Raw genomic sequence first — 43681 nt, 5'->3', positions numbered from 1 at the left:
TAGACTTATCCACAGTTGCTGGTAACAAAATCAGCAATCCGCCCTGGGTCAAATTTCAATCGGCAGGGTGGGTCAATTTTCCATCAGCGCCAACATCACCGCCCTCAACTGCCTTGAGATCATTCCCGCCCACCCAGCTTGCCAATACGCTTTGCTTCTTTACCACTGTCCCTGTACCCCCGGCTTCCCTCTTGCCTGCCTGCAGGCAGGAAAAAATGTGCTCTGGTTCGCGCCATGGATAGTAAACCAATCCGTCGATCCGGGTCTTCAAATGTCTGACTACATGTACAAGCTGAGGTGTAGCCGGCAGGGACTGGTGACTCCACCAAGCGAAGATTAGCGAGTGAATGGAGCAGTCTTGCCACTAGCAAGGGCGAACAATGAAGGAGCCTTTCGGCCCCTTCCGAACTTAGTTAACCAACAGGTTCTCAAGCTTCTCGATCAGATGATGCAGGGGACTTCGACCCTGCAGGCGCGTCTCGAAAACTTCATTCCGGTGGTAGGCAATCCAGATTTCGAGGGCGTGCCGATTATCCCTCTCGTAGCCGGAGCCGAGGATGCAGACAAGCTCAGTGCCATGGGGGTTCTCAAGGTAGAGACTCATGGCTGAAGCCAGATGCTTAAGGTACTTATGCTCGCGAGCCTCCATCGATGGATGCAGAGGGGTCACGTTGGCACGTTTGATCAGTTTCATGGTGGAACTCCCCAGGCGTTGAGATTGGCTTTGATCAGGTTGTCGAAGGCGCTGCCATCGCGACGAGTCAGGTTGGGGACATAGCGCGAATAGACACGGAACAGCATCTCGGTGGTGGTATGTCCCATCTGCCTGGCGATCCACTCCGGGTTTTCGCCTGCAGCAAGCCAGAGGGTCGCGGCCGTATGACGGGTTTGGTAGGGACGCCGCCTACGCAAACCCAGGTGACGCAGCAGCGGATACCAAACCCGGTCGTTGATGTTGCGGTATGCGTGCGGCGTACCTTCGCGGGTGCTAAAGACAAACTGTCCGCTGCCGGTTTTATCCCGCTGGCCGAGGAGCGCCTGGTAAACCGGCCCAGACATATCGATCTCACGCTGTGAGCCGTCGTTCTTGGTGTAGTCGAGCTTGCCGCCCACCCAGGTTTCACGGATCAGAATCTGCCGTCGCTGAAAGTCGACATACTTCCATTGCAGACCATCGACTTCTGCCGTCCGCATGCCTGTGAAAAAGCGCACGGTGTAGTAGTTACGAAAGTCCTCACGCACTGTGCTGAGGATCTGCAGCACCTCATCCAAGGTGAAGGGTTCCACGTCTGTCTTGGGGACTTTCAGTGATTTGATGTTGAGATATGGCGAGGTAAACTCGAAGCGGTCAGCTGCCTCACTAAGGATCATGCGCAATGGCGTCATGATGTGGTTGATTCTCGTCGCTGTCAGACTCTGACCTTTCTGCCCGGGGACTTTGCCGAGTGCCGAGCGGAATGACAGAAGTTCTGCTTTGGTGATGGCGCTGACCTCTTTTTTGCCGAACTCAGGCAGCAAGTGCTTATCAAGGGTAAGGCGCACGGTTTTGGCGTGCGTATCACGCCATTCGACCCTCATCTCCTCAAACCACAATTCGGCAAAATACTTGAAAAGTGGTGTTTTCAGTGATGCACAGCCAGCCTGCAGCCGACTGATCTCTTGCACCTTGCTGCTTTGAGGGAAGTAGGTGGCGTAGTCAAAGCAGCCGAGGGTGATTCCGCCTCTATGCGCTCCAGGATCTTCTCCAGCTTTTTCCGGTTAGCAGGCGTATCAGGCAACGTAGTCTGCTCGCGGCACCGCTGATCCAAATAGGTGAAGTCGAAGAACAACTTCCCGTTGTCAGCACGGGCGCGAACCTTACCCATGGCAAATACCTCCACCAGCCATCGGAACCAACCCAGAAGCCCGCGAGAATTTCTGCATGTCTTCTTCGACGGCTTCCCAGATGAAAAGGATCTTGCGGCCGCCAAAGGGACGGAAGTAGTGAATCCCTTCGAGCAGGACTGAGTCTTTCAAGCGATTACGGATGGTGCGCGCGTCGTACTTCATGCGCGTGGCCAGCTCTTCGGTAGTCAGGTATGTGTGAGACATGGCTATGCCCTCTCTGCTAAATTGAACGACAGCGGATTCTTATGAGCTCCTGAATACTCATAATGATCTCCTACAGATCAATATAGCGCTCATTTTGAGCTTTGCAAGGACAAAATGATCTTCTGCAGATCATTTTTGGAGATTAGGATGGTCAAGTGCCATTTGTCTCGCTTACTGGGCGAGCGGAAACTGAAGATCAGTGACGTAGTCAGGGACACCGGGATCAACCGCGGAACCCTCACGCGGCTGTATCACGAGACCGCGCAGAGGGTAGAGCTCAAGGACCTCGAAGCGATCTGCCAGTACCTGAACTGCCAAGTGGGAGACTTGCTAGAGTTGCAGGATGATCCGGAAGGCTGAATGTCCTCCGGACCTGGTCAGGCGCGAAAATGCCAGTCGATAGAAGCCATCAGCAGCAGGTAACGTAAGGCCGCGCCTGAATGCCTGTTCTGCTGCAATCCATCTTGGAGCTCCAGTGTGGCGCGAATGCCTAAATGCAGATTCTCCACCTCGGTATTCTCCGGCTGGAGCAGCGCGACTGGCTTCCGGGGGGTTCCAAGCACGCGGCGCCAATATGCTTTGCTCGCTCTCGGCTTTCGCCTGTCATAAACGATCAGCTCAATCGACCGCGCAGGAATGCCTAGCGCAGTCAGCAGCCACAAGTAGTCCCGTGCCTGGTCCTCATCACGCTTACGGTAAAAGCGCAGAGTGCTTTCCGAGAACCAGCTTCGCTCTACAAAGTCATCTAGAACTCGATTAGCGCGATCGCCTTCGGCGCCTTCCAAGATCGTGTATAGACAGTGGGCGTAAACAGCTACTGAATTTCGTCCCCCATGGCGCGGCGGCATCGGCACTAGCGATGGCGCATTGGTGTGTAACGAAGAACGCAATCGGTGCTTGTTGGCATTACTAGACAAAGAGTTCTGTGCCAAATCTCGTATATAACGCGCCCGCTCAAGCATCAAGGCCCGATCCTCTGGAGAAAATTCCAGCCAATCCAGATTAACCTGCTGATTGGCTTCCTCCGCATAGGAGGCATAGGCCAGCATGGACTCGATTTGGCAAATTCGCTTTATCGCCCAGTTTTGCTCAACGAACTGCGCGACTGGACGCATTACAGCTTTTCGAGTCCGCCTATGCGCTCTGAGAGACCTGACCCGACCGATAACCTTCAGAAGGTGCTCAGCTTCCGAAGACGCCTCCATCGTAGGCAGACTCACCTGTGCAATCGAAGCTACATTGTAAGCGCTAAACAGCCAGGCTTTGGGGTTCCACTGCCAGGCTAGTGCCAACATCTGCGGCAGGCAGTGAACATAGTGCAGAAGCGACACCTTCGGGCTGCTATGGCCGAGAAGGGCGCTGACGATATGGGCAACACGCCGTGTTGGCCCGCCACCGGGCGGTGCTAGCCCAGCACGCAATCTTTCTAGATCCTGCAGCCACCGGCTGGTCTGCGGTAGATCATCGAAAATAAGCTTCGGTGTGACATTGGTAACTAAACCGCTCAGCTTGAGCATCAGCCAGGTGGCGCATGAGTGGCGCAGATGATGGTAATGAATGACGTCCGCACCCGTCACAGCACGCATGCAGGCATGTAATGCCGGCATTAAAGTGCTTTCGCTTATCCACTGTGATCTCAACTCTGGGATACAGAGCAGAAACTCCGAAAATGGCTTTTTACCTTCCTCTGCCTGACGTTGCTGGCACCAGCTCATCAACAAAGTAAGCTCATCAGGCTCCAGCAGCGTCACAAGGGGCAGCCTTCTGACCGAGTTTTGTGTTTTCAGGCCACGCAGGGCGTGAGGTCGAACGAGCAGGTCAATGGGCAAGTCCATATGAACAAGCTCTGTTAGAGACAATTTGCGCATGTTTGGTTGACGCTGGTGAATGCGTTCGCTGCAATCCGCTGCTAGCAAGGGAAAATGTATATCGCATAGCCGTAGCTTCAGGGCTTCGTTACGCCGCAAGCCTAGCCGGAATCCTAAGATGAGGAGCAACTTGGCCGCTGTCACCAAATGCGGTGTTCGAAGCTCCAGTCCGCAGGTAGCAATAGCGCGTAAAACCGCCTGATACTGATCTTCAGAGAGGATACGTGCATCAACGCTTGAGACGTCTTGGCCGATACCCAATACTGCAAAGGGGCTGATGGGAGGATAATGGTGATGGCGCTCCAGAAACGTATGAAACTCATAAATTGCTCTAGCCAGAGTCCGGCGCTTGCCATCGCTGGGCTGGGCCTCGAGCAAACCTTCATAAATGTTTTCCAGTGCATCTGGCTCCAGTCTGAATACCGTCAGACCATCTAGCTGTTCGAACGCCTGCCCTAGCAGTCGAACATAGCGGGCGACTGTCGATCGGCCGATACTGTTTCCATATACCGAGCCCCCAGAGAGCATGCAGCCTGCCCACTCCGTCACTAAGAGCTGAAGCTCACTGGCATCTTGGGGTGCCTCAATGCATTTTTCCGAGCGAATCTTTTGACATATCTCCAGTAACCAATCTGGCGCGTCCGCCCCCTCCTCTATTTCAGCCTCCTCACTAGCACTTCTTCCATAAGCATTAGCAGGGTCATCTAGTCCGGCGACCCCAAATATCTCTCCCCATGAGGAAGGGCGCAGTGAATGGGACACGAACATCTGTCGGCAGGCAAAATTGACTATCATCTGAGGCAGGTGCAACTGCACCTGCATACGTAGCAGCTCCAGTAGTTCTCTCGGACTGCCCGGGAGATCTTTAACGGGCATCCCAGATGACGTCAAAAATGCGTTAACGCATCGGAGCGTGCCCCCTCTACGCTGCAGCTGCTCTTTCAATAAGCGAAGATCGTCCGCGCACCGAAACATCAACATCAGCGTCGCCGGATCCGGGAACCACTGTCTGTGCTCGGCCTCTCGCTTGCCGCGAAGCGATAAAGGAAGCCTTACCTCAGGCACACCCGCCAGCCATTCGATCCGCTCCAAGGGTACTGAAACGAGAGCATCCAGCTGAGCGATATCTAGCAACCCACCGCTATAGGCAGCGCTCATCAGCAGTAGTCCGACGCGCTGTGGAGGATGGAGCGACTCGAGATCGCGCCGGTAACCCATCTGCAAGGCCCTGAGCAACTGACGGCTGAGGCGTAATCGCTCAGCGGTGTACATATCTGGGTTGAACGGGTTTGCGGGACGTTCAACCGCGATGGCCAGGCGCGCCAGTGGGAATCTGGGGAGGTGGTTCCGCACCCGCTGGGTAATGCTTCGCAGCATGTTACGCAACGCCTGATCAGTTCCTAATTGAGCCTCCAACTCGCGTACATGCTCGACAGTGATGTCTCGAATGGCACATGCACCCAGTAACCACTGCCCCAGTGGCACTCCACATTCTTCAGCGATTCGCCTCAAACGCTCACGAACCATTCCTCTCCAGTCCGGCTCATAAGGTTCTGCAGACCATAAATACTCAACCTCCTGCTCGCTCAGACGTGTCATCTCATCGCCCCCACCGACTTCCCTGAACGTACCAGCCCAGTGTTTTCAGCAGTTGCGTTATCCAATCACCCACCACCCCGGCATAGGCTGCGGGACAAAACGATGAATACGGGTCTTGAGGCTCCTCTCCGCGCAGCCAGTGCCCCATAAATGCAGCAAGGACCTCTGCAGGACAGCCACGCTCGAACAGCTCTGTACGTACAAATTTTCGGTAAGCATTGACCCGATGTGGGATGTAATCAGCCACCTGCTCCATATACAGGTAAAGAGTGGCGGGCCTGATCTCTATGCGGCGGACTCCGCTATCACTGTGCGAGAGAAAGAACCCGCGAGACCATCGCTCTTGATCCTCCGAGGAGCCAGAGAGAAGCACTTTCGAGATAGCCGTGCAATGTGCGAGGTAGTGGGCCAATTGCCGTTGCAGCATTTCAGGCACCCAGACCAGCCGGCTCATGTGCCGATCGCCGTTGTCCTTGTCAGCTATAGCGCCAATCCTTAGTAGCGAATCAAATTCGTCGACTAATCGCAACGGGTTGCTGATCGCCCGGCAGCCTGTAGATAGCATGAACATTTGCACAACCCATAGGGTGTAGACGTTATGCCACGTAATCTGGTGAACAAGAGTCGATGACGGCTTCTTACGCAGGATGTTCGCCATGGCTCTTACATTGGATGCAATCGTCTCGGTCAATAGGCAGTGCGTGGCGCCCACACTTCCGTGCTGATCGACCTTATCCATTTCTGGCAATTGGTACGCTAAGCCAGCACAGGCATAGACACGTTGTAGGACGCGTCCCAGAGAAGAACGGTAGATGTGCTGTAAATGGCTGGCCCTAGGTTGCAGGTAATACTGTGGCGTTTGTGCGGAAGGCACGCGGACGCCAGACAGCATTCCAGCGATAGCTACGTCTTGAGTGTCCGCGGCGATCTGATAGAACAAGTAATTCCTGACCTTGCTCAGGGTGTATCTGGGATCGCTCTTGCCTAGAACCGAGAGAATCTTCCTGACTTCTACGACCAGCTCTTCGGCCTGACGGGTAAAAACATAATCTGACGTGCGAGGAAAATGTCGCAACAGCACTGCTATCAAAGCAGAGCTTCCGGCCAGATCAGGCAGTAGCAGCCGGGCCTGTGAAGATCGAAATCCGTATTTAGCCTGCCAACGCTCATCTCCCACCAATTCCGGGTGACGAACACGAACACAGAACTGCGAGACTGCCCCTCTCAACAGGCACATACCGTCGGTGCAATTTGCTTCCCGATCAACCACCGTTAGCTGAACGACTTGGTATGGAGCCTGTCCGAGCCAGAGGCTTATGTGCAGCATTAGGATGGCTTCCATCCGCAGCTGAAGGTGCACCTTATTCTGGCTATGGGTTAGCGCCCGCCGACATTCCTCAAACATATCACTGGCGCCGAACAGGAGATCCCTCAACTCTGTCAGAGTGAATTGGGTATATGTGAACGGCAACTGCTGGCGACTTCGTATTATGTGATTTTCGATGCTCCGCTGACTGAGCAAATCAGCAACAAATGGCCGCTCTGCACACGCGTCGTCCAGCACCCAGATTTCAGCAACAGGGCTCAACTCATCTGGAGCTAACTCAGCTATGTCGGTATCAGTAGTCGGGGGCTGGGTGAGGATTTGATAATGACCCGGCAACTGGTCAGGATCATCTGGATCGCCCAATGCAAAACCATCGCGATCCTCAGCAATGAAATGCGTTGATTCTAGAGCGACCGGTTTTCCGCGCCGGCCGCGGATACCGCCGCCGCCTGATCTCGTTGGCGGCTCCTCCCCCTGGCTGTAACGAACCAATCGAGTAATAGATGCGAACCGATCTGCATTCTCCGACCTAGAATCGGGTGCTGAGAAACCTCGACATGCCGCCACGAAGCTGGCTGTATCCCCCCAAACCCTCAGTTTGGGGGGAATGATCAGATGACGCGTTTCGCACAACCACCTCAAATCTAGAAACGCGGCATACCGCTGAGCGGACAGTGGCGACTGCCTAGGGGTCCGCGTTGCCGCGAGTAGCTGAGCGACCAGGCGGTCGTAGTCTGGTGCATTCTCCGTATCTCGTGGCGCATGCCACAGCGCTGCATAAGGGAACCCATACTTTGTCACCCCCCTGCTCAAGACTGGGTTTCGAGTAGGGGGTGGTGTCCCCAACCAGAAGCGGTTCCCCAAACGCTCCGAGATTTGCGGCTGTCTGCTCAGAGAGACGATCCACAGGCATGTCTCTCGCCACACGAGCGGATCACAGCTCCCTATTCTGATAGGTGAACCAAGCTCGGATACACGCAATGCGCGCAGCAGCCCTACCACCATACGTGGCAAGTCGATCAGATCTGGATGTGCACAAAGGACATCAAGGATTTCTCCAACTACTTGGCCGGATTGGCCTTGCTCTATGGCCAGAGAAATTAGCGCTTTTCGGTTCATGTGGTTACCGCTCTACAAAGGGTTCACCTCCATAGTGGGAGAGCCAAATCCCCTAATCGCGGGCGCACACGATCCGCGCATGCGCGGATTTTCGATGCCTACCTAGTCGAACCTAGTTGCTGCCAGATGACTGGTTTTGGAGTGACACCTCGTGGCACACCTTCAGTAAGCACTGCCATTCCAGGTGCGAGAGACCATGCTGCAGATCAAGAAGCGATAAAACCGAGTGGAATCCAAAGGTGATCTAGCAGATTGAACACATTGACAGCGCTGCGGCGACTCTTGTCTCGCCTTAGCAAGGAAGCGAAATTGGATCAGCTTTAACGCTGTGAATCATGAGCAAGATCAAAAAATAAGCAGCGCTTAACTGAAGGGCCACACCCAGTTGAATCAGAAGAGGGCAAGGTCTGCCTGAATAGTTATAATCGATCGGGGAAGCAAGCGGTACTAACATCGGCGTGCGATACATCCCAAACGACCGGCACCGGCTAGTTACTTTCCTCAAAGTAGAAAATTGAGCCGAAATATTGGGCAGGCATCGACTGCACTTTTAGTGATACACGCCATACTCAATGCGTTGCAAGTAAGCCTCGACAGTTTGCAATCCTGCCGGATCAGCGACGATTGCCGATGGTGATTCACTATTGAAGTACCTGCAAGGTCGGCAAAGCCATTCCTCAGCTAGTTCTCGGTTACCAAAGACGTCAATTGCCCGCTCCAGCACCCTCTTGTAATGTTCTGGGTTGAACTGGACCGAGTGTTTCTTTACTGAACGCCGTTTACGCATCACGACCTCTTCCTAAGCTATTAAGAATTCCATTTCATCAGAGCTTCTGAGTTAAAACCTGTAGAGTTTTTGCCGCTTGAAGATGCCATGCAATCCAACCACGATCAGCGCGCGCCATCATGATTACGTCCTTTTTTAGAATCCTTTCATTCCGTCCACTTAGCAAAACACCACGTCGCGGTCCCTAGCGTCAGCAAGGCCCAAAGTAGCCATTGCGGAAATTGGTACTGGCTACTTAGCCAAAGCCCTGCGCCTCCGCTAAGCATCACCACAAACAACCATCTCATCAGTTGTTCTCCCGATTAGATACGAAATGCCAAGATAACCGCATGCTCGGCTGTGCTAACGCCTGCACTGAAAATTTACTCAACTCCCACATTGGGAATTGAGGATGAAATTCGCAGGTCAGCACCAACCTTTCCAAGCCCCGAAATCACGTCGTTCGGATCAGCGCAAGCGAGGCTGGATTGGGGTTTTCTGATAATGAAGGCCTCAACGGACTGTAAGCCGCCATTTCGGGTCAGCAGACCTCAGCAGAGGACAGGCCTTATAATCCGCTTCCGGCATCCGAGTCCGGAAATTTCGTATTGATCGGCTGGAGCGGCCGAGCCGCAGCCTTTGCAGGAATCGGTATTTGGCTGCTTAGCCAAATACCGATTCCTGCGCTAAGCATCGTTGGATAAGCCTAGGTTTTTGAAAAGCCAGTGCGATTTCTCAGAAATGTGACAGCAGCCATTCCTAAGCGGTGGTTGCAAAATTCCGCGATAGAGTTTTATGCTTTCAATCTGCGCCGCAGGACTTCGTTGGCAACAGCTCCGCTGCCTCCCCCTGCGGACATCCAGTTAACCGCTCTAAGAGTCATGATGAAGCACAATGTGGTGCTCGAAGACTGGAACGGTGACGGTGCTGCTCGGCTTCCCTAAGAGGTTGTGCAGGAACTGAGCGTCGAGGTCGGGGGCACGCTCTACCTCCTTGAGGAGTATGTGGGTACGGCCTGCCGCCTAGTGCTTAGTAGGTCACCTCGCATACCTGATCGTGTGGATGAGCTAACTGGCCATTCGGCAATTGCAACGTTGGCATTGCCTTTTGCCAGAGTAGGGTCGGCCATGCGCCGATACTTTTGGCCAGCCCCATGCTTGGGTTGAGCATATGTGAGCGCCTAGGACCTGCGATAGGTTAGCGAGCTTAAAAGCGGGACGACTGTAACCTTGCTTCACACGCGCCGATGGTGACAAAAACGCACCTGAGACCCGTTAACGCTCTAAGCCCACCGGTGAGAGTATTGCACTACTTTGCTCGCTGCGGACCGCGAGCGGAGCTCAGGCTCAATGGGAAGACGCATTAAAGCGCGGCCAGCAACTAAAAAAAGCGATATCTCAAATTTCGTTTATTGTGCCAAGGATAACCACATCTGGATGCTGCCATCTTCCTTAAACTGCTAGGCGCAGTAAAAGGCGGAAACCTTGCCGTACGGCATCTAGAGACAATTTTGAACGCCTGCCGCCAACCAAGATTCCTGTACCGTATTAGCCTCCGACGGGCCCTTTTTTATCGTTCTACCAATTCTGTGCCTAAACCGTGCCGCGCCGCCTCGCACGCACCATGCCTATAGCTTTTTTTAGAACTCTAGCAACGCGGGCTGGAAGCGCAGAGAAAACGCATTCATTCCTGAAACCAGTTTGGCTTCACGCACCTTCCACATACACTGAGCCCTCATTGACGGTTTTAGATGCTAGATCTAAGTTTTGGCGGCGTAAGACTCACTATTGTAACTAACAGCTTTGGCAAAGCTTGTCAGAAACGCTGGCGGCTCAACTTGGCGATAAACATATCCACTATACTTCCTGGATCCAGGTCAAATTTTTGCTCTTCACTGATGCTCCAATCATCGTCATACGGTGATCGCCATGCGTGCCAATTCAGGTCCGCTTGAGATAGCTCGAGAGAGCAGTTAGGCGCGGAGATCGAGAGCATAAGACCTAGCAGAATCTTTTCGCGCAGAACCCCCCTTGGAACGCTATCAGCGGACTTCGCCAAAGCCTGGAAGAGCTTCTGGAGGTAGCGAATGAAGTGTTGCACTGCCGCGTCGTCTTGCACCGCTGTGGTTCCAAACTCGTAAACATTCACTAAAAGGGAGGATTTTTCATCGCGTACTTCTTCTAACGCTTGCTGATGGAGGCTATCCGTCAGGTGCAAAATATCGGTCGGCATCTCGTTGACAACGAAGCTTCCCACGGGATACCTCAGCATCTCTCCCGGACTGTCATAGAAAACTCTGGCCGCAATAGCGACATCCTCGACTTTCTCAGCTGAAAACGTTGCATTTACACCGAATCCTACTTGCGCAGCATCAGCGAGCGCAGATCGGACTAGCTCAATCAGCTCGACCCTATAGTCTCGATTGGTCGCGCCTTGGTAATCGAATATATGCGCATTTCCTACATTCTCAACCTTACCTAGCAAGCGACGCAAACCCCGCCATCCGCCTGCGTAAAAGTTGCGCCACCCCCATGATTCCCTAGTCTCCATAGCGGGTAGCGGAGTGGGAGGAGCTTCAAGAGAAGCTGACCGCTCCTCCAAGCTTTGATCCAGCTTGGATTGTAACTCCTTGAGGGTACGCTGTTGGCGGCGAAGCTGGCTGGCCAATCCTAACCCTATTGAGCTAAGGCGCGTTTGGCCCACAACCTCCTTATTGTTGATGGCAACCCGTGGGCGAAGCCCTAAGCCGAACACCTGCTCACACCAAGCGGCATAGGTCAAATTTTCGCCGGTGGTGCGGGGCAGTCTCTTTGCCAGCTTCTTGAGGAGGGGCGTCTCCAGGTAAGAGCAATCGACTAAAACGTCGAACCGCTTCAGAATCCTGAACTGCACCCACTGCTCTAACTCTTCGCGGTCCATCCAGTTACTCCACTGTATATAGGATCAGTGTTCTTTCAAATCTTATTCGACTGCGGACAAATCAACATTTCCGAAACTACGGGAGGCACATGTCATTATTTGATTATGTCGTGCCAGAGCTTCCGCTTGCCAAAAAGAAACAGCAGCAACGAGATCATCTTTGAGCACTGCAATCGATTCTCTATAGATAGCTTCCCAAGCTAGAGTGCGTGACTCTAACGGTCAACACGCAAAGCTACGCGTAGAAAATGGATCGTAGGCACTCCATTACACAACAGAAATGGAGCCACAACGCTCCACTTAGATCTTTCGAAACGTCGATAACGCGGCTAAGGTGCCAACATCCAATCGTGAGATGATGGCAATGAATACCCTCACTCCTCAGTCCACTCAGTTTTCACTCGGGCAATGGTTTAGCCGCAATCTGTGCGCCGTTATCGCGGTTGCAGGCGCGCAGCGGGAAACGCAACGTTATGCCAACACTCCTGGGCCTTTGACCGCAGTACAGATTCAGCAGCAAACCGGGATTGCTCGTAGCACGCTGCGGTCGCTGAAGTCGCCAGGCCAAGGTAGCGATGCCAACCCAGACCTCAGCACTATCGAGCGTCTTGCCGATGCTCTGGGTGTGCCACCTGCTTTTCTATTGATGCGCCCCCAGGACTGGGCACTGCTGGCCAGCGCTATCGGCAACAGTGGCGATTACCTAGCTGCTGCTCAAAAATTGGAAGCCGAAGACCGGCTTCAGGCGGTCAATCCTGTGGAGAAGGTCCTGCGCGAATGCAAGGTACACCCGGATCAGCGCCCCAAGTTTGTTGGTGCCTCGCCGGAGGTTGCCCGAGCCAACGCCCGTGACGAGTGGCGTAGACGCGCCTGTCTCAAGCTCGATGCGCTAATGCTGCGCGAAATCTCACAATCCGGCCCACGTAAGTGGTTGGCCGCGATAGCGGGCGCCTGGGTCAGCCAGGCCACGCCCCACGATCCTTCTTCTAGCAAGCAATAAGGAATGCTGGGATGCCGATCATTCACGACCCCGATCTTGCCGATGTACTGATGAGTGCCAGCGCCGACGACATGGGGCTGCTGATAGATGTAATCACCGACAGCGGCAAGGGCCGCATCTCCCTGTCATCTTCGATCTGTCGTCAACTGATGGCCGCTAAGGACAGGGGTGCTGACGAGTCAACCGGGGCCATTATTGCCGAGGAACTGACCCGCTTTGGCGGCAACTCACTGGCCAACCTCTTCCGCGGTGGCAGTGGTGTGCCATACCGAGAGCTACTGGCGGATGTGGCCGGACACGTTGGCGCGAAGAACAAGACTAGCGCCAGCTGCGCTGATATGGAAATGGAGATCATCACCAACGTATTCACTCAGTCCCTAGTACGAATGAGCGAGGAAGACCGAGGCACATTGTTCCGGTCCTTGGGAGAATTGGAGTACCGCCCCGGCATGGGGCCGGGGGCATCGGCGGCTTTCTTAGCCTCACTCGGCAGTTCCGGCCTGGCTTCCTATAACGTGGCAGCGGTGGTCGCCAGCGCAACCATGAGCAGCCTGGTAGGGCGTGGTGTCGTGCTGGCAGGTTCCAGCACCTTGGGCCGTGGTCTAGCAGTGCTGGCAGGCCCGGTGGGTTGGGCTATCACCGGAATCTGGACGGCGTTCGACCTAGCCAGCCCGGCGTATCGCGTCACCGTGCCCTGCGTCATCCAGATAGGCCATATGCGTCAGAAGATGTTTCTCAAATCAACCTGTCCTGGTTGCCATACGGTAGTCACTGTCGGCGCTAATTTCTGTGGCAAATGCGGGATAAATCTGGGCGCCTGACGCCCACTTAGACGGCCAAGGAGTGAGTCCATGAATCCTACGATGTCCCCTCTCGAGTTTCTCTTGACCAACGTTATCTGCTTCGCCGCCGGCGCGGCCACGGTGGTAGGGCTACAACTCGCGGCCAAAGTCGTGCATGCCTCTGGCAACCGCGCCGCTCAGAATGCTGCCTGAATCAACGGATTGAGTAGGGACTAGAATCTTGTACAGCAACCATCACGCCGAACGGCTGGTATCCCTCCAGGGGGAAATCGTAAAGATCTCCATAGACATCCAGCGTCTGCGTGCCGACCTCGAGTGGTTTGAGCACTTCGACCACGAGAGCAACCATACCAGGCTCATCCAAATGCAACGGGATGCTCTCGTAGCGCGGGAACAACTTGCCGAGGTCGAGCAGAGTATCGAGACCAGTCGCGCCGAGCTGATTAGCGCTAAGAGCGTTGCCAAGGCAGGCTTGTCGCCATTGCACTGGTTTTCCAGCGAACGACGCGTGGCTGAGCGCAAGGTAAGCACCCTGCAGGAGCGGCTGGCGCAGTTCAAGAGCCGGCAAGAGGACTTGGTATCCAGGCCAGATAAAAGCAAGCGGGAGCACCTGCGCCTGATGGTTAACTCGCGGCGATATAAGGACTTTGACTCATTGCAGGCCAAGGCCACCATCACTCAACTGGATAACGACGTGCAACGCCTGCAGGGCGTCGCCGACGAAGTTAGAAAGGCCAGCGCCCACTGGGAGGCAGTGGCCGGAGAGGTGTATCGCAATTGGAAAGCTACTCATGATCAGTTGCGGGCGGTGGAGCGGGACATCATTGATGCCGAATGCTTCATCAACCAGTTGGGCAATGCGCAAAGCTCATTCGATAAACGAATCGTCCATGACGAATGTGAAAGCCGCTTTGGCGTCGGGCAACGCAGTCCGGACAGGGTGTTGAAGGATCGGCAATTCCAACAGCGCAAACTGGAACGAGAAGAGGAAAAGCGCAAGCGCCGCCTACGTGACAGCATTCGCCTGCTAGAAAAAGAAATCCGTAACTTGGTGATAGATGGCAATAATCTTTGCTACTTGAACGAAGCGGGCGGGAAACGACGCTTCATAGGTCCGGAAGTACTCAAGACACTTGTACCTCATCTGGCCACGACTTATGGCGTGACCTTGGTCTTCGATCCCGGCATTCGCCGCGAGCTCAATAAGAGCGACAACGCACTCCAAGCAATGTTTCCGCAGGCCCGGGTGCTGGTTATGCCACCCACCCTCACCGCCGACCATTCGGTGCTGGCCGCTGCAGAGTTCGATGTCAAGACCTATGTAATTAGTAACGACCACTACAGCGATTACCCGGACATGGCTGCAGTCCGAGAGGATCGAGTACTGCATGCAGTGGTCCATCGCGACTCCGTGCAGATCCCGCAACTGCAAATTCTGCTGCCTCGCTGAGGCCCTACGCGGCCGACGATCTCCGGTCATAAACAACCACTCCTACGCACCCGCCCAGGCTAGCAACGAGGCAAGAAAGATGGATCTGAAAGGCCACCTGCTGTACATCGATATCACGCAAATCTGTGGCATTGGTTGTGCGTTCTGCATGTATGCCGACAAGCATAAGTCAGGGATGAGCATGGAGCTATCGAGCCTCGCCCGGGAAAACCTCGCTACGCTAATCAACGATCCCGACGTCAAGCGCATCTCCATCAGCGGAGAAGGCGAACCCCTCAACAACGCCAAAGTCTTCTACGAGATTCTTGAGCTTTCCCAAGGCGGCAAGCGTTTCGAATTCATCACAAGCGGCTTCTTTCCTCACGAGAAGATGGCGGAGTTCTATAACACTACCAATCGCATCGTGCTCAGCCGCGGCGACACCTGCAATATCCGTCTGAGCTCTGACAGCCACCATATCGACAAGGTGAAATGGCGAGCTCATGGCTTCAGCCTGGACTACCTGAAGCGACACAAGCCAGCCGGGCTGAGCTTCTCGTTCCGCTCGATCGACACGGATCGAGATTTCACCCGCAATTACCTCCGAGAAGAACTGGCCTGCTGGGGCATCGAAGTCGAGATCGTTGGGGTTAATGCCCTGGAGGATATGCTGGTAAGCGGCGAGGAACGCTTCGGCATCGACTATAAGAATCTCGTCCATCCGGCAGCCGACACGCCACCAGGCTACCTAGACCTCCATGGCTACATCGACGCCATTGAGACCCGGGTCAACAAGCGTTTCACTCTTGGCAGCCTCAATCCGCACCCTCACGTCAACGGCATGGATTTGACCGTGAAACCAAATGGTGACGTCTACCTGTACGGCATCGAGCACCAATGCCTGGGCAATATCCACTTCGATCGGATCGGCTGGGAGCAATTGGCCACTCATGTACGTGACACGCCTTTGGTTCGCGCCCTTTACAGCCAACCGCTGAAGGATCTGCTAGCCCGTCTCGACGACCTCGAACTGGTACACAAGATCCTGCGCAAGGCGAATAACCCTTACTGGCTAGTCAAGGAACTGGCTAATCACGATGGCCTGCTGGAACGGATGGTGCCGGCATGATCGACTCCCATAGCCATACCTTTTATTCCAAACACGCCGTCGGGACGGTGGACGAGTTAGTGCGGGCCTCGATCGCCGCCGGGGTGAAGATCCTCACCATCACCGACCACGCGCCATTTCCGGTGGACAGCGATAATCGTCTACTGGAAGCGGAGCTTGAGTGCTATTTCGCCGATATCGAGCGGGCACGACAGGAGCACCAGGGGCAGATCAAGATCCTGCGCGGACTGGAGTTCGACTATATGCCGGGTGCTGATGCGTACAACCGCGATTTGCTGGCACGGTTTGAGTTGGATTTCGCCATCGGTTCGATCCACTACGTCGAGTTGCCAGATGAGCCTATGGCTAAGGTTTGGGAGTTGCCGCGACTAGCCTCCCCGGGCTTTCTCGACCGTTATTTCGCCCATCTGCAAGCCTTGTTGGAGTGTGGGCTTTTCGACGCAGTCGGGCACGCCGACACTCTGTTGCGCGGAGTGGCGGAAGACGTAGTGCTGCGTCGGATGGAACCACTGCTGCCACTTTTCGCCCGCAACGGCGTGGCCTACGAATTGAATGCATCGGGAGTTCGTAAATCGAGCCTATTACCCGGCTCCACTCATGAGGTTAAAGGCGTCTGGAACTATCCATCACGCATCCTGCTTCCCCAACTGATCGCCCATGGCGTTGCATTCACGATAGGGTCCGACGCCCATGACCCACTGGACGCGGGGGGCGGCATCCGCACCTTAGTAGATGAGCTGTACCCGCTTGGCTTGGAGTGGATCAGCTACTTCGAGAACCGTCGGCGCATCGAGATGCCTCTCGATTTTTTCAGCCCGTCGTCAGGTATTCATACAAGGACTGCCCCATGACCCCTCGATCGAATGACTGGAAACTACTCGCCACGACGCCTGCAGGGGAACAGCTAGCGCGCTTTCGCCAAGCATTAGCCCAGCCGCAGGCGGAGGATGTGAATGGCGGTCTGCGGGCATTCGCTGGCGGATTGATGACACAAGGCTTGATTGATATGGACAGCTATGTCGCCGTACTCGGCGGTCATGCCGTGAACTGCCTGACCCTCGACGGCGCCGGCCGATTCCGCGACATGAGCAGTGGCGCAAGCGCCTCTGAGCTGACGGCCATCTATAGCCGTGCCAAATACGGCAGCCCAGAGGACATCCGCATTCTCGCCGACCTAGTTATCCACTATCTGGAGCGGCAGCTGGATGACCCAGCATCACACTGGTCAGGATTGTTCACCAGCGCGCTGACGCACCACGACAATGTGGTCCTGATGACCACTGGTTGGCGCAACGTGCCCTCGACGGCCAACGTGCTCTACGACATCGTGGTGGAGGAGATAAACGTCAAGCTAGCCCATATGGGCCTGCCCACCCTGATCAACGTCAAATTGCCGCGCATCGCCCCGCCTTGTGAGAACTACGCAAGCCTTAGTACTGAAGAGCGTGAGCGGGTCAATCTTGTCCAAGACCATGTGATACCTGCGGAGAACTTCTATCGCTGGAGCGGCGTGCACGTCATCTTTGGCGACGATGTGCTAGTGACCGGATCGACCGCCGACAAAGTATTTCGTGAGTCCCTGATAGCCGGTGCCCGCTCGTTCCAGGCGATCTACCCAATTGCCCTTGACCCTCGGGTTGCCCTAGCAGATGCCACCGTCGAAGAGCGCCTAAATATGGTGGAAATCAGCCATCATCTCGACGACAAATTGGCAGACCTGCTTGTAGCAGCGGATTACCAACCGATCCTGCGTACGTTGCGTCTACTGTTTTCAGCGAACAACTACCAGGCCTTGCCGGCATTCCTAGAGCAAGTCCCGGCGGCCAACTGGATGCGGTTGTACAAAGCGGCTCTGGGAAACGAGTTCCTGCGTCAGACCGAATGCATACCCTCACTGACGCTACTGCGGCATTACCTTGAGGGTCTTGGGCTGCTGCGCTGTAGCGATGTGACGGCAGACAGGCCAGCATTGTGTGTGTGAGCTTCGTGAGCTACTGGGAAACGGCGGAGGGTCAGAACATGCCGCCGTGGATTGCCTTAGCTCTAGTATCCATGCAGCGGGCGCTGGGTGATAATTTCACCCTGCTAACCTCGGACAGCCTAGAGCATTGCATAGATGCCTCTGTCCTCAGCAAGGATTGGCGCTTCGGGCCACTAGCCTTCAGCATGGACAAAGGGATCAAGTCGATCGTCGCCAAAAGCGACTTCATTCGCATGGCCTACGTTCACCGCCATGGAGGGGCTTGGATCGACGCGGACAGCATCCTGCTGCGCGATCCAACTTCGTTGCTCTTCCCTGCTGGACTCGACGAGCGCCTTCACTGGCATAGCGAATGCCTGTTCGCCTCCCAGCCGGGAAATATCCATCTTGCCGAGGCACTGGCGACGGGGCTTTCCGAGGCCACACATGCATGGGGCAACCCAGGACAGATCAAGGACATTATCGCCAGGTCGCCACACCAGCAGGTGCCAATTGCGCCCTCGGTCTGCGACCCAGGTTATAGACCGCTGTACAACTTCGACAGTTGCTCGGTGATGAGGCGCACAGACATTGAAGCAAGCGACTTCCTGCTGCGAGATGTGAGCTTGCTCAAGCTGTACAACACTTGGTTCAAGCGGACAGCGACACGCGATGAGACGGTGGCGGAATTCCTTGCCGAGGGTACTCTGCTGTCACGCATATTCCTGCATATCGAACCCGAGCGTGACTATTGGCTGGGGGAGTGTGAGCGCTTGATCGAACGTTGTGGCTGAGGGATCAGGCCAGACTCACCGCATGCGCCGGCAGGTGCATCCGACAACGTTTGGCCCCAGCTAGCTCCAAGCGAGTCGCGATCACCTCATGCACCATCAGGTTCTGCCGGTGTGGCGAGCCATGGGCGACGTACAGCCAGGCCGGCACGCGTTGAGCAAAGTGGTCAAACTCCAACTCAATGCGCAGCAAGTCGAACACCTCCCTGGTACGTCCGCTCGGAGTCCACGCCAGCGGCTTGCTGCGATGATGAGGATGGATCAAACGCAGCGGTCGTGACAATTGCAAGTTCAGCGTACCCGGGTGGCACTCGGCGACCTCTGGAAAAGACCGACTTATTAGGGGTAGCTGACGGGCTAGGGTGCCAGTAGCCACACCCAGGCCTGAAATGATATCGGCATCTAATATGAGGGTAGCAGCGGTAGGCTCCCCAAGCAGTTCAGTAACCGATTGAATCACATCTAAATCATTAAATTCATTAATTTTTTTCACACCGGCGTATAGATATTGACGTGGTTCATGGCGGCAGAAGACAACTCGAGTATGGGGGGCGGGCGGCGGCAGCCATGGATTGGAAGAGTTACCAGCCGGATAGATCGCGACCAATGCTGCCTTGAGTCCGACGGCTATGTGCACGATAGATGTATCCACGCTGACAACCACCTGGGCTCGATGGATTGCCCCCGCAACCGCGCGAGGCGTGTCCAGCTCGAACAGTGCCCGGACATTGCTACGGGCGATATCGCGCTCAAGCTGTTGCGCCTCCGCACGGCTGGCCGGACTGCACAGAATGCCGATCTGGTGCTGCGGCCAAACATCCGCCAAGGCACGAACCAATGAGAGCGCTCTGGAGAAGCTAAGACTTTTATCAGGTCGGCTGGCATAGGGGTTGACCAGAATGTCCGCAACAGAGCTACCGCTCCACTGTTCGGGGAGCGGGACAATATAGTCGTGGTTGATGCGGGTCGCTCCGAGATCAAGCAAAACCCGGGTGTAGCGCTCGACCACATTGAGCTGCATGGTGGCTTCACCGAGCTTGCCATTAACGCAGTGCAGGGCATCATCCAGCGAGTAGACTCGAGCGGGCCTAATCAAGCGTATGAACAGCATCTCAATGGGTTGGATACGGCCTACTAGGTGGACAAACACATCGACAGGCCCCAATTCCCGTACCAGTGGTCCCATCCTAGTTAGCGTGGGTGCGCATGTAACCGGTATTACTCGGTCGACACCGAAATCGAGGCGATGCAGGTCAACCAATTCACGAACGGTGAGCACGGTGACCCGGGCACCAAGCTTTCGAATTTCCCGAAAGAAAAACGAAGAAATGATGGCGTCGCCCAGTTTGGCATCCCAACGCGGAACTACGACATGCAAGGGTTGGGCAAAGTCGCGAGGTGCCAGCTGACGGTCGACTAAGCAGCGCATCAACCTACGCACGATAGCCTTTCGAGAATTTTTAAAATTCGACATCTGCTCTCGCTTTCGGGGCTAGCCAGCGATGGTATCCATAGCACACGGCCATTACCAACATCGGCCTAAATAGGTATCTGGGACGGTAGAGCAGCAAGCGCTCTTAGCTGAAAGACGCTACCGCGTGGAGCAGCGTCGTGGCCAAGTCTCGGTAGACAGTTCGATGATGTTTTTCAGGTAGTAAGTCTGGGCTAGTGGTCCAAAATGACCATCGGAAATTTCTGCTTTGTGCCATGCTTGGTAGACCTTAAGTGCGGCAATAGGTCGTATTTTACAAATAGCTCAGCTGGCTGAAAGCCTTGATTCACGGCGTTTTGCGGCATTTAAGAGCGACCGGTGGCGATTAAAATTCCTGTACCGCATTGCCCTCCGAAGGCAGGGGTCGTAGGCTTGACTACAGCTCGCTAAACCTACGTTTTTTTAGGCGCAGCGTCTCGCCTGAATCGAGATGCTGCGCTAAATCTCACTCCGCCGCTGCAACGATAGCGACCCCGACGACCTTTGGACCGATGCCGGGCAGGCGTGCCCGCAGATCCGCCTGATCCAGCATCTCGAAGGGATAATCGCCTAGACCGGCTTGCATACCCACCAGCCGCGCCTCCCGCTCCGCCAATTCCTGATCGGAAAAGCACATGTGAAAGCCGCCGGGCTGCTTCAGGCGGACATCCACGTCCGTCTCCTTCAGCAGATCCTCGGCCAGCCCGGCCCAGGCCAGTGCCGAGGACCGCGTCCAGCGGGAATATTCGAGGCGATCGAATCCCTTGCCCTGCACCCAGACGAGGCCGAAGTTACCCCGCGAGGCACGGAAGGCGTCATCGCCCTGGTCGAGCACCAGCGTCCTGGTACCGGCCTTCGCCAGGCCATAGGCGCAGAAATTTTAAATGACCAAAAAACGATCGTGCATAAAAAACCCGGCCACCTTTCAGTGACCGGGTTTTTCAGATTTGGTCGGGACGGAGTGATTCGAACACTCGACCCCTTGCACCCCATGCGCTTTTTTGGTGGATTCCTATAGATCACCACGGACTCTAATGGACTCACGAATCCTAGCAAATACGGGGCTTACAGGCTATTCTGCCGTCCCATAGCGTACAATGCTGTCCACCACCAGCCAAGCGATTCGGTGGGGTAAAAGTGGGGTAAAATTCTAAGGCAACCGGATTAAGCAAGGGGTAGAGAGTGGCAAAGTTGACGGCGAAGCAGCTTGAGGCACTTACTTCTGCCGATGACGGCAGAATCCTTCGGGAGGACAGTGGGCTGGTTGCCAGAGTTCGCGCAGGCGTCCGTGGTGTAACAGTGCAGTTTCGCTACGAATTCAAACAAGACGGATTGAAACGCGATCAAAGTCTGGGCAGCTGGCCAAAGAAATCTCTTGCTCAGATTCGTGCCGAACGTGATGAGGTTAGAGCGACCGCCGCAAAAGGCATCGATCCAACCGCTGCCCGCAAAGCTGCCAAGATCGAAGCTCAAGCTGCAGTCGCAGCGACCATTGCCGAAGCCGAACGCCAAGCTGCCGAGAACAAGACGGTGACCGACCTGTTTGATGAATGGATTCGCGACGGCGTCTCCCGCCAGGATGGCAATGCCGAACTGATCCGCAGCTTCAAGAAAGATGTCCTACCGCTGATTGGCAAGAAACCACTGCGCAGCCTGACCGAAAAGGATCTGCTCACGGTGCTGCGCTCAGTCAAAGCCCGCGGTCTGAATCGCACCGTCGTCATCCGCAACAACGACATTGGCCAGATGCTGCACTGGGGTGAGAAACGAAAACCCTGGCGAGGCCTGATGACTGACGGAAATCCAGCCGACCTTATAGATGTCAGCAAGCTGCTCGATCACGATTATGAAGAACAACGCGACCGCCTGCTCTCCCCCGACGAGATTCGCGAGCTGCGTGACATCCTCGAACGCCTAGAGAAAGACTACGAAGAGCTTCCCGCTGGCCAGAAGTATTCGGGCATTCGCCCGGTCAACACGCGCGTCCAGTGCGCTCTGTGGATCTGCCTGAGCACCCTCTGCCGTATCGGCGAGCTGCTTAAGGCCGAGTGGCGCTACCTGGACCTGAAGAAAGGCACCTGGTTCATCCCCGCCGAGGCTACCAAAGGGCATAAAGGCAAACGCCAGGATCACCATGTGTTCCTGTCAGCGTTCGCCATAGCGCAATTCAAGCGCCTACAAAAAGAGACCGGCCATACACCGTTCTGCTTTCCCAGCAAGGACAGCCAAAGCCATGTTGATACTAAGACGGTCAGCAAACTCATCGGAGATCGGCAGTGCCGTTTCAAGAACCGCAGCAAGCCTCTGGCCGGCCGGCATCATGACGACTCGCTAGTACTGAGCAATGGAGCCAGAGGTGAATGGACGCCGCATGATCTGCGCCGCACTGGCGCGACAATGATGCAGGAGCTCGGTATTACCTTGGAGATCATCGACCGCTGCCAGAACCACCTGCTGGGCGGATCCAAGGTGCGTCGGCACTATCTGCATCACGACTATGCCAAGGAAAAAACCGAGGCTTGGCGCCTTCTGGGCAAAAGGCTAGAAACGATCCTAGCAACATCAGCAGCTGGCTAGCCTTCTCAACAGGAACCGGACAAAAGCGGCTTTAGCGAGCAGCACTACAAGCGTGAGGCCCCACGAGCGACTCGGGACGCCGCCTCTAGTTATGTAAATTTTAATGACGGTACATTACTTGCCCCCATTCATCGCGCCGTCACCACAGAAACAGCTCAGCTAATTCCCGCTTGAGCCGTTGGAGACACCTGCTGTCTTTGTTTACCTGTTCATGCAAACAATATCGACGTGTCTTGAGTCACGACATATTGTTCAGTTGTTGGCCGTGCTGACGGCGAGAGGACAGAAGGAATTAGCGATGGATGCGATTAGCATGGCTTGGCTGGTAGTGGGCGGTTCATTTTGTGTAGTACTAGTGCAGTCAATCGTACTCTGGTTGCAATGGCTTCACACACAACAGCACAAGGCAGAGCTCAGTGTTCTGCGCAGTCTGGTACAGAGCCTGGGCGAAATCATCCGGCGGTTGGAGAGCGAGAAGGCTGAACTGGCCGCTGGCCTGAGGGCTGAGAAGGGACAAGTAGAGTATTTGAAGGGACAGCTCTTCCGAGCAAGTCGGTAAGGATCCGAGCTGCTCCCAATTGAGAAAGCTAACGCAGCAACCTTCGCTATCCGGGCCGAATTACTCACGCTCTGAATGCCCATCTGCCATCCTGGCGGCGACGCGACCAGAATGCTCACCGAGAGAAAGAAAAAGCCTAGCGGCGACGACAATGCTCTCGACATTGCCGCATGGAACGCAAAATGGAGATCCTGCAGCACGACTACAAGCAAGTAGAGGATACATTGGGTGGACTATGCTGGTGCTAGCCCTTTTCAAGCTGTCCGTGGAAATGGGATAGAACCCGATCGGCTGGTGACACATTACCGGAGCTGGTCAGTTGCGTCTCTGGCTTGGGCTATCAGCTTCGTCTGCGCACGGCGGCACGTAACGGAGGCTGTGGAAGCCAGGATCAGAACCCATAGGATGTTCCCCTGATTCTAAATCAGGGGAGCCCGTCCAATAGGACCGTAGCACCTCGTGGAGTCCGTTCCTTTCAGCGCTCAGCACCGCAACGCCAACACCATTGTCTTTCCGGTACTTCATCGTTTCCAACAATGGAGCACCTCCTCCACGGGGTACCAGCAATACTGATAAATCCGGCTTTCGCCCTTCCCAACGCAAGCAATCCCGGTACAGATGCGCAGACTCCATACCCTCCAACACCCACTCGCGTCCAACACGGTACTTGGCGTCTATTACAATGAATGAGCGCCCAGCCGGGCTACTCACAGTGACGACAATGTCGGGGCGGCGTTCCCCGGAAATACTGGAAAAACCGTGAGAGGGTGGTTGGTCGAAAGCTGGGCAGCGTACCTGTAGCCAGACATCGACCTGTGTGTCGGTAGTCCTTCCTTCACAACGTATGACGTCCACGCGCGAGCCGGGCCAACGATAAATCCACTGCAAGTCGGGATAGATCGTCTTCATCATGCCGACCACTTGGAGGTAGCACCAACGCTCGTAGATCTCCCACGTCGGACTGATCCACAAACGTTCTCCCTCGCTACTGCCATCAATTCCCGGGCGCAGCACGTACCAAGCGTATCGATAAGCCCGGGCATATACAGGATGAGCGGAAATCGCGTTGAGTCCCGCAGCACTAATACAAGGCTGGCTCAGCGAACAAAAGGGTTCCTTGCGCTGAATCCTCCGGAGGGCGCTGTGCAAGCCTTCGAGGAACTCAACACGGCGTCCAAGCCGAGGGGCCAGGGCAGAGCGAGCGCCCGTGTCGCGCTCATGAGCAATGAGCTTTTGCAATTCGGCAATGACGTGTCGGCTGCGTCGCAGGGTTTCGCTCAGGACAACGGCCAATGCCTGGTTGGCCGGGTTATCGAGATTCTCGAGCACACTGGGCACATCGAAGTGCAGCACCTCACTATCGGCACTCACCCGGCCGAGGTTATAGAGCAACGCCGTCGCCGCTGGGTCTTGCAAGGCACGGCGCACGGTCTGGCGATCAATACGACGTAATTGATGTGCTGGCCGTAATATGCGCTCTCGGCGCAACCAGGTTAGCGGCTTGCGCAAGACTTCGGCGAACGCAGATAACAGCTCCGGTCCATAACGTTTCAGCCTTGCATACTGCAGATGTGGGTCGCTGGTTCGACCTGCACGTCCAACCTCTATCTGGGCGTATTCATTGCCCAAAAGCAAACGGAGATCGAAGGTTAGAAGCTCGTCGAGCATCGCTGCGAACGAAGTCTCGCCGAGTTTGTTTTGATCCGGAGCCACATCAAAGTGGTAAGTCGCTACGACTTTACCAGTCGAATCAACTAACTCAGCGATGACTTTGCCTGCATAAAATCCCGGCTGCCATCGCCAAGCGTTAAATGCCTCATGACGCGAAGTTTCCAAAGGCTCATCGTCTACAAACAGTCGCCACCCTGGGATAACCTCAAAATAATAGGTGCCGCGTTCCGTGAAGCCAGAAACCAAGCCTTTGGGGGCGACAGTGAACGCGCTTCCCTGTTTGTCAATGCATCGGATGATCGCCATATTTCAGCGCCAGAACCGGGCAGAACCTAAAGAGCGCAGATCGTCGTGCAATTCGGCGACCTTGGCTGCCGAGTCTGCCAGCCTCATCTCCTGCAACAGACTGCTGGTGTCCGCAAAAGCGGCCTGGACCCGAGGTATGTCTTCACCGCGTAGTTTGGGCAAGACTTTGGCGTAGATGGCTTGATCCAAGGCTGCATTGAAATCGATTACACCGCGACGTTCGGCCTCCTCAATGTAACCAATGACATCATGGATGGTCCTCCAGCCGAAATGCAGGCGTGCCGGGCGCAATGCCTTGACCAAGCCCTTGAGGGTATCGCGCACTTTGGCAATTTTCGCCTCAGCCAAAGCGCTGGTTTCCCACCCGGGGAACGCATCAACATCAATATCCCAGAACTCGATCACTGCGGCCCGATCAAGCACCTTGTCGCTCAGACCATGTGTCGTTTCATCCATATTCACGGTGCCAATGATCACAAGGTTACTCGGGTACGTGATGGTTGCCGGCACACCGCTGATGTCAGTGTCTTGGGCATGGAGCTCAATGTGACCACCTGTTTCCATGGCCGAAAGCAGGGGTCTAAGTATTGCTCCGGGTGAGACAGATTCATTTCGTCCAGCACAACCGTATATGGGCGGCCGGAGTTGGCACTGGCCCGAAGCAGAAAGTCGACAAATGCCGTACGTACATAGCTCTCGCAATTTAATGGATTGACGTAACCCAGCAGGCAAGATGGATCGTGCCAACCCGGCTGGACCGGGACAGTAAGCAGGCCCTCAGAACGGTGGGTTTGGCCATCTTGCAACGCAAGAGCATATCCCCGAGCCAATACCGTCTTACCGGCACCGCTGAGCCCGGTGAGTACAGCAAAATGGCGGCGCGGATGGCTCCAGAGACCGGCATCAAGGCGCGCAACCAAACTGATCGGAAAGGCGATGCTTTTAGGGAAACTATATTGGATGGCTTCCAGCGAGGGACGCTCGAACAGCGCGGACTCTTCATTAGATGGCACTACGCTGCCGGTAGAAGCCCCTATCTCTGGAGCAAGCGGTTGTGGCTCCCAGTGGATCTGCGCTGCCCAGGTATCGCCAAGCTCAGTCAGATACAGCATTTTGTCAGCTCTGGTTTCGACCAATTGCAAAGCACGCAGCCAGAAGGTCAGACTGGTCAAGGCTCGGTCGCTGGTCCATCTGGGGTTCACCTTTCTCAACACATCATTCAAGGCAGTGGCAGACATCGGGCGGTTACGCAATGCATGGAGCATGTGATCAACCCCGAGCACCCGGGTCAGCAGCCAATCCGATACCTCATCTGGCTCGCCTGTCTCCAGCAGCCCTTCGCCTCGTGGTGTTAGATGGATATCGTCGCCTTGGGCTCTTAGTACACCCCATTCTGCAATCAGTGAGTTAAGTTGCGTTCGGATGCTTGAAGGCGCGTGACTTGGGTTGATCGAGCTCATGTGCTCAACCAGATCCTCTCGTTTGCATCCCTCTTTGGCGAACTCAATGATGGCCCTGATAGTGGCGACACCACCACCAATGGCGAGCATCCCGCGGCGGCGGCGCTCCGCGGGTAAAGGTTTGAGGCGCTCCTGGCCCGTGCTGAGATCAGCGATCGCGGTAGCTTCAGCTTCGTGCTCCTGTACGAATCTCAAGTACAGGAGCCAAGGCAGAGTCATGCGTTCCAGCATTGGTGTTGATAGTGTCTTATCCCGTTTGCCCAGAACTTCGTCTAGGCGCTCAAGCACACCTCGGTGGAGAGAAATTTCCTGCTCCGCGCCGCTTACCCCTATTAATGACGCCAAGTTGCGCAATTTCGGATAGTGAGCGAGCGTAGTCAGCTCGGTCGGGCATAGCGCTGCGAATAAACGATACTTTTTGAGCCGTGGATTTCGGCGCACGAGGGGCGGAGCGACTAGCTGGTTCAGCTCCCGCCAGCCTTCCATGAGCACTTGCTCATGGATGAGAGTGTCAGCAGCTTTAAGCGATACCCGAATATTCCAAAGGCATTTGGCAACGCTAGGATCGGTCACCACCTCGGATACGTTGACAGTACCCATGCCGGTTTTAGTGATGTCCTCACTCTCCCATAGTCGCTCCTGAAACTCAGGGCTACAAAACTCATCCTGATCGGCGTCTTGAACTCTTTGCAGGAACTCCGACAACTTTTTCAGCCAGTTCTGATACCAAGCCAGCTCGCGATGCTGGGCCAGTACTGCTTCACAGGCTGCCCTAAGATTTGCGTCATCCCTCAGATCTACCGCCACAGCCCATGCCCCTTGTTGTTTTGTTTGGGCGACCTCGCCCATACGTTTTTGATAAAAACCTTCATTGCATAAGTTCAAACTTACCGAGCGGTCATCGAATAGCGTGGCCGTACCGCCAGCTAAATGCCACCATCAATGAATTATAAAATGTGATGGTAGAGCCCCAGTTGAAGCCAGCAACGGGCTAAAAATGTCTCACCTGCTCAAGTGCGTTGGAGTGTTGGAGTGTTGCCAATTCGCCTTGCAATTGCAGCGCCAGCCCACTGGTACGCTGCACATTGCGACTCACCGCTCCTTCAAACACGCTTGGCCTGGTTTCGACCAGGCTGAACCATCGTTTGGCACGGGTGATGGCGGTGTACAACAGCTCCTTGGTCAACACGGGGTTCAACGCGTCGGGCAACACCAACGCCGTATGGTTGAATTCAGACCCTTGGGACTTGTGCACGGTCATGGCGAAGACCGTCTCGACTTCCACCAGACGACTCGGCATCACGAAACGTATACCGCCGCTACCATCATTCCTTGGAAAAGCTACGCGCAGCATCAGCTCTGCAGAGGGACCAGACACCCATAGGGCGATGCCGATGTCACCATTCATCAAGTTCAGACTGTAGTCATTTCGGGTGACCAGTACTGGCCGCCCTTCGTACCAGCCTTGATCCGCCGACAACAGTTCACAGCGGCTCAATTCAGCGACTACTCGCTGATTTAGCCCCGCAACTCCCCAAGGCCCGCGACGCAGCGCACAGAGCAGACGGAACTTATCAAATGCGCCCAATACTTTGCCAGCCCAACCGGCCCAGAGGGCACTGTCCCAGGGAGTGTCTTTCGCAGGACGCTGGTCTCGTAGCTGCTCAAGGTAATGGCGATAACCAGGCGCATCGCCTTTGCCGTTGATAATCAACTCGGTGAGTGCGGCATCATGCTCGCCTCGCAACTTGAGGTTGAACAGCTGAGGCAATTGCTGATCAAGCAGGCTTCGTGCTTCGTCGGCATTTTTCTCATTGACCAGTTTGGCCAGACGCCCAATGCCCTGCTGGGCGTCGAAGCGTCGGGAGTAGCGCAGCATGACGGTTTGCTGGGCCAGCGGATCGCCAGCACCGACTGCCGTTTGCAACCCCGGAGCGCTGACCGACTCGCCACTGTGGGCCTCCAGCCAGGCCACTGTTTGCTCGCTATAGCCGCCGGCTTCAGCGTTGCGACAAAGGTCGCCCAACACGGAGCCTGCATCCACCGATGCCAGCTGATCCTTGTCACCCAACAGGATCAAGCGCGCCTGCCGAGGCAAGGCATCGAGCAGGCAAGCCATCATTTCCAGGTCAATCATCGACGCTTCATCGACCACCAATACATCCAGCTCCAGTGGCTTATCCCGGTGGTGAATGAAGTTGCGCGAATCCGGTCGACTCCCCAACAGACGGTGTAATGTGGAAACATCCGTCGGGATCGCCTCCTGCACCGGGGCGCTGACCGGCAGCGCACGGACGGCCTTACCAATGGATTCGGACAAGCGTGCTGCTGCCTTGCCGGTGGGGGCGGCGAGACGAATTCGCAGCGGCTTCCCTTCCTCCACGGCCGGTGTTTGCAACAGCCCCAGCAAGCGCACGACCGAGGTGGTCTTGCCGGTGCCGGGGCCGCCGGTGATGACGCTGAAGTTACCTCGTGCCGCCAGAGCACAGGCAATTTTTTGCCAGTCGCTACGGCGTTCACCGTTAACTTCGAAGGTGTCAGGGAACAAGGCATCGAGCCGACTGGAAAGTTTTTCCGGTGTTACCGCGCCCACGCTCAAACGGGCGCTCAGCGCCTGGGCAATGCTGCGTTCATAGTTCCAGTAACGACGCAGGTACAGACGCTGTCCGGTCAACACCAGCGGCCGCTCCGGAAATCGCTGCGGCTCGTCCCGATCCTCCACCATCGTGCTCAAGCATAACGCCCGGCGCCATTGTGCGACATCCAGGCCCAGCAACCATTGCGACGGTGATTGGCCGCTCTCCTCCCCTTCAGGAGGTAACGACAACACAAAGTCAGGCGCTTGCAGGGTAGCGACCAGATCCAGGCAGGTATGGCCGCGACCCAGTTGATAACTGGTCATCGCGGCGGCCAGCAACACACTGGCCTGGGCCTGGGGATCCTGTTCAAGTATGAAGGTGGCGAATGAGCGATCCAGTGCGCGCAACCAGCCTCGGCTCACCCAATTGTCGAGTTGATGCAGCAGCTCGCTGCTGTCGGCATCGCCAACGAACAACGGCGGGTGATCAATGGCGCGCTGGCTGTTGCTCAGCTGCTTAAGGGTCTGGCTCATGCGCTGACCTCCGCGTGTTGGGCCATGAAGAGTTGGTCCAGTTGTTCAATCAACTGCCGTGGCGGTCGTTCGAAATGCACACCATGGGTGGGCGCCTGGTGTCCACGGACGAACAGGTACACCGCCCCGCCCATGTGCTGGTCGTAGTCATAAGCAGGAAGACGCAGCTTGAGCTGACGATGCAACGCCAGCAGGTACAGGCACAGCTGCAGGTCGTAACGCTTGTCCAGCATCGTCGCAACCATCGCCTCGGCGTCGTAGGCCAGGTCGTTGCTGCCCAGCCAGTTGGATTTGTAGTCCGCCACGTAGTAGCGACCTTGATGCTCAAACGTCAGGTCGATGAAGCCTTTGAACATGCCGTTCAACTCGTTGGCAGCCAGTACTGGGCGCGGTGCACCACACAACGTGTATTGACGCACCAGTGCATCGAGGCGCTTAACGTTCACCGACCGGCTGGAAAACCAGAACTCCATCTCCACCTGATAGGTGCTCAGGGTCGAGAGTTTGCATTGGGTACCGTTGAACCGCAGCGGTGCATTTAGATACCTGCCCAGCCAGGCGGACAGTGGCTCGATCCAGGTTTCCCAGTCGCGCAGGTTGCAGCGTCGGGCAACGGTGTTATGGAGGGTGATCGGATCTCCAGCGGTCTTGGCGAAACCTTCGCGACCGGCCCATTCGAACAGTCCATGGAGAAAGGTGCCAGGTCCTGCGCCCCGAGGGAAACCGTGAATCCCGGGGGCCCCTACCGGCAAGGCTTCAGCTTCGTCCTCTTCCTGCAAGTTGGCTTCCAACGCGGTCGCCGGCTCCAGGCAGATACCCGGCTCCGCCCCCATCAGGACATATCCGTCGGCAATGACCAAGGCAGAGTAACTGGCAATCCACCAATTTGCCGCGAGCTTGTGCAAGGGCCGCAAGGCTGGGCCCACCGGTAGTGAAGTGGGTGCCGTGTGGACATTTTCCGATGGTTCTGGCGCTGCGCATACCTCAATGTCAAGGCAGCCACTGGCCAGTGCCTCGACCACGCCGGGCAGACTCTCTGGGGCTATCGGCTTCTCACCCGCCAGCATGTAACCGAGGCCTGCCTTATGCAGATCTGTCGATTTCCCTCCGGTCTTAAATCCCTTGGGCGCTACGCAGATCCAGGTGGCGTAACGGGCTCGGGTCAAGGCAACGTAAAGCAGGCGCATTTCTTCGCCTATGCGCTCATCGTTGGCACACCCTTGTGCCGTCTCGGCCTGTTTACCTTTGGCCAGCTCGATGACCAGATCCATGTTGTCGTGAAACATCGGCGGTGTTGTGCTTTTGCCATCAACCTCCCTTGCGCTACAGGCGAACGGCAGCAGCACCAAGGGGTATTCCAGGCCTTTGGATTTGTGCACGGTGATGACCTTGATCAGGTCCGAATCGCTTTCCAGGCGCAGAATTTCTTCTTCGCTCTGGCCATCCACCTGCTCGGCCAGATGACGGATCAGCGCATGCTCGCCATCGAGTTCGGCGGCGCTGCGCTGCAACCACTCGGCCAAATGCAACAGGTTGGTCAGGCGACGCTCCCCCTGGTCTTCCAGAAGCAAACGGGCCGGGACCTTGAACGTGGCAAGCAGTTTTCGCAGCATCGGCAGCACGCCCTGTTGCTGCCACAACACGCGAAAATCCTTGAACAGCAGAACCTGTTGTTCCCAGAACAGCTCATCCTGATTCAATTGCTCCAGGGTCTGCCATGTCAGCCCGACGCTGCGGGTCGCCATTGCCGCTCGCAACAGCCGATCGCTGGCGGGTTGAGCGCACGCACGCAAGATATACAAAAGGTCCTTGGCCTCTTCGCTTTCAAAGACCGAGTCTCTGTCGGAGAGATAGACGCTGGCCAGTTGCCGATGGACCAGGGCTTTACGGATGGCTTCGGCCTCGTTGCGATTGCGCACCAGAATGGCGATATCGGCGGGCCTCAGAGCAACGAATTCACCGTTGCCCTTCAGTAAACCGGAACGCTGGGTTGCAGCGGGATCAAGCCAGGCCTGAATCGCCGACGCCGAAGCTTCAGCGGCTTTACGCAAGTAGGTGGCGTTATTGATCACACCCTCGGTTTTCAGCTGCCAGAACGTGAGGGCCTTTTGATTCGTACCGATGAGCTGCAGCACATCGTCGCGCCCATTGGCATGGACGCCGATGAACGGTACCGGGTTGTCCTGATCTTGCGTAGCAAACCGAAACGCACCCCGAGGCTGAGCTTCGGCGTAGCGGAAGCAATGGTTTGCCGCCTCGACCATCGCCTTGGTGGAACGATAGTTGGTTCCCAGTGTGTAGTGACGGCCAGCCGTGGCTTGTCGCGCCTGAAGGTAGGTGTAAATATCCGCACCGCGAAAGGAATAGATCGCCTGTTTCGGGTCGCCAATCATGAACAGGCCGCAGTCACCCAAGTTGTCGGGAATGCGGTAAATGGTTTCAAAAATCCGGTACTGAACCGGGTCAGTGTCTTGGAATTCATCGATCAGGGCGACCGGATACTGCTTGCGAATGGTCTCGGCCAGACGCGGGCCCGACGGGCCTTGCAAGGCCCGGTCAAGGCGATTGAGCAGGTCGTCGAAACCGATTTGCGCCCTGCGCACTTTCTCGGCATTGAACGAATATTGCACCTCACGCAGTGCATGCAGCAGCAGTTGCGCGCGCACCTCGGTTTTTGACTCCAGATGATCGACCCACGTATCGATGGCCTGAAAAGCGGGGTGCACGCTGACAACGCCGCCTTTGTTCACACTGAACCGGGTTTGCCCACACTTGCGAACATGAGCACAGGCTTCGTCCCCCAAGCTCCATTTCGCGATTTCACCAAGTAGCTGCTCGAAAGTTTCGGGAGTCTTGGTTGGATAGGATTTTCCGCTCAACTTCGTTCGTACATCACGCAGCAGCGTATTTATCCCGGCGACATCTCGCGACCACTCAGCTCTGGCACGGTCCTCAAGCGCAACACATCGCTGCTCCCAATCGATAGGGGACTGCAGAAGCGCATCCAATCGTGCCGGAGCGCTGATCGATACCCCTGCCTGCCGGAACTCCGCGTCTGCCCGCGATAGCAGAGGACTGAGCGCTTTCTGTAGATCAGTCGGGGTTTTGAAGCAATCGGCCACCACCTTGGAGAGCGCCGGTGACAAGGCATAGAAATGCCGACGCCAATAATCCCTGACCACCTCCGCCAGCAGTTCGCTCTGGTCGGTTTCCAGTGTTTGAGTAAACAGGCTGCCACTGTCGAAGGCGTGCTCACGCAACATCCGATAGCACCAGCCATGAATGGTCGAGACCGCCGCCTCGTCCATCCACTCACCTGCCAGTTGCAACCGGCGCGCGCAATTGGGCCATTCCTGCGGCGGGTAATCGGCACGCAGTTGCTCCAGCAAATTGTCGTGTTGGTGATCAGGCTCCAGGAAGCACAGCGCCGCTTCGGTCAAGCGCGCACGAATACGGTCGCGCAGTTCCTGAGTAGCGGCATCAGTAAAGGTTACGACCAGAATCTGCGGAGGTGTCAGCTGATCCTTGAAGGCGGCCTCGCCTCCATGACCCAGCACAAGGCGCACGTACAACAAAGCGATCGTAAAGGTTTTGCCGGTACCGGCACTCGCTTCAATCAGTCGGCTGCCATGCAAAGGAAAGTCGAGGGGGTTCAGCGTCAGCGGATTCATTGGTCGCTCCCTGCGCGGCTCGAAGAAAGATGATTGAACAGGCCGCCATATAGGCGCTTGGCCCATGAGGTGAAATGACCGGAGGCGCACAGTTGGTCGAAATCCGCGTACGCACGGCGCAAGGCGAAGGAGCTGTCTGCCTCGCCAGAGCGCATATACCCGCCCTCGAACGTCTCGCGGGCCTTTTCGAACGCCGAGTTGTTGTCTTCCCCGCCCTCCTTCGCTTCTTCGAGCCAGGCGAATGCGCTTTTACAGGCGACCGGCAGCGGTTCACGCATGCCCGCCACCCAGGCCTCGAGCAGCGGCTTCAACTGCGTCTGCGCCTCTTGCGAGGCCATTGGCCGGAACACCACGTCCCCATTCAAACTGACCAGAATTGAGATGCAGCCCGGCTCACTCAGCTGCAGCGCCAGATGGCGCACCCAGGGACGAACCAGGTTGTGCCAGCGCCAACTGTCGTCGTTGCACAGCTTCTTGCTGTCCAGCTGCAAGTAGGCACGCTCACCTTGGGCATTGCGGCGAATACCGCCCAGCCAGTCACTCAATCCCGGGGCCGATTCATGAGCGGCCATCGTTGCAGCGGTTTGGCCCTCCTCGACCTCCGGCCACGCCTGCAACTGCACGTGGTAACGCTCGAGCATATCCGGCAGCGGCTCGGCCAAGGCCGATGCGCTCAACGTGCCGAAGCCACCCAACGGCAACTTGCCTTCGCGCAGCAAACGCTGAAGCTGCAGATCAAGCTCAGCCCCGGCGCCTTCAGGCTGATAATCCTCTTCAACCCAACGCTTGAGCGCCTGGCTGAGCCGTTCCTGGTGCTGCCAGTTCTCAAGGCCGTCGAGCTGAAAGGTTTCGTCGTCGCGGCTGGTCAATTCGTCATTGTCGAAGTTGACCTTAAGCCGTTGCTGGAAGAACGCCCCGACGGGGTCGCGCACAAACCCGGCCAGTTGGCGCAGGGTTAAAGGCGTGTCTTGGGCGAGTGCTGGCAACAGGTTTTCCGAAGGCTGCGGATCTGGCGAATCATGCACCTCACGCCATTCGTGAGAGTAAGTGTACAGCCCGTCCGGCCCCGGCTTGTCGGCAAAGTAGGCGGCGCTGAAAGGCTGTAGCGGGTGTTCCTGGGTCAAGGCATGCAGCAATTTGCCAGGCTGCGCCAAGCGCCAGCCGCTGGACAGGTGATCACGCAGTTGCCCGATCAATACCGAAGGTACACGCTCACTGTTGTCGCGGATGTTGCGGCCAACCCAACTGACATACAGCTGTTCCTGGGCCGACAACAAGGCCTCCAGTAACAAGTAGCGATCATCTTCGCGGCGCGAGCGATCGCCGGGACGGTAATCGTTGCGCATAAGGTCGAAATCGACGGGCGACTGTTGGCGCGGATAATCGCCATCGTTCATGCCCAGCAGGCACACCACTTTGAAAGGAATCGCACGCATCGGCATCAACGTGCAGAAGTTCACCGCACCGGCGAGAAAACGTTGCGACAAGCCGCTATCCTCGATGCCGGATAGCCAGGTTTCATGCATCACGCTCAGCGGCAAAGGCTCGTTGAAATGTGCGGACTCACAGGTGTGAAGCCAGTCATCGAGCACTTGGAGCAACTGGTTGACCAGTAGTTCTTCGCCATCCCCCACCGGACGGAAGAACACCTTCAACAGCGATTGCAGGCGCTCGACCCAGAGCACCGGTGTGGCTGGCTGCTGCAGGTCTTCGCGGGCGACTTGCAAGTGATCGAGCAGGGTCAACAAAGGCCCTGCCAATGCCGCCTCCAGCCCGGACACTTCATCGTAAGGCTCGATGCCATTCAGCTCGGGCCCTCGGCCGGCTGCGTAGCCCAGCAGCATGCGGCGCATCCCGAAACGCCAGGTGTTTTGCTCAAGGCCTGCGGGCATGTCCAGGCTCTCGCGATGTTGCGCATTGAGTCCCCAGCGCACACCAGCACCATCGATCCAGCGCTGTAGGATCGGCACATCCGCTTCCTTGATGCCGAAGCGCGCCCGCAGCGCCGGCACATCCAGCAGGTCGAGAATATCGCTGACGGCGAAGCGGCTATGGGGCAGTTTGAGCAAGTGCTCGAGGGCGATCAGCAATGGCTGGCGGCCACGCTGCCCCTGGTCGGCCAGGGTAAAGGGCAGATAACGAGGATCATGACGCGGCACCTGACCGAACACGGCCTCAATATGCGGTGCATACGCATTGATGTCCGGCACCATCACAATCACATCACGCGGGCTTAGCTCAGGATTGGCACTGAAGCGAGCAAGCAACTGATCGTGCAGCACTTCCACTTCACGTTGCGCACTGTGGACCACGTGAAAGCGTACCGAACGATCCTGTGCAACCTCGACAGGGCCCCATACTTCGCGGGTTTCAGCCAAAGGACGCAATTCAAGAATGTCGCTTTGCAATTGACCTAGCAGGCTTGAAGGTGGCTCGTCATTGAACAGGTCGATACGTCCGCCGTTCAGGCCTTCGAATAGGTGTCGATAACTAGTCGGCTCGTCATAGTGGTCGAGCAAATTGATGTAGTCGCGACCTTGCTTACCCCAAGCGGCAAGCAATGGCTGGCCATGTTGGCTCGCCGCCATAGAAGTACTTCTGCTTGGCTGACGGCGATAGACATGGCCCAGCAAGTCCTTGTCAGCAACGATGTCGCCCCAGTGATGGCGACAAGGGTTGTGCACACACAGCAGCACCTGGCTGTAGCGTGAGAGTATGGCCAAGGCTTCGAGAGCCTGCGCCGGCATGGACGAAATGCCAAATACCACTACACGCCGAGGTAAACCATTCGGGGCCTCTCCTGCGTTACGCAGACGTGCGACAAAACGCTTGTGAACGCCGGCACGGCTCTGTTCAAGAGCGCCTTCGCCAACATCCGCCAAAACTTCACGCCACAGCTCCGCTTGCCACAGGTTGTCGGGACCCAGCGGCTTCACACCGCCGTTGACATGCTTTAGCTGATCACGCCCGGCCGCCCAGTCCCCCAGCCAATCGGCGCGGTAGACCTGATACTGATCAAACAGGTCCGCCAGCCGCTCGGAAAGCTGATGGAGCTTGCGCTGATCACCATCCTCCTGAAGAAATCGCCGCAAGCTGCTGAAATTGGTTTTGCTTAGCACTTGAGGTAGCAAGCGCATGAGTCGCCAACTCAGTGCCGCCTTGTCCAGCGGCGAGGACTCTGGCGTGGTCTCGGTCCCCAATACAGACCTGTAGGCCTGCCAAAGGAAACGCGCAGGAAGTTGGACATCGAGTGCTGCTGCGATACCGCAGCCACCATTAACTGGATCGTCGGCCAACGCCAGCTTCAGCCACTGAGCAATGCCGTTGCTGTGTACCAGTACGACTTCATTTTCCAGCGGGGCTAACGGGTAGCGCTGCATCCAATTCACAGCTAGCTCACGCAGATCGTCCAAACGATTTCCGTGAACGATCATGAAGCCCGGCTTCAACGACTCAGCATCCTGCATAACGCTTCCCTCAGTGATATACGCCTAGCCCGCGATACAGAGCTGCAAAAAAAACTCGTCACTGTAATCCGACATGGTTACGACTTGAAACCTGATCGACTGACTGTCGGGAACCCGCCCCTAGAAACAGCCAGTTTTACCCGACCTATAGCTGTGGCTTTAAGTTGTGCTGGATTCGGGCTAGCAAACATCGGCATAGCCACATATGCGAACGCTGTCGAGGAGACACACAGGGCAGCGTGCCCGATCCGGGGTCCGCAGCGCCTTGTCGGCAGGTCGTTCGCCGAGTCCCTCAGGATGCAGATATTCTTTGCTCAGAAGATAGCCTTCGACGCTCAATTCAATCGTGACAGTCCTGTGCGGCGTTTCCCCAATCATCATCCGGCGTTCGTAACCGCAGCTTTCGCACTCGAAATACCTAAGCGCCCTTGTTGTCGGGCTATCGCGCTCCGACAACGCAGCCCGGATTTCGTAAGTTCCATCAGTTTTCATAGCTATGCCCCATCACCAGAGAAGCACCGGCTTGCCGCTCCCCTTGGATCCTGGAAGCACTCGGGACGCGTCCCCAACCAGTTGCTCCTGCAAATTATGGGGTTCGGATCTACCTATCCCTAAGCAGCTCGCCAAGGTTCGCAGCCAGGCCGCACTCCACGATCTTATGTGTTTGAAACGGTAAGCGAGAGCACAGCATGCTGCCGTAATCAGATCACTTTTTGGCCGCAGTATTTTCTTGATTTCTCACGATTGACACTTCATTCGTAAGAGCGAACATTCTTGCGCTCGATGACGACATCATGGGTCGCGCACGATTCGACCCATGCAACAGATGAGCTCGTGACGTTTCTTGGAGCTGCCGCAACGAGCTCCTTACTGTTGAAGGCTCCGGGAAACTCCATCCACAGCAATAGCCAGCTTTCGTTGTCGCACTGTCGCCCGAGACGCTGGTGCGTCAGATGACGATACGCCATTGGTCCGGAGCCTCCTCGCTTGCCGTGCGAGCAAGTCTGATATGCACCGACATGTGTCACCCTCTGGATGCGGCATTAAATTTTCGCTCCGATTAGCTACTTGTACCTGCAGCACTGGCGTTAGCAAGAGACAGAGTTTATTGGACTGCCGGTCGGCTTCTTCTTTTTGGGAATACACCTTTCCCATATGCGTCAACGCTTCGCTGTGCGATATGGTTCAAACGAATGCATGAAGCGAACCTGGAGGCTAGCAGTTTTTTCGTGTCCAGTTGGCCGAAGACAACGCATCGCTCTTAAAGTAACCATCCAGGCTGAAGGTTTCAGCCGAAGGCAGGTATGGAAGCAACTCAACATCCTGGAAACGATGCAACGGCGTCTTTGCTCCAGAATTATACAGCTCCTACTGCAGGGCAAATGAGGCGAACCATTTTATCTGTCTTTCTCCGGAAGCCATCAATAGCATCACCAGACCAGACATAAGCCTTCAGCCATATTGTCAATTCATCATATTGAAACCTCAAACAGCTTTGATCATCTAACCAAGCTGTGGATCTGTTTACTTTCTTGTCACGACTGTAGACTGTCGCAACCAAGCCGACTCTGTAGTTCGCTCCGTCATTTTGCAGTTGGCGCACAGAGTCGAAGTCTGGCTTAGAGAATTGGTAAAGTTTTTTTCGCTCCAACTCGAGTTCGGTTTTGATCTTGTCATCCTCTAGGCTATATGGATGGCTGTGAAAATCACCCATATAAGAAACTTCCGGAAAAAAGCTATCTATAAAACGTTCCTTCAGCTGGTAGGCCTCGTCGTCAAACGTAACCGAATCCTTTGATCTTTTAACGGCGGTTGACGTGTCCGACCAAACCAGACGATATACAGTAGCTAGTCCCAGCACGTCTTTCGTAGCGTACCCCCATAAATGCCCGAAGGTCTCCACGTGAGAACAGGATCCACCATCAGTAACGTGGGCCAATTTATAAGCCTCAAGCGCAGATGTCACCACGTTAAAAAAAACGTGATCGGAAACCGAAACCAAACAATCTTTCATGCTCGCATTCCAAATATCACTCATCAAAAAGCAGGGCACGCATCAAACTGGGATCTCTATCAAGGTCGCCAAAATCATGTGCCATGCATAAAAGGCTCTTCGCGAGCCCTACGTACTCTTCCCATAGATCACAAAGATTATCGACAAGCGCGCCAAGTTGAAGGCTATTTTGTTCGGTCATCTCCTCATGCACAGACCAAACCATGTCTAGAAAATCGGATGAGGACAAGCTGTTCTCTAAACCAACATATACCTCGGCCATTTCATCGTATGCACACCGGCAGTCCTGCCTTAGCTCTGCCAGATAGCTAGCGAAGTCTTCTTCATCGAAATCCGGAAAATTTCCCTTTAGCTCAACGGGGATATCCTTGAGTTTATTGATCGATCTACCCCTGTAATCCTGCTTAATAAGCAGATCAAAGTAATCCGACTGATCGAATTCTCCGTAATCAGAAATCCATCCCGCCTGCACATTCAACCCATAAGCCTCTTCCACTGCCTCCTCATAAGCCGCCATGTCGTTACTCAACGGCGTATTTTTAAAGATGCGCAGGAGTTCCTCATGCTTCGCCTCAAAAGAGTTAACTCTATTTTGATATCTTTTGGATATTTCCTTAATTCGACCAAAGCTCAAAGCCACCCCTCCCTTCACTTACATTTCACTTAGGCGTGCCGCTCCAAGCATTACGGGTTGATCATGTATGACGTATCGTACTGACTGGCTGCTGCGTTCAGTTTTTGCGCAATTGCGTCACGGAGTGACTCGGGACTCTGCACCAAAATGTCGTCGCCCATCGACAAGATCCACCAACGCAGTTGCCAAGTATCACGGACTCCGACCCGGAGCTGGAATCCGTCTGCGGTGGGATTGAGGGTCATGTCTGGTCCCAGGGGTGTTTCTCGGATCAGTCGCGCTAGTCCCTCGGTGACGTGTGCCACCAACTGAATGCTTTCCAGTCGGCCGAAGGACAACGCATCGCTCTTCAAGTAATCATCCAGACTGAACGCATCAGCGCCGGAAGCAGGTACGGCAAGCAACTCAACGTCCTGGAAACGATGCACGGCGTATTGCCTTATGTCCCGATAGGGCTCGGCGGTTCCGATCAGATACGACACTGGACCACGCTGAACAACTGCCAAAGGGTTGAGGATCAATTCTCGAAGCTTGTCGTTGTGTGCAGAGTAGTAGCTACAGCGTACCTGCCTTTCGGTAAGCAATGCTTCATGGAGGCGCTCAATGACGACCTCGGGTATCTGTGGCGAGATTAGGTTCATATTCGGATGTACGCTCGCCACTTTCTCCGGCCAGCGTGCTGCCTGTGTTTCGCTCGCAAGTCTTTCCAGCTTGCATCTGGCATGCCCAAAGCGAGGCTCCAGCGCTCTGAGCATGCTCGACGGGAGAAGCTTACGGATACTCTCCTCCACCAAGACTAGGCTTACGGCTTCGCTTAAGCTAATGCCAGGCAGATCCACACTGGCGCCCGGTGCCCAGTGCCATCCATAAGGGATGCCCTTGTCGTTGCATTGAAGAGGGAACTGGCGGGATAAATCGTTAAGGTCCCGTTCTACGGTGCGCTTGCTGGCTTTGAAACCAGCCGAATCAAGCCTGATAACGAGCTCAGCGCAAGTGATGCCTGGGGCTTTTGAGGGGAGAAGCCGCAGCAGCTCCCATTGCCGGTTCAATGCACTGCGTGTCGAGGCGGAAGGCAAAGCGGGCGACCTTTTGGAATTTACTCTGTGGTAAAGCATGATGCTTTAACTAAATGGTAGCAATTTGACACCATAAAGAGGCTTGCTTCTCAATGCACAAAACCTATCGGCCGGCTGGGGCTGCTCTTTAGTCGGCACTCGGCCAATAGTGCCTTAGCAAGCTCGTTTGCTCGGCTAAAAGGCTTGAACCGTGATCGCCGCGCTACCAATGCGAAATCCCCGGCAGTGAGATTGTTAGCTGCCTGGAGCATTCGCAATGCCGAACCATCCGGATCCTTGAGCTTCTGCAGATCCAAGTGTGATGCGAACAACGTTTCGATTTGCCGCGGTTTTAAATAGCCGAAATGGACTTTAAGATCGAAGCGCCGCATCGATGCCTCGTCTAGATCATGCATGAGATTGGTAGAAGCGATAAACAGGCCACGGTAGCTCTCCATCTGCGTCAGCATCTCGTTAACCGCAGTGATCTCCCAGCTCTGCCGCGCCTTCTTGCGGTCTTGGAGGAAGCTGTCTACCTCATCGAACAGCAAGACGGCTTGTTCGGCATCGGCACTAGCAAACGCTTGGGCAAGGTTCTTTTCCGTCTCCCCTACATAGGGGGTCACCAGATCAGATACGCGCTGAACCATCAGGGGCCGATCGAGCTGTCGAGCCAGCCACAAGCCGAAAGCGGACTTACCGGTGCCAGGCGGGCCATAAAAACACAGTCGGGCTGCGGCATTGCTGTCCAAGCCTTTGACTAGCTCGTCTAGATCGATATCTGTGTTTATCAGACTTGTCGAGTAGAGCTGAGGGAGCGGGCTGGACTCGATACTATCGAGCCTGCGAAAACCTTGAGCCTTGAGCGTGGCGTTTGCGAGTAACCGAACGGTCTCTTCCAACGCCCTGCCACTGCGTGGATGCAGGGTCTGGCCAATGCGCAGCGCCCGGGCAACGACCGCTGGCGTCATGTCCTGGTGCGCAGCGAGGTTCTCAACCATTGCGCTGCTCAGTTTACCTGCGCTGACTTTTCTAATGATGCGCTCACGCTGGGCTCGGGGCGGGTTTGGCAGTTCGATGACCAAATCGAAGCGGCGAATGTATGCGATATCCAGAGCATCAATACTGTTGCTGAGCCAGAAGCAAGGCACGGGGTTTTCCTCCAGCGCTCGGTTGATCCAGCCCTTCTGACTCTTATTGGATTTGGCAAACGGGATAGGCTGAGCCTCGAAGATATCTTCGATTTCGTCCAGCACAACCATCGCGCGCTGGCTCCGCAGTACGCACATCGCAGAGCGCAGCGCACTTAGGCGTTGCCGGGGCATGATAGGGTCACCATCGCTATCGCTGCATGCGACCTCGTACAAAGTGGCACCCATCGCTTCAGCTAGCAGCCGGCTCAGCTGCGTCTTGCCAGTACCCGGTGGGCCGTAAAGCAAAATGTTTACTCCGCTGCGGCGGGACAGCAGAGCCTTGGTGAGATACCGTGTGGCGATGGCCAGCGAAGCGCCGACATGTGGGAAGTCGTTTTCTTGGAGCTCGGCTGGCGGAGCAGGTCGAAAGGCATGTTTAAACAGCTCAGTGGCAGTGCCCGTGCTAAAGCGCAATGCACCCACAAATTCGGGACTGCTAATGGCAAGCCGATGCGACAGAGTGGCGTGAATAGCATTTTCAACGCTGATTTCGACCAAGCCCGAACGCATCAGGCGGCCATCCTTGGATAGATAAGGCTGCAGGCGCTTCTGCGGAACGTCGAGAAGCACAGACAGGCTTTTGAGCATGCGGTTGAAGCCGAGCGCGCCGACTAAGTCTGCGGCATCGCTTAAGATGGGGTCGCTATGCAGCATCACGCAAAAGCCAAGTAGACGCTGATCGATATCATCGAGCCCAATCAGGCTTGCGAGAGCTTTCAGGTTCCGTACCAGGCGATCGGGATAACTCACCACCGGATAGGCTTGATCGAATGCCTTGCGCTCCTTTCGAAGTCGGCGCAGCGCCATGCCGGCATCAAAGTCATCTTCGTCAATAAGATCCTGAAGACCTAGCTCTGCCGCCACGCTATCTTCGTTTAAACCATGCCGTTGGATAAAGTTTCGGCGCCCACCAAGATCTAACAGCATCATGTAGGCCCACTTAATAGATAGCTCGCACGTATCGTCGCTATGCGGGCCATGAGACGAGATGCGTGATTCTGGACGGCGTTTCAGCATGATGCATTCCAATTCCCTTTTGAGAATTGAAGCATGCGCCAAAGGTGCGTCATCTTGTGTCGTACGACTGTCTAAAGGCCAGCCCACCATTGCCGCGCGTAGGTTGACCCGCCTTCCGACCCGCCGCGCACCAGCACACACCTCAACACCTGGCCGAATGGTTGTGCTCTACACGGCGGTTGTCTAGCTGCTTAAGCCTGCTGATTCCGCGGCGGTGCGTCACGATTAAGTATCGTCCTGCTCGGCCCCGAACAGCTTGGCCAACCACGTTAGCTGGCGCTGGGACATGCGGGGGTTGTCCGCCGCCTGGCGCAAGACCTTGCAGATGCTGAAAATGATCGCTGCCAGCGTCTTTCCTCGCCCTTAACTGCTCCACCGATGGGAAGCAGGTCATTGAAGCGGAAGCTCAGGTCGTCGTCGATCAACATGCGGCAGCGCGCCTTATGGGTACCGACCGCCGCCGCTGGCTGGCAGGGTCAAGGTTGAGCGCTTGTACCTGTAAGCTCGGAAACGAGACCCAGCTCACGCATCAGGCTACGCACCTGGACTCAGTCAATCTCAATGCCCTCCAAGCACGTTCTGTAGTGGTCTACTGATTCCGGACACCCATTTAGGGCGAGAATGCTCGCCATAGAGAGGTGTCTGATGACCAAGCAACGTCGTTCCTTTACGC

At 55.7% G+C, this 43681-nt stretch carries 28 protein-coding genes and 2 pseudogenes; 11 read left to right on the top strand and 19 right to left on the bottom strand.

Features of this window, described 5'->3' with window-relative positions:
* Positions 1-409: 409 nt before the first annotated feature.
* The 3 genes and pseudogenes from EC839_RS22920 to EC839_RS22910 all read right to left on the bottom strand — a co-directional run bounded on the left by EC839_RS22920 (position 410) and on the right by EC839_RS22910 (position 2091).
* On the bottom strand, positions 410-694 hold the full coding sequence (locus tag EC839_RS22920) for a hypothetical protein (protein ID WP_132833180.1): 285 nt from the start codon (positions 692-694) through the stop codon (positions 410-412).
* Positions 691-1865 (bottom strand): annotated as a pseudogene (locus EC839_RS22915) (Arm DNA-binding domain-containing protein). The gene EC839_RS22920 and the pseudogene EC839_RS22915 overlap by 4 nt, the downstream one beginning before the upstream one ends.
* Positions 1858-2091, bottom strand: coding sequence for a hypothetical protein (locus tag EC839_RS22910; protein ID WP_003292744.1), 234 nt, complete (start codon positions 2089-2091; stop codon positions 1858-1860). Before EC839_RS22910 ends, EC839_RS22915 begins: the two are co-directional and overlap by 8 nt.
* Before the next feature lie 147 nt (positions 2092-2238).
* Here EC839_RS22910 and EC839_RS22905 point away from each other — a divergent pair, with 147 nt between their 5' ends.
* The gene (locus EC839_RS22905) at positions 2239-2451 is read left to right on the top strand and encodes a helix-turn-helix transcriptional regulator (protein WP_023123783.1); all 213 of its coding nucleotides are present in this window, start codon (positions 2239-2241) and stop codon (positions 2449-2451) included.
* A 17-nt stretch (positions 2452-2468) separates the two neighbouring features.
* Here the strand turns inward: EC839_RS22905 and EC839_RS22900 are convergent, their stop codons facing one another.
* The 3 genes from EC839_RS22900 to EC839_RS22885 all read right to left on the bottom strand — a co-directional run bounded on the left by EC839_RS22900 (position 2469) and on the right by EC839_RS22885 (position 8791).
* Positions 2469-5558 carry a tyrosine-type recombinase/integrase gene (locus tag EC839_RS22900; RefSeq protein ID WP_132833179.1) on the bottom strand — a complete coding sequence of 1030 codons (3090 nt, stop codon included), beginning with the start codon at positions 5556-5558 and terminating at the stop codon, positions 2469-2471.
* 1 nt (position 5559) lies between these two features.
* The gene (locus tag EC839_RS24700) at positions 5560-7377 is read right to left on the bottom strand and encodes a hypothetical protein (RefSeq protein WP_256681098.1); all 1818 of its coding nucleotides are present in this window, start codon (positions 7375-7377) and stop codon (positions 5560-5562) included.
* Positions 7378-8554: 1177 nt separating this feature from the next.
* On the bottom strand, positions 8555-8791 hold the full coding sequence (locus tag EC839_RS22885) for an MbcA/ParS/Xre antitoxin family protein (protein ID WP_132833178.1): 237 nt from the start codon (positions 8789-8791) through the stop codon (positions 8555-8557).
* 863 nt (positions 8792-9654) lie between these two features.
* On the opposite strand from EC839_RS22885, the pseudogene EC839_RS24695 reads away from it, so the two are divergent.
* Positions 9655-9936: pseudogene (locus EC839_RS24695) on the top strand (hypothetical protein).
* Between the two features lie 649 nt (positions 9937-10585).
* Here the strand turns inward: EC839_RS24695 and EC839_RS22875 are convergent.
* Positions 10586-11689: a hypothetical protein gene (locus tag EC839_RS22875; protein WP_132833177.1), complete on the bottom strand. Its 1104-nt coding sequence runs from the start codon at positions 11687-11689 to the stop codon at positions 10586-10588.
* A gap of 364 nt (positions 11690-12053) precedes the next feature.
* Here EC839_RS22875 and EC839_RS22870 point away from each other — a divergent pair, with 364 nt between their 5' ends.
* The 8 genes from EC839_RS22870 (at position 12054) to EC839_RS22840 (ending at position 18804) form a co-directional block, all read left to right on the top strand.
* Positions 12054-12689, top strand: coding sequence for a helix-turn-helix domain-containing protein (locus EC839_RS22870; protein ID WP_256681097.1), 636 nt, complete (start codon positions 12054-12056; stop codon positions 12687-12689).
* Positions 12690-12700: 11 nt separating this feature from the next.
* Positions 12701-13510 carry a ubiquinol-cytochrome C chaperone family protein gene (locus tag EC839_RS22865; protein WP_007159152.1) on the top strand — a complete coding sequence of 270 codons (810 nt, stop codon included), beginning with the start codon at positions 12701-12703 and terminating at the stop codon, positions 13508-13510.
* Between the two features lie 30 nt (positions 13511-13540).
* Positions 13541-13684: a hypothetical protein gene (locus tag EC839_RS24275; RefSeq protein ID WP_007159153.1), complete on the top strand. Its 144-nt coding sequence runs from the start codon at positions 13541-13543 to the stop codon at positions 13682-13684.
* A gap of 28 nt (positions 13685-13712) precedes the next feature.
* Positions 13713-14942, top strand: coding sequence for a hypothetical protein (locus EC839_RS22860; protein ID WP_007159154.1), 1230 nt, complete (start codon positions 13713-13715; stop codon positions 14940-14942).
* 79 nt (positions 14943-15021) lie between these two features.
* Entirely contained in the window at positions 15022-16050 is a 1029-nt protein-coding gene (locus EC839_RS22855; protein ID WP_007159155.1) for a radical SAM protein, read from the top strand.
* On the top strand, positions 16047-16901 hold the full coding sequence (locus tag EC839_RS22850; protein WP_007159156.1) for a histidinol-phosphatase: 855 nt from the start codon (positions 16047-16049) through the stop codon (positions 16899-16901). Before EC839_RS22855 ends, EC839_RS22850 begins: the two co-directional genes overlap by 4 nt.
* Complete coding sequence (locus tag EC839_RS22845) at positions 16898-18031, top strand: hypothetical protein (protein ID WP_007159157.1); 1134 nt, start codon at positions 16898-16900, stop codon at positions 18029-18031. Before EC839_RS22850 ends, EC839_RS22845 begins: the two co-directional genes overlap by 4 nt.
* Positions 18028-18804 (top strand): glycosyltransferase, encoded by a 777-nt coding sequence (locus tag EC839_RS22840; RefSeq protein ID WP_007159158.1) that lies wholly within the window; start codon positions 18028-18030, stop codon positions 18802-18804. The genes EC839_RS22845 and EC839_RS22840 overlap by 4 nt, the downstream gene beginning before the upstream one ends.
* Positions 18805-18808: 4 nt before the next feature.
* Here EC839_RS22840 and EC839_RS22835 read toward each other — a convergent pair whose 3' ends face one another.
* Together EC839_RS22835 and EC839_RS22830 are read right to left on the bottom strand one after the other, a co-directional pair.
* Positions 18809-20275, bottom strand: coding sequence for a glycosyltransferase family 9 protein (locus EC839_RS22835; RefSeq protein ID WP_039975338.1), 1467 nt, complete (start codon positions 20273-20275; stop codon positions 18809-18811).
* A 463-nt stretch (positions 20276-20738) separates the two neighbouring features.
* Entirely contained in the window at positions 20739-21134 is a 396-nt protein-coding gene (locus EC839_RS22830; protein ID WP_080568345.1) for an FAD-dependent oxidoreductase, read from the bottom strand.
* A 320-nt stretch (positions 21135-21454) separates the two neighbouring features.
* On the opposite strand from EC839_RS22830, the gene EC839_RS22825 reads away from it, so the two are divergent.
* The gene (locus EC839_RS22825) at positions 21455-22849 is read left to right on the top strand and encodes a site-specific integrase (RefSeq protein WP_132833176.1); all 1395 of its coding nucleotides are present in this window, start codon (positions 21455-21457) and stop codon (positions 22847-22849) included.
* Positions 22850-23723: 874 nt separating this feature from the next.
* Here the strand turns inward: EC839_RS22825 and EC839_RS22815 are convergent.
* The 10 genes from EC839_RS22815 to EC839_RS22775 all read right to left on the bottom strand — a co-directional run bounded on the left by EC839_RS22815 (position 23724) and on the right by EC839_RS22775 (position 43008).
* The gene (locus EC839_RS22815; protein WP_132833174.1) at positions 23724-25385 is read right to left on the bottom strand and encodes a nuclease domain-containing protein; all 1662 of its coding nucleotides are present in this window, start codon (positions 25383-25385) and stop codon (positions 23724-23726) included.
* Positions 25386-25388: 3 nt separating this feature from the next.
* A complete protein-coding gene (locus EC839_RS24370) occupies positions 25389-25862 on the bottom strand; it encodes a hypothetical protein (protein WP_177416787.1) in 474 nt (157 codons plus the stop codon).
* Positions 25859-27730 carry a hypothetical protein gene (locus tag EC839_RS22810; protein ID WP_177416785.1) on the bottom strand — a complete coding sequence of 624 codons (1872 nt, stop codon included), beginning with the start codon at positions 27728-27730 and terminating at the stop codon, positions 25859-25861. The genes EC839_RS24370 and EC839_RS22810 overlap by 4 nt, the downstream gene beginning before the upstream one ends.
* A gap of 106 nt (positions 27731-27836) precedes the next feature.
* On the bottom strand, positions 27837-29957 hold the full coding sequence (gene recD / locus EC839_RS22805; protein ID WP_132833173.1) for an exodeoxyribonuclease V subunit alpha: 2121 nt from the start codon (positions 29955-29957) through the stop codon (positions 27837-27839).
* Complete coding sequence (recB, locus tag EC839_RS22800; protein WP_132833172.1) at positions 29954-33628, bottom strand: exodeoxyribonuclease V subunit beta; 3675 nt, start codon at positions 33626-33628, stop codon at positions 29954-29956. The genes recD and recB overlap by 4 nt, the downstream gene beginning before the upstream one ends.
* On the bottom strand, positions 33625-37095 hold the full coding sequence (gene recC, locus EC839_RS22795; RefSeq protein WP_132833171.1) for an exodeoxyribonuclease V subunit gamma: 3471 nt from the start codon (positions 37093-37095) through the stop codon (positions 33625-33627). Before recC ends, recB begins: the two co-directional genes overlap by 4 nt.
* Positions 37096-38452: 1357 nt before the next feature.
* Positions 38453-39109, bottom strand: coding sequence for a hypothetical protein (locus EC839_RS22790; protein WP_132833170.1), 657 nt, complete (start codon positions 39107-39109; stop codon positions 38453-38455).
* Positions 39110-39125: 16 nt separating this feature from the next.
* A complete protein-coding gene (locus tag EC839_RS22785; protein WP_132833169.1) occupies positions 39126-39749 on the bottom strand; it encodes a hypothetical protein in 624 nt (207 codons plus the stop codon).
* A 44-nt stretch (positions 39750-39793) separates the two neighbouring features.
* Positions 39794-40819, bottom strand: a complete 1026-nt coding sequence (locus EC839_RS22780; RefSeq protein WP_132833168.1) for a YafY family protein — start codon at positions 40817-40819, stop codon at positions 39794-39796.
* Positions 40820-40908: 89 nt separating this feature from the next.
* Positions 40909-43008, bottom strand: coding sequence for an AAA family ATPase (locus tag EC839_RS22775; RefSeq protein WP_132833167.1), 2100 nt, complete (start codon positions 43006-43008; stop codon positions 40909-40911).
* Positions 43009-43681 lie beyond the last annotated feature (673 nt).

The organism is Pseudomonas sp. JUb52 (genome assembly GCF_004341115.1).
Taxonomy (GTDB): domain Bacteria; phylum Pseudomonadota; class Gammaproteobacteria; order Pseudomonadales; family Pseudomonadaceae; genus Chryseomonas; species Chryseomonas oryzihabitans.
The sequence above is the reverse complement of the archived record's forward strand: the minus strand, read 5'-3'. Positions and strand labels throughout refer to the sequence as shown.

Coding starts and splice junctions, on each gene's coding strand:
- EC839_RS22905 (WP_023123783.1), top strand. CDS start 2,239: ATGGTCAAGTGCCATTTGTCTCGCTTACTGGGCGAGCGGAAACTGAAG.
- EC839_RS22855 (WP_007159155.1), top strand. CDS start 15,022: ATGGATCTGAAAGGCCACCTGCTGTACATCGATATCACGCAAATCTGT.
- EC839_RS22910 (WP_003292744.1), bottom strand. CDS start 2,091: ATGTCTCACACATACCTGACTACCGAAGAGCTGGCCACGCGCATGAAG.
- EC839_RS22900 (WP_132833179.1), bottom strand. CDS start 5,558: ATGACACGTCTGAGCGAGCAGGAGGTTGAGTATTTATGGTCTGCAGAA.
- EC839_RS22835 (WP_039975338.1), bottom strand. CDS start 20,275: ATGTCGAATTTTAAAAATTCTCGAAAGGCTATCGTGCGTAGGTTGATG.
- EC839_RS22775 (WP_132833167.1), bottom strand. CDS start 43,008: ATGCTGAAACGCCGTCCAGAATCACGCATCTCGTCTCATGGCCCGCAT.
- EC839_RS22845 (WP_007159157.1), top strand. CDS start 16,898: ATGACCCCTCGATCGAATGACTGGAAACTACTCGCCACGACGCCTGCA.
- recC (WP_132833171.1), bottom strand. CDS start 37,095: ATGCAGGATGCTGAGTCGTTGAAGCCGGGCTTCATGATCGTTCACGGA.
- EC839_RS22790 (WP_132833170.1), bottom strand. CDS start 39,109: ATGAAAGATTGTTTGGTTTCGGTTTCCGATCACGTTTTTTTTAACGTG.
- recD (WP_132833173.1), bottom strand. CDS start 29,957: ATGAGCCAGACCCTTAAGCAGCTGAGCAACAGCCAGCGCGCCATTGAT.
- EC839_RS22865 (WP_007159152.1), top strand. CDS start 12,701: ATGCCGATCATTCACGACCCCGATCTTGCCGATGTACTGATGAGTGCC.
- EC839_RS22875 (WP_132833177.1), bottom strand. CDS start 11,689: ATGGACCGCGAAGAGTTAGAGCAGTGGGTGCAGTTCAGGATTCTGAAG.
- EC839_RS22885 (WP_132833178.1), bottom strand. CDS start 8,791: ATGCGTAAACGGCGTTCAGTAAAGAAACACTCGGTCCAGTTCAACCCA.
- EC839_RS22815 (WP_132833174.1), bottom strand. CDS start 25,385: ATGGCGATCATCCGATGCATTGACAAACAGGGAAGCGCGTTCACTGTC.
- EC839_RS22920 (WP_132833180.1), bottom strand. CDS start 694: ATGAAACTGATCAAACGTGCCAACGTGACCCCTCTGCATCCATCGATG.
- EC839_RS22850 (WP_007159156.1), top strand. CDS start 16,047: ATGATCGACTCCCATAGCCATACCTTTTATTCCAAACACGCCGTCGGG.
- EC839_RS24275 (WP_007159153.1), top strand. CDS start 13,541: ATGAATCCTACGATGTCCCCTCTCGAGTTTCTCTTGACCAACGTTATC.
- recB (WP_132833172.1), bottom strand. CDS start 33,628: ATGAATCCGCTGACGCTGAACCCCCTCGACTTTCCTTTGCATGGCAGC.
- EC839_RS22870 (WP_256681097.1), top strand. CDS start 12,054: ATGAATACCCTCACTCCTCAGTCCACTCAGTTTTCACTCGGGCAATGG.